This window comes from Corallococcus sp. CA054B (assembly GCF_003611625.1).
Lineage (GTDB): Bacteria > Myxococcota > Myxococcia > Myxococcales > Myxococcaceae > Corallococcus > Corallococcus coralloides.
This window is the reverse complement of sequence record NZ_RAVY01000023.1, coordinates 1-57,671: the sequence shown is the minus strand read 5'-3', so window position 1 is coordinate 57,671 and position 57,671 is coordinate 1. Positions and strand designations below refer to the sequence as shown.

Below are 57,671 nucleotides of genomic sequence, written 5' to 3'. Positions count from 1 at the left end.
AGCGTGGACAGCGCGCGGCCCACCGTGGCGTTCACCGCGTCCTGCTGGACCTGCAACACCGCCGAGCCCGGCTCATGGGACACCACCTTGCCCAGCGCCGTCAGCAGGCCCGCGTCCACCGGCTGGCCCAGCCGCAGCACCACGCGCTTCTCCGGGCGCACGCGCTGCACCAGTGCGTCCAGGCTGCCGTCGTAGGACAGCTGCCCCTTGTCGATGACGATGACCCGCGGGCAGAGCGCCGCCACGTCGTCCATGTAGTGGCTGGTCAGGATGAGCGTGGCGCCCGTCTGCTCGTTGTAGGCCTTGATGAACGCGCGCATCGTCACCTGCATGGACACGTCCAGGCCGATGGTGGGCTCGTCCAGGAAGAGCACCCGGGGGCGGTGGATGAGGGCCGCGGCCAGCTCGCACTTCATCCGCTCCCCCAGGCTGAGCTGCCGCGTGGGCTTGCCAATGAGGTCCCCCAGCTCCAGGAGCGACACCAGCTCCTCCAGCGTCTGCTTGTACTGGAGGCGGGGCACGTCGTAGATGGCGCGGTTGAGTTCGAACGTCTCCGACGGCGGCAAATCCCACAGGAGCTGCTGCTTCTGCCCCATCACCAGCATGATCTTCTTGAGGAACGCCTCTTCGCGCAGCCGGGGCACGTGGCCATCCACGGTGACTTCGCCCTCGGACGGGTGGAGCAGGCCGGCGAGCACCTTGAGCGTCGTCGTCTTGCCCGCGCCGTTGGGGCCCAGGAAGCCCACGCGCTCGCCGGGCTTGATGTCGAAGGAGATGCCGTCCACGGCCTTGACGGTCGTATAGCTGCGGTGGACGAGCGAGCGCAGGGCCGCCTTCAGGCCAGGCGGGCGCTTGTGGACCTGATAGTGCTTGCGCAGTCCGCGGACGGAAATCATGGCGGGATGGGTTTAACGCGGTCGCCTCCGGGTGGCGACCCCTGATGTGAAGGCAACGATGAGCAACGCATACAGCAAGGACCTGGAGCGATGGCTGCCCCGGCTCATCTCCGTGTGGCGCGCGTCCCGGGGCCGGGAAGGCCCGGAAGGCCGCCTCACGCCGCAGGAGGTCAAGGAGGTGGGCGCGGGCGTGAAGCAGCTGTCCCACGGCCTCACCCGCGAGCGCCAGCTGGCCGGCGCCCGGTACATGGATGACCCGCGCCTGTTGGGCGCCTACCTCCTCTTCTACTGGCCTGTGTCCTACGCCCAGGCGCGCCAGGTACTGGGCGAGCTGCCGAACCGCCCCCGCCAGGTGCTGGACCTGGGCAGCGGCCCGGGCCCCGTGGCCTTCGCGGCCATGGACGCGGGCGCCAGCGAGGTGACGGCCGCGGACCGCAGCAAGCCGGCGCTGAACCTGGCGCGCGAGCTGGCCACGGAGGCCGGCGAGGCCATGGCCACGCGCGAGTGGGATCCGCTGAAGAAGAACGCCACGCTGCCGGAGGGCCAGTACGACCTCATCACGATGGGACACGTCGTGAACGAGCTGTACGGCGCGACGGACGAAGCGCTGAAGCCGCGCGCGGCGCTCTTGGAGTCGGTGCTCGCGAAGGTGAAGAAGGGCGGCAGCCTGCTGGTGATGGAGCCCGCGCTGCGCGAGACGAGCCGCAACCTGCTCAAGGTGCGCGACCTGATGGTGGAGCGCGGCTACGCCATCCGCGCGCCGTGCATGTATCGCGGCGCGTGCCCCGCGCTGGTGAAGGAGACGGACTGGTGCCACGCCGAGCGCGCGTGGCCCATGCCCCGCGTGGTGGAGGAGCTGGCGCGCGCGGCGGGCTTCCACAAGGAATCGCTCAAGATGAGCTACCTGCTGCTGGCGCCCAAGGGCGAGGCCTGGCCGGAGCCGCCGCCGGGCCGGCTGTTCCGCATCGTCAGCGAGTCGCTGGAGGGCAAGGGCCGCCAGCGCTACATCGGCTGCGGGCCGGAGGGGCGCGTGGGCCTGGCGATGCAGGAGCGCCACCGCTCGGAGAAGAACGAGAAGTTCTTCCACCTCCAGCGCGGTGACGTCATCGAGGCGACGGACCTGGAGACGAAGGGCGACGGCTTCGCGCTCGGGGAGAACGCCGAGGTGCGCATGGTGGCCCAGGCCGGACGCGGCGTGCCTCCCGCGCCCAAGCCGCCGGAACCTCCGAAGCCCTGAGGGGAGACGACCAGGGCACGGCGGCCGCTCCAGAGTGAAATTTTCCAGGAGCGCGATGGCGGCACGCATCAGCGCAGCACCTCCGTCGAAGGAGGACCGTGGCGACTCGTTCTCGGGCCGACGTGGTATTTCTGAACGGCTCGCCCCGCCGGCGTCGCCTGTTGTTAGGTTGCGCGGCACCTTTTTCCCAAGGAAGGAACCCCGTGCCCGCACCCACGCCGCTGCGTACGCTCTATCCCCCCATCGAGCCCTACCGCACCGGCCACCTGAAGGTCACCGGGGGCCACACGCTGTACTTCGAGGAGAGCGGCAACCCGGAGGGCAAGCCCGCGGTGTTCGTGCACGGCGGCCCGGGCGGCGGCACCGACCCGAAGCAGCGCCGCTTCTTCGACCCCAGCGTGTACCGCATCATCCTCTTCGATCAGCGAGGCTGTGGCCGCAGCACGCCGCACGCCAGCCTGGAGGAGAACACCACCTGGGACCTGGTGGCGGACATGGAGCGGCTGCGCGAGCACCTGGGCCTGGAGCGCTGGCTGCTCTTCGGCGGCTCATGGGGCAGCACCCTGTCGCTCGCGTACGCGGAAGCGCACCCGGAGCGCGTCACGGAGCTGGTGCTGCGCGGCATCTTCCTGTTGCGCAAGCAGGAGATCGACTGGTTCTACCAGCGCGGCGCGGGCGCGATGTTCCCGGACGCGTGGGAGCAATTCCTCGCCCCCATCCCCGAGGACGAGCGCGGCGACCTGCTCCAGGCCTACGCGAAGCGGCTGATGGGCGACGACAAGCATTCGCAGCAGGAGGCCGCGAAGGCGTGGAGCGTGTGGGAGGGCCGCACCAGCTGCCTGTACCCCAACGCGGAGCTCATCGCGCGCAACGCGGGCGACGACTTCGCCATCGCCTTCGCGCGCATCGAGTGCCACTACTTCCTCAACAAGGGCTTCCTGCGCACGGACACCCAGCTGTTGGACGACGTGCACCGCATCCGCCACATCCCCGCCGTCATCGTGCAGGGCCGCTACGACGTGGTGTGCCCGCCGGAGAGCGCGTGGGCCCTGCACCGCGCGTGGCCAGAGGCCCAGTTCGTGATGGTGCCGGACGCGGGCCACTCCGCCAACGAGCCCGGCAACACCTCCGCCCTCATCGAGGCCACGGACCGCTTCCGCGGCCTCTAGGGGACCGCGCTCAGCCGCGAGGGGTCAGCGACTTCGCCAGCTCCTCATAGAGGTGGATGGCGGAGCGGATGGCCTTCTCCCAGTCGCCCAGGTGCAGGCTCTCGTTCTCCGAGTGGGCGTACGTGTACGGATCCTCCACGCCGATGAGCAGCGCGGGCACGCCGCCCAGCTCCTTCGCGAACGGCTCCACGAACGGAATGGAGCCACCGCACCCGATGGTGACCGGCTTCTTCGCGTAGCCCTTCTCCAGCGCGCGGAACGCCGCCTGGAAGGCTGGGTGCGACGAATCCGTGTACCACCAGCCGGACGCCTGGTCCTCGCGGATCTCCAGCTCCAGGCCCCACGGGCACACCTTCTTCAGGTGCGCCACCAGCCGGCGCTGCACGTCCTCCGGATCCATGTCCGGCACCACGCGGATGCCCACGCGCGCCCACGCGGACTCCACGACGATGTTGCGCGCGTCCTTGCGGCTGCTGGCCTGGATGGCGTTGATGGCCAGGCTCGGCTGGCGCCAGTTCGTCTCCCAGGGGTGCCGCCCGCCGCCCAGGAGCTGCACGCCTTCGCGCAGGCCCACCTGCTCGCGGAAGGTCGCGTCGTCACCGGGCAGCGCCTGGATGCTCTGGCGCTCCGCGTCCGTCAGCGGCTTCACCTGCTCCATCACGCCCTCGATCGCGATGGAGCCATCCGCGTGCGTCAGCGTCGCCAGCATCCGGCACAGCGCCATCGCCGGATCCGGAATGGGCCCGCCCCACATGCCGGAGTGCACCGCCTGGTGCAGCCCCCGCACCTCCACGTCCACCGTCACCAGCCCGCGCAGCGCCGTGGTGATGGACGGCAGGCCCGTGTCGAAGTTCGTCGTGTCCGTCAACACGATGGCGTCCGCCGCCACCAGCTTCGCGTGCTTCTGGAGAAATGCACCCAGGTGGTCACTGCCTGCCTCCTCCTCGCCCTCGATGATGACCTTCACATTGAGTGGGAGTTGGCCGGTGCTCTTGAGCCACGCGTCCACGGCGGAGGTGTGCACGACGATGCCGGCCTTGTCGTCCGCCGCGCCGCGTCCGTACAGGCGGCCGTCGCGCTCTTCGGGCTCGAAGGGAGGGCTCTTCCAGGCCGCTTCGTCTCCCGCGGGCTGCACGTCGTGGTGCGCGTAGAGGAGGAGCGTGGGGCGGCCCGGCGCCTTGAGCACCTCGCCATAGACATACGGGTGCGCGCCCTCGATTTCGAGCAGCTGAACGTTTTCAAAACCACGGTCCTTCAACAGGGCCGCGGTGGCCTCCGCGCTCTTGCGCACGAGGGAGGCGTCAAACCCGGGGAAGGACACACTGGGTATGCGTACGAGGGCCTTGAGGTCCTCCAGGTACGCGGCCTTGTGGGACTCGAAATGGGACAGCGCGGGATTGGTGGACATACCCACCCCTTAACCCAAAAGCCGAGCAGGCACGTGGGATGCGCGCGCCCAAACGTCGCGCGTCTTATGTATCCTGCCGCCCATGCCTGGACTACCTACCCTGCTGTTGGTGGATGACGACAGCTTCGTGCGTCGCATCCTCAAGGACGTCATCGCGGACACGGGGATCGACCTGCGGCTGCTGGAAGCCGCGGACGGGGAGGAAGGGCTGGCGCTGGCGGAGAAGGAGCAGCCGGCGGTGATGTTCCTGGACCTCTTCATGCCGAAGAAGAGCGGCCTGGAGGTGCTGGGCGCCATCAAGAGTGTCTCGCCGGAGACGCGCGTCCTGGTCATCAGCAGCATGGACGCGGAGCCGGTGGTGGAGCAGGCCATTGCCGCGGGGGCAATGGGCTTCGTGGGCAAGCCCTTCCATCCCCTGGAGATTGCCGCCGCCGTACGCCAGGCGCTCGCGTCCTGATTCCGCCGAGGTCCCCGTGTCGTCATCTGTTGTCGGTTACTGGGTGGGAGATTCGCTCGGCCGCGTGCTGGGCCCCCTGCAACTGCAAGCCTTCCGCGACCTCATCTCCTCGGGTCGCCTGAAGACGGCCGTGCGCGCGTCGCGCGACGGCACGAACTGGGTCGCGCTCCAGGAGCTCCCGGAGGTGCGCGACCTGTTCACCATCTCGGCGCCCACGCCCTCCATCGAGAGCCAGCAGGCCGAGCGTCTGCGCAACCAGCTGCGCGGCCTGTTGCACCTGCCGCCGCACGAGGTGTTCGGGCTCAAGCCGCAGGCGTCGCTCGATGAGTTCCGGCTCGCCTTCTTCCGCATGGCGAAGCGCTTCTCACCGGAGCACCTGTCGCCGGATCTGCATCCGGAGCTGCGCAAGGTCTCCGTTGAGATCTTCGACTTCCTCTCGCGGCGGATCCGCGAGGCGGAGACGCTCTTCCTCCAGGGCGCGATGCATCCGCCCGCGCCCCCGCCGCCCCGGCTGGACATGGGCGGCACGCCGCCGGCCTCGCCGCTGCCGTTGAGTGGATCCGCGCCCCACGCGCGCCAGCCGCCGGTGATGACGCCGCAGGCCGCCGCGATTCCGCCGACGCCGGTGCCGGGCAGCATGACGCGTCCGGTGGCTGCCTCCATTCCGCCGACGCCCGCTCCGGGCAGCATGACGCGTCCGGTGGCTGCCTCCATTCCACCGACGCCGGTGCCGGGCAGCATGACGCGTCCGGTGGCTGCCTCCATTCCGCCGACGCCCGCTCCGGGCAGCATGACGCGTCCGGTGGCCGCCTCGATTCCGCCGACGCCCGCTCCGGGCAGCATGACGCGTCCGGTGGTTCCGCCCGCGCCGCCCCGGCCTCCGCCGGTGATGACGCCCACGACGCGTCCGGTGACGCCTCCTCCGCCCGCGCCGGCTCCCGCGCCGCCGCCTCCCGCGCCCATCCGGCGCCCCATGGCCGCCCCCGCGCCCTCGTATTCGAGCGCCGAGTTCGTGGGCCTGGAGCGCCGCTCGGACGACCGGCTCCACGCGGACGTGAAGGTGTCGATGAAGAACACGGGCATCTTCACCGACCACCGCATCATCAACCTGTCGTCGGGCGGCCTGTTCATCGGCACGGACCGACCGCTGCGGTTGGGGACGCAGGTGGAGCTGACCCTGCGCTTCGATGATCCGGAGCGTGTGATGACCCTGCGCAGCTCCGTCATCTGGGAGAACTCCCTGGACGACGGCAAGAACCCCCGCGGCTACGGGTTGCGCCTGAGTTCGCTGCGCGCGGAGGAGCGGGACTTCATCCAGCAGTACGTCCGCCGCACCAAGAAGCCCTGACAGGCTCCCGGGCGGGTCGCTTCCGCTCGGGGCCTAGAACAACTGACCCAGGAAGACCGCGCCCATCGCCACGAAGGCGACCCACACGGCCATGACGGACTTCAATTCCAGGTCCCGGCGGTCCAACTCGTTCGCGAAGTTCATGGTGTTTCCTCCAGTGCTCAACGCCTTCATCCCTTCCTACGGCGCACCCGCGAGGCGATTGCCTCCGGGCCTCCGTTCCCCTGGAACGAAAGGGCGGCGATGAGCGTCTCCGGTCCGCCCGGCACGCTGGATGACCTGCTGCCCGCGCTGCCGGTGCCGCTGTTCGTGATTCGCGGCGACCGGCTGGTGTTCACCAACACCGCGCTGCGCACGCTGCTGGGCCTGCGAGAGGATGAGCTGCCGTCGCTGCTGGAGCTCGCCGCGCACTTCGGACCGGAGGAGCGCGCCTGGGTGGAGCCCCTGTGCGAAGCGCTGATGCGCGGCGAGCAGCCCGCGCCGGCGCGGCCCGCCTGGGTGCGCGTGCGCGGCGCGGACGGACGCCAGCACGTGCTCTCCCCCGTCACCGCGCCGGGCCGCGTGCCGGAGGAGCAGCTCGTGCTGCTGCTGGACGCGGAGGGCGGGGACGCGGTGCGCACGCTGTCCACCATGCTGGTGGCCACCGCGGCGGAGCTCCTGCGCTGCCGCGACGAGGGCTCGGTGCTGGAGCTGGCGGTGGAGTCCCTGCACCGGCAGGGCTTCTACGTCTCCGTGATGCTGCTGGAGGGGGACTTCCTGCGCCACGGGCCCATGCGCCAGGAGGCGGAGAGCCTGGCGGCGGCGTCGCTGCTGTACGGGCAAGACGTGCACGCGGTGCGCTTCCCCCGCTCGGGGATGCCGCACCTGGAAGAGGTGCTCACGAGCCGCAGGGCGGTGTTCCATCCGGATGCGTTCAGCATGGCGCGGCGGCTGCACTCGCCGGAGGTGGCGGACAACATCCAGCGCATCTACCCGCCGGGCTCACGCGCGCTGGACGCGCCCATCTTCGTGGGGGACGAGCCCTTCGGCGTGCTGGCGGTGCAGTCCACCACGCTGACGCCCGCGAACGCGGGAGCGCTGGAGCTGTTCGCGCAGCTCATTGGCGGCGCGCTGGAGAACGTGCGGCACCACCGCGCGGCAGAGGCGCGGCTCGCGGAGGTGTCCCGCCTGCAGAGCGAGCTCATCGCCAGCGAGCGGCTGACGGCGCTGGGCGAGGCGGCGGGCGTCGTGGCCCACGAAGTGCGCAACCCCTTGGGCGCCATCCTCAACACGGTGGCGGTGCTCAAGCGCGAGCCCCGCCTGGGGCCCGCGGGCGCTTCCGCCGTGGAGATGCTGGAGGAGGAGGCCATCCGGCTGGAGGACATCGTGCGCGACCTGCTGGACGCGGTGCGCCCGCTGGAGCCCCGGCCGCGCCCCGTGTCGCTGGGCGAGCTGGTGCACCGCGCGCTCGCGCAGCTGCTCCACGGCCGGGAGGAGCTGCCCAAGCCGCGCGTGGCCTTCGACGAGGCGCCGGACGTGCCGGAGCTGTCCGGCGACGAGACGCTGCTGCAGCTGGCCGTCACGCACCTGATGCGCAATGCCATCCAGGCCTCGCCGCACGGAGGCACGGTGCGCGTGGCGGTGCGCCGCGTGCCGGACGGCGTGTCACTGGTCGTGGAGGACGAGGGCCCGGGCATCGCCGGGTTGGATCCGCAGCGCGTCTTCGAGCCCTTCTTCCTCACCCGCGCCAACGGCCGCGGCCTGGGCCTGGCCATCGTGCGGCGCGTGGTGCTCGCGCACGGAGGCAAGGTGCGCGCGGGCGCGCGTCCCGAGGGCGGCGCGCGCTTCGAGCTGGTGCTGCCGCTCTAGCTCAAGCGCCCGATAGCAACAGCAGACAGCGCAGCCCGCCGTTCTTCACGTTGAGCGAGCGCGCGCCCTTCAGTCCCAGCGCCGCCACCAGCTTCGGCTCCTCGGGGACGATGAGCGCCTTGCGCCATTCGCGGAACGCGCCGTTCAACGTCGCGCCCAACGCGCGGTAGAGCTCCGGCAGGTCCTCCACCTCCCCCACGCGCTTGCCGTAGGGCGGGTTGGCCACCACGAGCCCGGGGGCGTCCGGCGGGGCCTTCAGCGTGCGCAGGTCATGCCGCTCCAGCGTCAGCGTCACGCCCGCGCGTCTGGCATTGCGCCGCGCCGTGCCCAGCGCCCCCGCGTTGAGGTCGTAGCCGCGCATGGGCGCGCGAGGCTCCGCCAGCCCCTCGGCTTCCGCTTCCGCGCGGCGGTGCGCCCACGCGGCCTTGTCGAAGGACGGGAAGGACTGGAACGCGAACGTGCGCAGCAGGCCCGGTGCGCGGCGCTGGGACAGCCACGCGCCCTCCACCAGGAACGTGCCCGAGCCGCACATCGGATCCACCAGCGGCACGTCCCCCGCGTAGCCCGCGAGCCGGAGGATGCCCGCGGCCAGCGTCTCGCGCAGGGGCGCGCGCCCCACCTCCTGCCGGTAGCCGCGCTGGTACAGGGGAGCACCGGACGTGTCCACGCTCACCGTCCAGCGCTCGCCTTCGCCGCGCACCAGCAGCGTGAGCTCCGGCCCCCCGCCCTCCTCGTCCAGGTGCCCCGCGACCGTCACCTCGCACGGGTCCCAGGCCACGGCCGCGGACTCCAGCACCACGGCCGGCCCCGGGGCCACGGAGCGGTGCAAGGTCACAGACAGCCGCAGCGGCACCTTGCCGTCCCAGACGCCCGCCAGGGGCAGCGCTTGCAGCCCCTGCACCAGCGCGTCCGCGGTGGGCGCCGTGAAGGTGCCCAGTCGCAGGAGCACGCGGCTCGCGGTGCGCAGGTGCAGGTTCGCCGCCTGGTGCAGGCCCGCCGGGCCCTCGCACTCGATGCCGCCCTCCGCGCGCCGGAAGGACAGCCCCCGCTCGCGCGCTTCCGACTCCAGCGCGGGCTCCAGGCCCGGCAGCGTGGACACGTAGATGGTTTCGCCCGTCCGGGCTCGAACGTCCGTCATGCCGGCCGCGTCCTTGCGGCGGAAACCGCGTCCATGGCCGCCTGCTCCAGCGCGCGCTCCATCTGGTTCAGGTCATAGGGCTTGGGCAGCAGCACCACGCGCTCCAGCGCCTGGCCATCCTCCGCCGCCACCGCGCGCGAATCGCCGGACGCGATGATGATGCGCAGGGACGGGTAGCGCCGCACGGCCTCGCGCGCCAGCACCACGCCGGACTTGCCCGGCAGCGTCACGTCCGTGAAGAGCAGGTCGAAGGACTCCTTCGCCAGCGCCTCGCTCGCCGCCTCCGCGCTCTCCACCGCGAGCACGGTGTGCCCCAGGTCCATCATCAGCTCGGACGCGGACTCGCGGATGTCCGCGTCGTCCTCCACCAGGAGGATGCGCAGCGCGCCCTTGGACGGAGCCTCGGCGGGCACGGGCGTGAGCGCACGGTACGGCTTCGCGGCCAGCCGCTGTTCGCGTCCGCGCAGGAGCGCGCGGATCTTCCGCGCCAGGTCCTCACGCCGGTACGGCTTGGACAAGAGGCTCACGCCGGGGTCCAACCGGCCGCCGTGCACGATGGCGTTCTCCGTGTAGCCGGACGTGAAGAGCACCTCGAGGTCCGGCAGGTGCGCCTTCGCCAGCCGCGCCAGCTCCGGGCTGCGCACCGGTCCCGGCATCACCACGTCCGTGAAGAGCAGGTCCACCGGCAGGCCGCTCTGGATGACCGCGAGCGCGCTCTGGCCGTCGTGCGCCTTGAGCACGCGGTAGCCCAGCTCCGTGAGCACCTCCACCACCGTGGCGCGCACCGCCGCGTCGTCCTCCACCACGAGGATGGTCTCCGTGCCGCCCTCCACCGGCCCCGGTCCGTTCTCCGCCGGCTGCGCCGCCGCCTGGAAGGTGCGCGGCAGGTAGATCTTGATGGACGTGCCGTGGCCCAGCTCGCTGTAGATTTTCACGTGGCCGCCGGACTGCTTCACGAAGCCATACACCATGCTCAGCCCCAGGCCCGTGCCGCGCCCCTCCGGCTTCGTGGTGAAGAACGGCTCGAACGCGCGCTGCATCACCTCCTGCGACATGCCGGTGCCCGTGTCGGAGATGGCCAGCAGCACGTACTGCCCCGCCGTCACCTCAGGGTGCAGCATCGCGTAGTGGTCATCCAGCATCGCGTTGCCGGCCTCGATGGTCAGCTTGCCCCGGCCGTCCATGGCGTCGCGCGCGTTGATGGCCAGGTTGAGGATGACGTTCTCCAGCTGGTTGCGGTCCACGGACGTGTTCCACAGCCCGCCCGCGATGACCGTCTCCACCTCCACGTCCTCGCCCAGGGCGCGGCGCAAGAGGTCGTCCATGTCGCGCACCAGCCGGCCCAGGTTGAGCGCCGTGGGCGCCAGGGGCTGCCTGCGCGCGAACGCGAGCAGCTGCGACGCCAGCCGCGCCCCGCGCTCCACCGCGCCCAGCGCCGTCTCCAGGCGCCGCTGCGCGCGCGAGTCCCCCACCGTGTCGCGCTGGAGCAGCTGGAGGTTCCCGCTCACCACCTGGAGCAGGTTGTTGAAGTCATGCGCCACGCCGCCGGTGAGCTTGCCCACCGCCTCCATCTTCTGCGCCTGGAGCAGCGCGGCCTCCGCCTGGCGGCGCTCCGCCTCGCTCTCCTCCAGCGCCCGCGTGCGCTCGCGCACCAGGTCCTCCAGGTGGTCGCGGTGTCGCGCGAGCTCATCCTCCGCCCGCTTCTGCGCCGTCATGTCGTGGCCCTGGACGAAGATGCCGGAGACCCTCCCATCCACCTCGATGATGGGCTGGTAGACGAAGTCCAGGAAGGCCTCCACCAGCGGCCCCCCGGGCTCGCGCTGCAGGTACAGCCCCATGTTGTGCCCGACGAAGGGCTCGCCCGTCTTGAACACCCGGTCCAGGAGCTCGAAGAAGCCCTGCCCGGCCACCTCCGGCAGGGCCTCCCGCACCGTCTTGCCCAGCAGCTCCCGGTGTCCCACGAGCTGGAGGTAGGAGCGGTTGGCCAGCTCGAACACGTGCTCCGGCCCCTTGAGCGAGCACATGAAGCCCGGCGCCTGTTCGAACAGGCGCCGCAGGTGCCGGCGCTCGTCGTCCAGCACCCGGTTGGCCTCCTGCACCGCCTGGGCACGCGCGAGCACCCCGCTCATCAGCTGCGTGCGAGGCCCCCCATCCAGTGACGCCTCCGCGTCACGCACGGCGCGCTTGAGCTGCTGCAGCTCCGTCACGTCCATGGTGTGCTGGAGGATGAAGGCCACTTCTCCCCGCCCATCAAACAGGGGCGTGTGCGTGGCGCTCCAGTAACGGTCCTCCAGCACCACGCCCGCGTCCGTCTGGCGGGGCACCCGGTAGGGAATGAGCGCCAGCGTGTCCAGCGTGCGCTCCGTCAGCACGCGGCTGAACGAATCGCGCAGCATCCGGGTGCTGGCGTTGTTCGGGTCGTCCGGGTCGTGCGGGAAGGCCTCGAAGATGGTGCGCCCGACCAGGTCCTCCAGCCGGCTGGCGGTCACCCGCAGGTAGGCCGTGTTCGCCGTGACGTACCGCAGGTCCCGGTCCACCAGCATGTAGGGATTGGGCGACAGCTCGAAGAGCTTCTGGAAGTCGAAGGGTACCTGCATCCACTCACGGGGAGGACCAGCAACCCTCCCCGCCTTTCCTGGGGCCGCCGCGAACGCGGAAAGGGGTTCCCGCCCAGTGTACGGACATCCCCTCCATCGCACTGGCCAAAAGGCCTGGCCCCCCGTCTTCCCGGACGCCAGGTCTCCCCGGGGGCAGCCTTCTGGACACCACTCAACACAAGCCTTTCCCAGCCACCCGTTGGCCTCGCCACGTCCGTCCGGGCTGTAAGACTGGGCGGGTCTTTCAGACCTCTTGATTCCCGTGATATGAGATTATTACCGCCAAGGCGGTGTAGTCCCACAGAACCGGGGTGTGCGGCAGGGGGTCGCCTTGGACGGGGGAGGAAACGACCTCCCGGCCTTCCGCCAGAGCACTCGCGCCCGGCAGGAGGTCTGTCCCCAGATGCTCGCCGTTCCAGAACCGTTGTCGCTGGATGACTCGGAAGCGGTCACCTCCCGTACGTTCGACCGTCGCGGCTTGACGGCGTCCGTGAGGCAGCTGTCGGTGGTGGCCAACGCGCGCGGGCTGTGGGCGGTGACGCGCCAATGGCTCATCATCGCGCTGTCGGTGGCGTTCGTGGTGCAGGTGGACCGGTGGTGGGCGTGGGTGCTGGCCGCGGTGGTCATCTCCTCGCGGCAGAACGCGCTCTTCAGCCTGGTGCACGAAGCCAGCCACTACCACCTGCTCACGAACCGCAAGGCCAACGACATCCTGGCGGACCTGCTGTGCGCCTTCCCCATGAACATCACCACGGAGGGCTACCGCAAGGAGCACGCGGAGCATCACCGCTACGTCAACACGGAGAAGGACCCGTACTGGCGCACGGCGCAGCGCGACTCCGCGTGGATGTTCCCGCGCACGCGCTGGGGCATGGCGCGGGTGCTGCTGGGGGACCTGGTGGGCTTCTTCACCCCGTCCCACATGCTCATCATCATTCCCTGGTCCTATACGGGCCGCGCCATGGGCAAGGGCGGCCCGCCCCCGTCCCGCGCGGAGCACCTGCGCTACGCGCTGTGGCTGACGGGCTTCATCACCTTCCTCACGCTCACGGGCGGCTGGCTCCACTACCTGCTCCTGTGGTCCATCCCGTCGCTGACGTTGATGATGATGGCCTTCCGCATCCGCGCGGTGGTGGAGCACCCCTTCACCCCCGCCACCCCGGATGAGACGCACGAGACGCGGGACGTGGAGGCGGCCACCTGGCTCGAGCGCTTCTTCATCGCGCCCTTCAACGCCAGCTACCACCTGTCCCATCACCTCTTCCCGTCCGTGCCCTACTACCACCTGCCCGCGCTGCACGAGCGGCTCAAGCAGACGGACCTCTACCGCCCCGGGGAGAACCACTTCCAGACGTACCTGGGCGGAGAGAAGAGCGCGTGGAGCTTCCTCACGTCGCTGGGCAGGGACGAAGCCCGTGATTCATTGCCCGTGAAGGATTGAAGCCGCATCCATCACAGCGTGGCTTGCTTTCCCCTGGAGGCGCCCCCGTGGCGCCTCCAGGCGTGGGAAGGGCCCGCCCGTCCCTGCCGTCACCAGGCGCGCTTCCCTCTGAAGCCAGACGCCCGCCGCGCCGCTGACACAGCGGCCTGGCGTCCTCGCGACGTACCGAAATGCCCCACCCCATGGCTTGAACACAGACGGAGAATCGCGGTGTTTCTCTGCCTGCGATTCGCCAGGTCCCCCCTCCCCCGCCCGCCAATTCCGGCGCGGCGACAGGGCGACCGGGGGACCCCTGCCACGCGCCGCGGGCAGGGGAATGCGGTTCTCCCGGCCCCGCCCTTTTCACCTGGCCGCAGGAGAGAACTTGAGAAGGCAGCTCATTGGGTTCCTCGTGGCGTTGGGCGCCATGCACACCGGCTGCGGTGGCGCGCCGGACTTCACGTCCACCGCGGGCGATGACGACTCGCTGGGAATGTCCGGAGACGCGCTCGCGAGCGCGACCACGATGTTTGACGACGCGCTCGGCTCGGGCTGGCAGGACTGGTCCTGGGCGACGCACAGCCTCAGCGCGACGCGGCCCGTGTACGCGGGCACCCGCTCCATCTCCGCGACGTTCAAACCCTGGACGGGCCTGTACTTCCACCACGCGGGCGTGCCCACCACGGGTTACGGCTTCGTGGAGCTGCAGGTGAACCCGGGCGCGACGGCCAACCCCGCCATCGCGCTCTACGCGAGCGTGGGCGGCGTGGCGAAGTCGCCCGTGGCGCTCAACCCCACCTGCGCGGGCGGCACCCTCAAGGCCAACGCGTGGACGCTGTGCCGCATGCCGCTGGCCACGCTGGGCGCGGCGAACACCACCCTGGATGGACTGGTGGTGATGGAGAACGCGGGCCGCACGCTGGCCACGATGTACTTCGACAACGTGCGCCTGGCGGCGAGCACCACCGCCCCTTCCGCGCCCACGGCCCTGAAGGCCACGGGCTCCGCCACGGACGTGGCCCTCACCTGGGGCACGGTGACGGGCGCCTCGGGCTACCACGTGTATCGCGCCACGTCGCAGACGGGCACGTACGCGCGGCTCACCTCCTCCGCGCTCACCGCCGCGTCCTACAAGGACACCAGCGCGGCCGTGAACACGACGTACTGGTACGCCGTCACCGCGCTGAAAGCGGCCGGTGAGAGCGCGAAGTCCACGGCGGTGTCCGGCAAGCGAACCTCCACCACCGGCGTGAGCGTCAGCGTCACCCCCGCGAGCGTGACGCTGTCGCGGGGCGGCGTGCAGACCTTCACCGCGCTGGTGACGGGCAACAGCAACACGGCCGTCACCTGGAGCGTGCAGGAAGGCGCCACCGGCGGCACCATCACCACCAGCGGCACGTACACCGCGCCCCAGACGGCGGGCACCTACCACGTCGTGGCCACGAGCAAGGCGGACACGACGAAGAAGGCCTCGGCGGACGTCGTGGTGACGGGCCCGGTGGGCAACACCAACAAGTGGGTGTCCGGCTACTACACGGGCTGGAACGCGGATGACTACCCGCCGGAGAAGGTGGACTTCAGCGCGCTCACGCACATCATGGTGGGCCGCGTGACGCCGAACACGGACGGCACCGTGGACGCCATCTTCGACAACTCGAACGGCTCCGCCATGGCGAAGACGCTCTCCACCCGCGCGCACGCGGCGGGGCGCAAGGCCATCATCATGGTGGGCGGCGCGGGCGAGCACGCCAACTGGGTGGGCGCGGCCTCCTCCGCGAACCGGGAGAAGTTCGTCCAGAACCTGCTGAAGACGATGGACGACCACGGCTACGACGGGCTCGACATCGACTGGGAGCCGGTGGAGGAGGCGGACAAGCCGAACCTGCTCGCGCTGGTGCAGCGGCTGCGTCAGGTGCGGCCCAACATGCTGCTGACGTTCCCCATCGGCTGGGTGAACAACAACTTCGCCTCGGACGCGTCGCTCAAGTGGTACCCGCAGCTGGCCCAGTACCTGGACCAGGTGAACGTCATGTCCTACGAGATGATTGGCGTCTGGGACGGCTGGGATTCGTGGTTCACGTCCGCGCTCAAGGGCGAGTCCGGCACCCACCCGACGTCCATCGAGTCCAGCCTCAAGGCCTGGGTGGCCGCGGGCATCCCCAAGGAGAAGCTGGGCATGGGCATCCCGTTCTACGGCCTCGCGTGGCGCAACATCAGCGGCCCGCGCCAGCCCTTCACCCACTGGTCCGACTACGTGGGCGGCGACAACTCCTTCACGTACAAGAAGATCCTGGCGCTCTCCAAGACGGGCACGCTCCGGTGGGACGCGGCGGCGCAGGCCAACTACGTCACGTTCAACACGCCGGTGGAGGACGGGACGGTGCGCTGGATTACGTACGACGGTCCGGAGGCCATCCAGGCCAAGGGCCAGTACGCCAAGGCGAACGGCTACGGCGGCACCATCATCTGGACCATCAACCAGGGCTGCACCGACCCCGCGACGGGCGCCAACCCGCTGCTCACCGAGGTCAAGAAGGCGTTCCTCCAGTAACCGGGACGGCTTGAAGCCAGACGGCCGCGTGGGCACCCGCCCGCGCGGCCGTTTTCATTCGCGAGGCTCAAGCGGAGGGCGGCACGGCGGAGGGCGGCGCCGTGGGAGCCACCGGCTCCGGGCCCCCCGCGTAGACGCCCTGGTAGGCGGGCGGCAGCAGCGCGGCCACCCGGCGCATCATCGCGTCCACCAGCGCCTGGCGCGCGTCGGAGGCACCGGACACCTCCGGCTCCAGGTCCTCCATGCGGAAGGCGGGCCCGAAGGTCACGGTGACGTCGGCGTGGAAGAGCCGCTCGCCGCCCATGTCGGAGTCGTTGATGGGCATCAGCTTCTCCGTGCCCGTGAGCGCCACCGGGACGATGGGCACGCACGCGCGCTTGGCGATGAGCCCCACGCCCTTCTTCGCCTGGAGCAGGCCTCCGGAGCGGCTGCGGCCCCCTTCCGGGAAGATGAGGACGGACTGGCCGCCCTTGAGCAGCTCCACGCAGCGGCGCAGCGCTTCGATGTCCGGCGAGTTGGGCGTGATGTCGATGGTGTCCATCGTCTCCGCGGCCAGCCGGGTCATCACGGTGCCGTGCAGCTTCACGCCGGCCAGGAAGACGACGCGCCGGGGACGCAGCGCCCGGTAGAGCGTGAAGCCGTCCGCGTTGGACAGGTGGTTGCAGATGAAGAGGCAGGGGCCGTCCGGCAGGTCCTTCAGCCCGTACACCCTCGCGTGGGACAGCCGGCCCCACACCCCGTGCATCAGGCCGCGCACGACATGGCGGCGAAGCCCATAGGGGAGCAGCGACATCAGGGCGAAGAGAAGTCGAAGCACAGGCCGGCCCACCTCCTTCTGGAAGATGTAGTCCTGCCCGGTGGGGTGGGTCAGCGGTCCTCCGGGAGCGCTGGACCGCCCGCCTGCCCTTCTGTCATCCAGCCAACGAAGGGCCTCCCCTGCGTGTTATGGGAAACCCCATGAGCGCCGAAGCCACGCCCTCCCGAGCGAAGCGGCCCGTCGAGTACGAGGCCACCGTCACCGACCTCCGCATGGAGACCCACGACACGGCGACGCTGTGGCTGGAGCTGGACGCGAGCGCGGGGCCGCTCGACTACAAGGCAGGCCAGTTCATCAACATCGACCCGCACCAGTTCCGGTCGCTCGCGCAGCAGTGCGCGTACCTGCAGGAGCAGAAGGGGCGCAAGGAGCCGCCGCGCTCGTACTCGCTCGCCTCCGCGCCGCACGAGCGGCACGTGGCCATCACGGTGAAGGACGAGGAGTTCATCCCTGGCGTCACGCGCTACCCGCCGCTCCTGTCGCCCCTGCTGGTGCACGGGCGGCTGGTGGGCGCGAAGCTGAAGGTGACGGGCTTCATGGGGCCGTACGTGCTGCCTGACGACGCGGCGGAGCGGGCGGACCACGTGCTGCACGTGGTGGCGGGCTCCGGCGCGGTGCCGAACTTCGCCATCGTGAAGGACGCGCTGCACCGCGGGCTGAAGCTGCGCCACACGTTCCTCGCGTCCAACAAGACGTGGGGGGACATCCTCTACCGCGAGGAACTGGCCGCGCTGGAGCGGGCGGCGCCGGACCGCGTGCGGGTGGTGCACACGCTCACGCGCGAGACGGACGAGGCGAAGTATGGCCCCCAGGTGCGCAAGGGCCGCGTCGCGGAGGCGCTCCTGCGCGAGCTGATTCCGGCGCCCGACACCTGCCTCGTGTACGTGTGCGGGCCGGCCATCACCCCGTGGGACCGGCGCAAGGCGCTGGAGACGCGCACGCCCGCCACGCCGCGCTTCATGGAGGCGGTGCTGGGCCACCTGCACGAGCTGGGCATCCCGGACAAGCGCATCAAGCGCGAGGCCTACGGCTGACGCTCCTCAGTGCGTGGTGACGTCCACGGGAGGCAGCTGGTCCAGGAACGTCAGCACGTGCTCGGCCGTCTCGCGGGGCTTCTCCATGGGGAACAGGTGCGAGGCGAGCGGCAGCGTGTCCACGCGCGTGCGCTTCATCTCCCGCTCCGCCCGCGCCAGCGCGTCGGGCAGGAATATGTCGGAGCGCTCGCCGCGCAGCACCAGCGTGGGCGCCGTGTTGGCGCGGATGAGCGACCACGGATCCGTGGGGAAGGTCTCGAAGATGCGGGCCTCCCACTCGCGCGGGAAGCGCAGGCGGAAGTCGCCCGCCTCCGTGGGCACCAGCCCGTGCGTGATGTAGTCGCTGAAGCAGTCCGCGTCCCAGTCCTTGAACAGCTTGCGCTGGCGGTACGCGGCGGCCGCCTCCTCGCGCGTCTCCCAGCGCTCCCTTCGCCGCAGCGCGCCCTGCACGATGGCGGTGCGGTCCATGCGGCCCAGCAGCTTCATCAGGCGCAGCGCCCACAGCCGGGACCCGGTGATGAGCACGGGGTCCAACGCCACCACCGCGCGGAACAGCCCCGGGTTCGCGGCGGAGGCCATCAACGTACTCGTGCCGCCCACGCTGTGCCCCACGCCCAGCACGCCAGAGCGCCCCCGCGCCTTCAATTCGCGCGCGAGGTCCTCGCCCAGCTCCTTCCAGGTCGCGAGCGCCTTCGGGTCCTGGCCCGGCACCAGCGGCCGCATGCGCAGGGACACCACGTGGTAGCGGGTCGTAAGCCGCGCGAAGAGCTTCCGGTACGTCTCCGGAGGAAAACCGTTCGCGCAGGCGAAGTGGAGGAGCGGCCCGCTCCCACCCCAGTCATCCAGCTCCAAGGCCATGCCCCTTCCCATCAACACCCTCCCCCGCGTCGCGGCGGAAGGACTTCACGGCTCGCCCCACTCGTATCCGGCGCCCTGATGGCCACCGGCCGGCCCCATCCCGGGACGAGACTCCGTACCCCGACATTCAGACACCGCGAACGCCGCCCTGGGTCCTGCCGCCGAGCCCGACCTCCGGCATCGACGCCATCCTGACCGGGACCCCTGACGTGCCCACGTCCTCCGACATTCCCCCCGGAGGCTTCCTCAAGGAACCCGGCCCTCTGGAATGTCTTCCCGTGCGCATCGCACGAACGGAGGGCATGTAACGCCTGCCCGGCCGCCTCGCACGGCCGCAAAGGCGCGGCCCTTCCGGCGCGGGGGCACACGCCGCCCCCGCCCGTCAGGTCACCTGCCCCACCCTACGGTCCAGGTGGGGCCCGCTTGCGTTCAGGATTCGGACGGCGCCGAGGGCGCTGCGTCCGGCGTGGGCGCTGCGTCCGGCGTGGGCTCTGAAGCCGGCTCCGACGCCGACTCCGCCTCACCAGCGCCCGCGGGCGTGATGCCCAGCAGCCGCGTCAGCCGGGGCTGCACGCCCGTCTCCGCCAGCAGCGCCTGGAGCTGCAGCCGCGCGCGCCGGTTGTCCCGGTGCACGCGCCGCCCGAGGATGAGCTCGTTCTTCAACGAGTGCTCCCACCCGGTCAGCTCCGTCACCGTCACCTGGTAGCCGAACGCCTCCAGCGTCAGCGCGCGGATGACGTTGGTCAGGTGCGAGCCGAACTCGCGCCGGTGCCACGGGTGCTGGAAGAGCAGCGACATGGAGCCGGCCGGCTTCGCCTTCTTCTCCTTCAGCTGCGCGGCCACCTCCGCCTGACAGCACGGCACCACCGCCACGTGGTCCGCGCCGTGCTTGATGGCCGCCACCAGCGCGTCATCCGTGGCGGTGTCGCACGCGTGCAGCGCCATCAGCACGTGGATGCGCTCCGGGTACTCCGCCTGGTCGATGTGCGCCGTCTGGAAGCGCATCCGGTCGAAGTGCAGCCGCTCCGCGCGGCCCTTCGCGCGCTCGGTCAGCTCCGGCCGCCCTTCGATGGACAGCAGCTCACCGCCCGCCGCGTCCTTCAGGAACAGCTCGTAGACGACGAAGCCCAGGTACGCGTTGCCGCTGCCCGCGTCCACCACCAGGGGGTTCGCGTGGCGCTGCTGCACGTCCTCCATGGCGGGCCGCAAGAGGCCCACCAGGTGGTTGACCTGCTTGAGCTTGCGCAGCGCGTCCGCGTTGAGGTTCCCCTCGCGCGTGAGCAGGTGCAGCTCACGCAGGAGCGCGGGGGACTGGTCCGGCAGCAGCTCCTTGCGGACCTGCGGCGCCTTGACGTTGCGTCTCAGACGGACACCACTTCGGTGACCTCCGGGATCATCTCCCGGAGCCGGCCCTCGATGCCCATCTTCAGCGTCGCCGTGGACGACGGGCAGCCCGCGCACGAGCCCTTCATGTGCAGGTACACGATGCCGTCCTCGAAGCGGTCCAGCGTGATGTCACCGCCGTCCTGCGCCACGGCCGGGCGGATCTCCTCGTCCAGGATGACCTGGATGCGCTGCTCCACCGTGCCGTCCGCGGACGCCGTCTGGCGCGCCGCCGCGACCGCCGCCTCGTCCACCACCGGCAGCCCCTCCGACAGGTGCGTGTCCAGCGTGGACATCACGGAGTCGTTGAGCTCGTCCCACTCGCCCGCCTCGCCCTTCGTCACCGTGACGAAGTTCGTGCCGAGCATCACCGCCGTCACGCCCTGGATGTCCATGAGCCGGAGCGCCAGGGGCGACTTCGCCTGCGCGTCGTCCCGGTTGGTGAAGTTCACCGCGCCACCGCCCAGCAGCTTGCGGTCCACCACGTACTTCAGCGTGCTGGGGTTGGGGGTCCACTCGAGCTGGATGTTCACTGACATGCTGTTCTCCCTACGAAAGTCTGCTTCCTCTAAAGGGCGCCGGGCCCCATAGCAACCTGTCCGGCTGTCAGGCAAACGCCCCGCGCCGCCTGTTCACTCCGGATGGAGCCCGACCCGTCACCGATGTAAGACACGGCACCATGCCCTACCCGCCGCGCCTCGCCCACCTCGCCACCAAGGCCGTGGTGGTGGCCAAGCTGAGCCCCACCTACGCGGACGCCCACCGGGTGGACGCCGAGGAGGCCTCCCAGCGCCTCTCCGCCGCCCTCTCCGGGCGCCTGCTGACCTCCCTCCTGGAGGCCACCTGGACGCAGATGCTCGGGAGCACGAAACGTCTCAAGGAAGAAGGCCTCCTGGAAAAGGTGGCCGCCACCCTGGGCGACCGGCCCCAGCGGCCGGGCAAGGTCGCCACCGTGACGGCCGGGTGGAGCGCCTTCCTCATCCTGGTGGACCTGGAGGTGGGCACCGCCAGCGACGCCGCCCGCCGGGTCATGGAGTCCGACGAGGGCCGCAAGCGCGCCGCCGCGGGGATGACGGAGGTCGCCGGCTTCCTCGCCCAGGAGCTCACGCGCGGCAAATAGGACGTCCGGTCGGTCGTGGCGGCAGCCGCCACCCGCCGTTATAGGCTGGCGCTCGGCACGTCCATGTCCGCCCCGCTCCCCACCACGCTGCGCCTGCTCACGTCCATCACCGACGTTCCCGCGTCGGCCTGGGACGCGCTCGTGGGCCCGGAGTCGGTGCCCTTCCTGGAGTGGGGCTTCCTGGCCGCCTTGGAGGAGAGCGGCAGCGTGGTGCCCGAGCGCGGCTGGCACCCGCGCCACCTCACCCTGTGGCGGGGCTCACGCCTGGTCGCCGCCGCGCCCGCGTACCTGAAGGACGACAGCCACGGCGAGTTCGTCTTCGACGCCGCGTGGGCCACCACCGCCGAGCGCGCGGGCATCCGCTACTACCCCAAGCTCGTCCTGGGCGTGCCCTTCACGCCCGCCACCGGCCGCCGCGTGCTGGTGGCCCCTGGCGAGGATGCCCCGTCCCGCGAGGCGGAGCTGTACAGCGCCGCGCTGGAGTACGCGCGCGCGGAGGGGCTCTCCAGCGTCCACGTCCTCTTCCCCACCCCGGAGGAGCTGCCGGTGCTGGAGGCGCAGGGCTACGCGCTGCGCCTGGGCGTGCAGTACCTGTGGCGCAACGCGGACTACCGGACGTTCGAGGACTTCCTCGCCCGCTTCCGCTCCAAGCGGCGCCACCAGCTTCGGCGGGAGCGGCGTGAGATGGAGGACCAGGGCATCACCCTGCGCACGCTCCGGGGCGACGCGCTGGAGGAGGTGGACGCGGCCTGCGCCCACCAGCTCTACGTCTCCACGGTGGACCGCTACCCGTGGGGCGTGCGGTCGCTGACCGAGGACTTCTTCACCCGCCTGCTCGCCGGCTTCAAGCACCGGTGCGAGTTCGTGGAGGCCCGGCGGGAAGGCCGCAGGGTGGCGGGCGCGTTCAACTTCACCGGGCCGAGCACGCTGTACGGCCGTTATTGGGGTGCGTTCGAGGAACATCCATTCCTGCACTTCAACGTGTGCCTCTACCACCCGGTGGAGGACTGCATCGCCCGGGGCCGCGAGCGCTTCGAGCCCGGAGCAGGCGGCGAGCACAAGCTCATCCGGGGTTTCGAGCCGCACCTCACGTACAGTGCGCATCTGTTCCTTCACCCCGGCCTGGACCGGGCGGTGCGCGGCTTCCTGGCGCACGAGCGGGCAGCCGTCGAGAGCGGCCTGCCGCTGTGGTGGGCGGAGACGGGTTTCAAGGAGCGGGTCTGAAGCGTTTCACGCAGGCCCGCCAATGGTTCGCGAAGCGAAGGCAAGGGAGTCCGCAAGCCCATGGCTCAGAAGCACCAACACGATGACGGCCAGGTCGTCACGGAGGCCGTCCCCAAGCAGAAGCTGAAGAGGCCGACGCTCTACAAGGTCCTCCTGCACAACGACAACTACACCACGCGCGAGTTCGTCGTGGCCGTGCTCAAGGAGATCTTCCACAAGTCGGAGACGGATGCCGTGCAGATCATGATGCACGTTCATTACAACGGCATCGGAGTGGCGGGCGTTTATACCTACGACGTCGCCGAGACGAAGCTCAAGACAGTGGAGGCCGCGGCGCGGGACAACGGGTTCCCCCTGCGGCTGTCCATGGAACCCGAGGAAGGCTGAACCGTGGCAGGACCATCGATTGCCAAAGAATTGCAGGCCAGCTTCCGCACCGCGCTCGACGAGGCGCGGAAGATGCGTCACGAGTACCTGACCCTGGAGCACCTGCTCCTGGCCCTCACCCGTGAGTCGCGCACCCGCGAGGTGCTCAAGGGCTGCGGCGCGAACGTCAAGCGCCTGCAGGAGAACCTGACCTCCTTCCTGGAGGAGACGGTCGAGCGCCTGCCCGACGACGTGGACGCCGAGCCGCAGCAGACCATCGGCGTGGAGCGCGTGCTCCACCGCGCCGCCATGCACGCGCTGTCCGCGGAGCAGAAGTACATCGACGGGGGCGACGTGCTGGTCGCCATGTTCCGCGAAGAGGAGAGCCACGCGCTCTACCTCCTGCAGCAGGAGGGCGTGACCCGCCTGGACCTGCTCAACTTCATCTCCCACGGCGTCAGCAAGGACGGCGAGTCCGAGGGCGAGCCGCGCGCCACGCCCGCCGGGGACGACGAGGACGGCGAGTCCCAGAAGAAGAGCCCGCTGGAGGCCTACGCCGTCCAGCTCAACAACGAGGCCAAGGCGGGCCGCATCGACCCGCTCATCGGCCGCGACAAGGAGCTGGAGCGCACCATCCAGGTGCTCTGCCGCCGCCGCAAGAACAACCCGCTCTACGTGGGTGAGGCCGGCGTGGGCAAGACGGCCATCGCGGAGGGCCTGGCGCTCTACATCACCGAAGGCCGCGTGCCGGCCGCGCTCAAGGACGCGGTCGTCTACTCGCTGGACATGGGCGCGCTGCTCGCGGGCACCAAGTTCCGCGGCCAGTTCGAGGAGCGCCTCAAGGGCGTGCTCAAGGCGCTCCAGGAGCTGCCGGACGCCATCCTCTTCATCGACGAGATCCACACCATCGTCGGTGCCGGGGCCACGAGCGGCGGTTCCATGGACGCGTCCAACCTGCTCAAGCCGGCGCTGGCTTCGGGCCGGCTGCGCTGCATTGGCTCCACGACGTTCCAGGAGTTCAAGGCGTCGTTTGAACGCGACCGCGCGCTGTCCCGCCGCTTCCAGAAGATTGAGGTGGACGAACCCAGCGTGGAGGACACCGTCAAGGTGCTGGAGGGCCTGCGCAGCCGCTACGAGGAGCACCACCACGTGAAGTACGGCGAGGGTGCGCTCCAGGCGGCGGCGGAGCTGGCGGCCAAGCACATCAACGACCGGTTCCTGCCGGACAAGGCCATCGACGTCATCGACGAGGCCGGCGCCGCCGAGCGGCTCAAGCCGGAGGGCGTGCGCACGGGCATCGTCTCCGCGCACGACGTGGAGCAGGTCGTCTCCAAGATGGCCAAGATTCCGGCCAAGAGCGTGTCCGCGAGCGAAGGCGTCCAGATCCAGAACCTGGACAAGGAACTCAAGGGCGTCATCTACGGGCAGGACAAGGCCATTGAAGAGATGGTGGGCGCCATCAAGCTGTCGCGCTCCGGCCTGCGCGCGCCGGAGAAGCCCATTGGCAGCTTCCTCTTCTCCGGCCCCACGGGCGTGGGCAAGACGGAGCTGGCGAAGCAGCTGGCGCAGAGCCTGGGCGTGGAGTTCCTGCGCTTCGACATGAGCGAGTACTCCGAGAAGCACACGGTGAGCCGCCTCATCGGCGCGCCTCCGGGCTACGTGGGCTTCGACCAGGGCGGTCTGCTCACGGACGCCGTGCGCAAGCACCCGTACGCGGTGCTGGTGCTGGATGAAATCGAGAAGGCCCACCCGGACCTCTTCAACATCCTGCTCCAGGTGATGGACCACGCGACGCTCACGGACAACAACGGCCGCAAGGCGGACTTCCGCAACATCATCCTCATCCTGACCACCAACGCGGGTGCGCAGGAGATGAGCACCAAGGCCATGGGCTTCGGTGACCCCAGCGTGGTGGTGGACGGCTCGCGGGCGAAGAAGGCCATCGAGCGCACCTTCACGCCGGAGTTCCGCAACCGGCTGGACGGGTGGATTTTGTTCTCCGGCCTGCCCCCCGAGGTCATCCTCAAGGTCGTGGACAAGGAAGTGCGCCTGCTCCAGAAGGTGCTCGACGAGAAGAAGGTCAAGCTGGAGCTCACGCCCGCCGCCCGCGCGTGGCTGGCCGAGCACGGGTACGACCCGGCCTTCGGTGCGCGCCCCATGGCGCGGCTCGTGGACAACACCCTCAAGAAGCCGCTCGCGGAGGCGCTGCTGTTCGGCTCCCTCAAGAGCGGCGGCGTGGCCCGCTTCGACGTCGTGGACGACGCCGTGAAGCTCCAGGCGGAAGCCACCGAGGCCGTGCCGGCTTAAGCCGCCGCGAGGCCCTGAAGCATCCGAGGCCCCGGGCCCCCTTCACATGGGGACTCGGGGCCTTCGTGTTTCCTACTCCGGCTTGGACTCGACCTTGTACGCGCCCACGGCGCTGGAGAGCTGCTCGGAGATGATCTGCAGCGTGGTGGCCGCCTCACCGGTGGACCCGATGCGGGCCACGGTGTCGTCCATCATCTTGGACAGGTCATTCACCGCCAGGGTGATTTGATTGATGCCCACGTTCTGCTGATTCACCGCGGCGGCGATCTGCCGGACGGCGGCGGCGTTGTCCTGGACGATGGAGGACAGCTCGCGCAGGTTCTGCCCGCTGTCGCGCACCTGCGCCAGGCCCGCCTCCATCCGCTCCGCGCCGCGCTCCGTGATGCGCACCGCGGCGGTGACGGAGTTGGCGATGTCGTCCAGCAGCTCCCGCACCCGCGTGGTCGCCTGGATGGACTGGTCCGCCAGGGCGCGGATTTCGCGCGCCACCACGCTGAAGCCCTTGCCGTGCTCACCGGAGCGCACCGCTTCGATGGCCGCGTTGAGCGCGAGCATGTTGGACTGGTCCGCCAGGTCCTTCACCGTCTGGGTGATGCCGCCAATCTGGCGCGTGCGCTCCCCCAGCTCCAGGATCTTCTCCGCGATCTCTCCCACCTGCGCGCGGATGTCGTTGAGGCCCGCCATCGTCTGCTCGATGGAGGCCTCGCCCGCCCTGGCCAGGCTGTCCGCGCGCTCAGCGACGCTGAGCACGCTCTCCGCCTTCTGCGCGGCCAGCGTGGACGTCTGCTTGATCTCCTGCGCCGTCACCTGCGTCTCCTGGAGCGCGGCGGCCTGGCGGGAGATGGTCTGCGCCTGCTCGGTGGAGGACGCGTTGAGGTGGTCCGTGGACTGGGTGAGCGCGGTGGCGGCGTGCTGGAGGTTGACCGTCACCTCGCGCAGCTTGCCCACCATCTGCGAGAAGGAGTTGGACAGCTTCCCCACCTCGTCGTTGCCGCGCGTCTTGATGGGGCGGGTGAGGTCGCCGGACGAAACGATGTGGCCCGCCACGGACGTGAGCTCCGCCAGCGGCCGCACGATGCTCCGGCCGAACAGCGCCGCCAGCACCACGCCGCCCGACACCAAGAGGAGCGCGAACGCCAGCATCTCCCAGCGCAGCGCATTCACCCTCGCGTCGATGAACTCGCGCGCCATGCCCACGTGCACGGTGCCCAGCCGCCCCCTCTCCGCCACGGCCGCGGACACGTCCAGGGCGCGCAGCGTCCTGCCGCCGCGCAGGATGCGCACCTCCGGCACCACGCGCGTGCGGCCCTTGCCCACGCCGGGCTGCGCGTCGAGCGCGGCCTTCAGGTTCTCCGGGAAGGTGCCCTGGAACGAGTGCACCAGCACGAAGCCCGTGGGGTCCTGGATGAAGATGTAGGCCAGGTCCTCGCGCTCGCGGAACGTCTCCAGGAGCGGCTGGAGCGACCCCATGCCCGCGGACACGCCCTGCTCCGCCGCGATGGCCAGGCTCAGCGCCACGGCCTCGCCCTCGCTGGCGTGGCGCTCCTCCAGGTTGGACTCCAGCTGGCGGGTGGCGATGAGGGTGAGCAGCAGCGCCACGGAGGCGCTGATGACGGCCGTGACGAGCACGAACTTCGGCGCGAGCCCGAGCCCGCGCAGGAAGGAGACAGGGAGCGCGGCGGAGGGCTTCAAGGGAACACTCCCGGACGACTGCGGTTTGTTGCTGGGGAACGGCTCACCGAGGCCCACCCTCCGGGCCCCGGGTCGGACGGAACGACGGCCGCTGACAGCTCTGCAGGATGAGGTCCGCCACCAGCGCGAGCGGCGTGCCCCCGTCGGTGGCCTTCAGCTCCACGGCGGCGCGAGGCATGCCGTAGACGACGCTGGACGCCTCGTCCTGGGCCAGCGTGACGCCCCCGGCCTGGCGGATGGCCAGCAGGCCCCGCGCGCCGTCCTCGCCCATGCCGGTGAGCACGCCGCCGCCGCTGCGCCGGCCGTACGCCATGGCCAGCGAGCTCAGGAGCACGTCCCCGTTGGGACACGGACCGCCGTGGCTGCGCTGCAGGCGCGCCAGGCCCACGCTGTCCACCAGCAGGTCATGGCCATCCAGCGGGAAGTACACGCGGCCCGGCTCCAGCCGCTCGCCGTCGCGCGCCACGCCCACCTGGAGCTCGCACACCTGGGACAGCCAGCGCACCATCCCCTGCGTGAAGCCCACGGTGATGTGCTGCGCGACGAGCATGGGCACCGGCAGGTCGCGGGGCAGCTTGGACAGCACCTCCGCCAGCGCGGGCGGCCCGCCGGTGGAAGCGACCAGGCCGAACACGTCCACCCGCGTCCCGCTGGGCACGGGCGGCGGCGCCACGGCGCGCGGACGGCGGGAGATGACGGGCACCTCCGCCATCAGGCACACGGAGTGGGCCAGCTCCCGGCCCCAGCGGCGCAACTCCTCCGCGTTGGTGACGTTGGGCTTGCCAATGAGCTCCAGCGCTCCGGCGCTCATCGCCTGGAAGCCCAGGTCCACGCCGCGCTGCTCCGCCACCGCGCTCACCACCAGGATGCGCGCGGGGGCCTGGGACATGATGTGCCCGATGGCCGCCGGGCCATCCAGGCCGGGCAGCAAGAGGTCCATGGTGATGACGTCCGGGCGAAGCAGGCGCGCCAGCTGCACGGCGCGGTTGCCGTCCCCCGCCCGGCCCACCACTTCAATGCGCGGCTCCTCCGTGAGGAGCGCGGTGAGGGTGTTGGCCATGGTGGGCGAGTCATCCACCACGAGCACGCGAATGGGCTTTTTCGAGCTCACTCGCGGCTCCCCCTGCGGCTCATCACGTCCAGCACCTCCGCGAGCAGGCGGCCCGCGGCGCATTCGCGTTTGCTGAGGAAGCCGTCCGCGCCGGACGACAGGCCGCGCTCACGCGCCACGGCGCTGTCGTGCGCGGAGACCAGGATGACGGGCAGCGTGCGCGTGTCCTTGCGCTCGCGAAGCCGGGCAATGAGCTCGATGCCGTCCATCTCTTCCATGTCCAGGTCGCAGATGACGACGTCGTAGGTGTCCGCCTGCAGCCGCTCCAGCGCCCGCGCGCCGCTGGCCGCCAGGTGCACCTGGAAGCCGCCGGCCTCCAGCATCGCCCGGTGCAGCGCGCGCGCGGTGAGCGAGTCATCCACCACCAGCGCCCGCCGGCTCACCGCGGACACCGTCACCTTCTCCGAATCCGACACCACCCAGTCCGGCCGGAGGATGAGCAGCAGCTCGCCCCGGCTGAGCGTCGCCGCGCCCTGCCAGGCCGCGACCTCACGCACCTCCGACGGCAGCGGGCGGATGACCAGGTCCCGGTCCCCCACCACCGCGTCCACGCCCAGCGCCACGCGCTTGCCACCGCTCTGGACAATCAGCAGCGGCTGGCCCTCCGCGGGCGGAGACGACGCGCGCAAGCCCAGCCGCGCGCCCAGGTCGATGACCGGCAACAGCTGCCCCTGGTATTCCAGGTGCGTGCGGCGCTTGCCCACGCGCAGCATGTCCGGGCGCGCCAGCTGCGTGGACTCCACCGCCAGCATGGGCAGGCCCACGAACTGCTCCAGCGCGCGCACCATCAGGACCGGAGAGCTGCCCAGGTCCACCGGCAGGGTCAGGATGAAGCGCGTGCCCTGCCCGCGCGTGCTCGACACCTCGATGCGGCCCTGCAGCGACTCCACCGTGGCGCGCACCGCGTCCAGGCCCACGCCGCGCCCGGAGGTGTCCGTCACGTCCGTGCGGGTGCTGAAGCCCTCGCGGAAGATGAGCTCGCGCACCTGGTTGTCGTTGAGGCGCGCCACCTCCTCCGCGGTGACGAGCCCGCGCTTCTCCGCGGCCTTGCGCACCTGCGAAAGGTCGATGCCGCGCCCGTCGTCGCTCGCCTCCAGGTACAGGAGGTTGCCCTGCTGCTCCACGCGCAGCGTGAGCGCGCCCTCGTGGTGCTTGCCGGCCTTCTCGCGCTCGGCGGGCATCTCCAGGCCGTGGTCCACGGCGTTGCGCAGGATGTGCACGAGCGCGCCCTGGAGCTTCTCCAGGAGGCGCCGGTCCAGAGACACCTCCGCGCCCACCACCGACAGCCGCGCTTCCTTCCCCAGCTGGCGCGACAGGTCGCGCACCATGCGCTGCAGCGGATCCAGGATGGTGCGCGTGGGGCGCGTGGTGATGGCCTTGAGGCCCTCCTCCAGCGCGTCCACGACGTCGCTCGTCTCCTCGCCGTCGGTGCGCAGGGAGCGGCCCGTGCCGGACAACAGCGTGCGCGCCTCCGCGGTCTCCGCCAGCAAGCCCTGCTTCGCGAGCAGCGCGGACACCCGCTCCAGCTCCCGGCTGCGCTCCTCCACCCGCAGGCGCACCTCGCGCAGGCGCTCCACCTCGCGCATCAGCGACGTCACCTGGGTCGCGCTCACGCGCCACCCGGCGTCGGAGGACTCCCCCGCGGGCTCCAGCGCGGCGGGCGCTTCGGACGGGACAGGCGGGGGACTGACCGCCGCGGGCGGGGCGGCGGCCACGGTGGGCGGCACCTGCGCGAAGGCGCCCCCCGGCAGCACCGCGGCCGCTTCCGGCGGCGGCGCGTGGGCGACCAGCTGGGCCAGCGCGGCGGCGGGGTTCGGCAGGTCGTCCCCGCGCCCGTCCGCGTGCGCCTGGGCGCGCAGCATGAAGAGGTCCAGCCCGTGCAGCAGCACGTCCACCACCGGGCGCGGCATCTTCTGCGTGTGCGCCTTGAGCGGCGCCAGCGCGTCCTCCAGCTTGTGGGCGATGTCGCCCAGGTCCTGGAGCCCCAGCGACGCGGCGCTGCCCTTCAGCGTGTGCAGGTGCCGGCCCAGCCGGGTGTAGATCTTCGCGAGCGCGTCGTTCTCCAGCCCCTCGCGCTCCAGCTCCAGCAGGTCCATGGTGACCTTCTGGATGACCTCCTGGGCCTCCACGGCGAAGCCCGCCACCAGCGGCTGCAGCATCGGATCAACGGGCATGGCGCACTCCCCCGTCGGACCGGCCGAACAGGCGCATCGGGTCGATGAGGTGGATGAGCTGACGGTCCTGGGTGAAGACCTCCACCACCGGGCCCTCCGCACGGGCGCGCGCGGCCTCCACGGACGCGAGCGGCAACGTCGTGGGACGCGGAATCGCCTCGCAGTCGAGCGCGCACAGCTCGCCGTCGCCCCGGTCCACCACCAGCAGCACGGCCGGATCCTGCCGCCACCCGTGGCCGCCCAGGAGCGACGCCAGGCTCAGCGCGGACAGCACCTGGCCCTGGAAGCGCAGCACGCCAATCACGGCGGGCGCGGACAGCGGCACCGGCGTCACCATGCGCAAGGGCAGCGCGGCGCGCAGCGACTCCAGCGGCAGCGCGTAGCGCTCCTCGCCCAGCGGGAACTCGGCGATCCAATGGACCGCCTCCTCCACCGTGGACTCGCCCTGCTCGCGCAGGCGCGCGGCCCGGCGCGCGAGCAGGTCCCGCGTCTCCGACTCCAGGGTTTCGTCCACCACCAGCGGCGTCGCCTTCATTCCAGCGCCCCCAGATTCAGGTAGGCGTCAGCGGACGCCAGATAGAAGCGCGCGGGCAGCGCCTCCGGTCCATCCACCAGCGTGTCCGGTGGCAACTGCCCCGCCCGCGTGCGCAGCGCGCGCATCAGCGGGAAGGCCGCGTCCCGGGCGCCCGCGCGCTCGCGCAGGAGCGCCAGCTCCAGGAGGCCCGGCAGGTAGTCCGGCGCCTGCTTCACGAGCAGCTCCAGCACCGCCGTCGCTCCGGCCACGTTGCCCTCTTCAATCCGCTCCAGCGCCTGCAGGTGCATCCGCGCGGGTGAAGGCGGCGGAGACGGCGGCCGCGTGGGCGAGACCGGCATGGGCGCGGACAGCCGCCGGGGCGCGGGCGTCATGCGCGGCACGGGCACGGGCTGGGCCGTGGGCAGCTGCGCGAAGGTGCGCTCCTCCGGGCGGGGCTTGCGGAAGGCCTGCAGCTCCGGAGGCCCCTCGCGCGTGAGCCCCGGCGGCGCGCGGTCCACCTCCACCGTGCCCAGGAACAGCAGGCCCCCCGGCGCCAGCGCCCGCGCCAGGTGGACGATGGCCGCGTCGCGCGCGGACGGAGAGAAGTACGTGAGCACGTTGCGGCAGAGGATGAAGTCGAACTGCCCGAAGCGCTCCGGCAGCGGCGCCAGCAGGTTCGCCGGAGCAAAGCGCGTCACCTTCCGCACCTCCGGGAGGATGGACACCTGCCGCCCGTTGAGGAGCTCGTAGACGGGGTGCAGCGCGGGGGCGGACTCGCGCCGGGACCACGCGCCGTAGGTGCCGCGCCGCGCGGCCTCCAGGCTGGCCTCGTGCAGGTCCGTGCCCACCACCTCCACCGGCATCCCCGGGGGCGCGCACGCCAGCAGACACGCGGCAAGCGAATAGGCCTCCTCGCCGGTGGCGCACCCGGCGCTCCAGCCACGCAGGTGCATGGCGCCATGGCGCAGCGCGGTCGGGATGCCCTCCTGCGTGATGTAGCGGAAGTGCTCCGGCTGGCGGAAGAAGTACGTCTCCCCCACCAGGACCGCGCGCACCAGCGTGTAGGCCAGCGGCGAGCCCAGCTGCTGCAATTCGCTCAGGACCTCCGTGGACACGCGCCCCCGGGCCAGCTCCGCCCGCAGCACGCGCTCCACCGCCTCCTGGGCGATGGCGTCGTCCCGGAAGCCGGTGGTGTCCGCCACCACTTCCCGGGCACGGGCCAGAAGCCTCGGGTCAAGCCCCGCACTCATGCGCTCCGCTCTTCCTCCACCGGCGCGAGCAGCGCGGGCAGGTCACGCAAGAGTCCCCGCGCGATGAACACCTTCGGATCCAGGATGGGCAGCGCGCGGCCGCCCGTGCGCAGCATGCCCACGAGCCCTTCCTGCAACAGCCCGTGCTCGGCGCCGCCCACCTTCTCGCGCCGGTCGATGTCGCTCGCCTGGAACTCCTCGGGGTCCTTCACCGTGTCCACGGTGAGCGCCAGCGAAACGCCTTCCGTTTCGATGACCACCAGCATCCGCTCCGCGATGGCCACCTTGTGCTGCACGCCCAGCCGCAGCGCCACGTCCAGCACGCACACCGCCTTGCCGCGCAGCTCCACGTACTCGCGCAGGTACGACGGCCCCGCGGGCAACGGCCGCGTCAGCGGCTGAAGCAGGACCTCCTTCACGGAGTCCAGCGGCACGGCGAACTCGCGCTCGCCCACGCTGAGCCGCAGCACCAGCATGGCCCCGGAGCGCGAGCGCCGGCGCGCGTTCTCCAGCGCCTCGCCCACGCGCAAGAGCAGCTCGTCCGCGCGGAAGGGCTTGGCCAGGAACGCTTCCGCGCCGAAGCCCAGGCACGCCTCCGCGCGCTGCTTCTCCGAAGAGATGATGATGACCGGGATGTCCGCCGTGCCCGCGTCCGCCTTCATCCGCTGGAGCACCTCGTCCCCGTCCATCTCCGGCATGGACAGGTCCAGCAGCACCGCCGCCGGGTGCAGCCGCCCCACCTTGTCCAGCGCCTCACGACCGTTGCTGGCCGTGTGGATGGTGTAGTGCCCGGAGAGGATGGCCCGCTCCAGCGCCAGGATGGCGTCGCTGTCGTCCACCAGCAGCAGCGTCGGCAGGCTCACGGTCTTCAGCCCCCGCCCAGGAACTGACGCACTGTCTTGGTCAGCTCGTCATGCGACACGGGTTTCTGGATGAAGGCGTTGGCCCCCGCCGCCGAACCGCGCTGGCGCAGGTCCTCTCCCTTCTCCGCCGTCAACAGGATGACCGGCACCTTCTGCACCTGCGCTTGCGCGCTGGCGCGAACCTCCTTCACGAAGGTGATGCCATCCATGTTGGGCATGTTGATATCGGCGATCACCACGCTCACTGGAACCAACCGCAAGAGCTGTAGCGCGCGCTGCGCGTCCTCCGCCTCCACGATGCTGACCTTGAGGTTCATCAGGTAGATCTTGAGGATGTTGCGGACGGTCGGACTGTCGTCCACCAGCAAGACGTTGGTGCTCACTGTGCCACGGCTCCTCGCGCAGGCTCCGCGGAGTGCGGGATGCGCCTGCGCTGCATGGGTGATCCTACCGTGAGCACTCCGACGGGCGGAAGCGGGGGGCTCCCGTCCGCCGGGAAGCCTGGCAGGCGAAGGTCTGGACTTTCCAGGAAGGTTGGATGGCCTCAGCCTTCCTTGGGCGTGGGGTTGGCGGGGACCCCTTCTGGCGGTGCTTCCACCGTCTCCACCGGGGGTGCGCCTACGGCGTGATAGCCACCGTCGACGTGAATCATCTCTCCGGTGGTGGAGGACAGCCAATCGGACAGAAGTGCACAGGCCGTCTTCGCCACGTGGTCGTGGCTGTCCTTGTCGCTCCAGCCCAGCGGCGCCTGCTTGCCCCAGTACTGAGCCAGCGCCTTGAAGCCCGGGATGCCCTTGGCCGCCACGGTGGCGAGCGGCCCCGCGGCGAGCGCGTTGACGCGGATGCCCTTGGGGCCCAGGTCGCGCGCCAGGTAGCGCACCGTGGCCTCCATGGCCGCCTTGCACACGCCCATCCAGTCATAGATGGGCCACGCCTGCCGGTTGTCGAAGTCCAGCGCCACGATGGAGCCGCCCGCCGTCATCAGCGGCGCGCACGCCACCGCCAGCTCCTTCACGGAGAAGGTGGAGATGCGGAACGCGGTCTGCGCGCTCTCCCACGGCGTGTTGAGGAAGTTGCCGCCCAGCGCGTCCTCGGGCGCGTACGCGATGGCGTGCAGCACGCCGTCCACGCGGCCCCATTTCTGCCGCAGCGCCTCCGTCAGCGCCGGAAAGTGCGCCGGGTTCGTCACGTCCAGCTCCAGCACCTCCGTGCCGGGCTTGAGCCGCTTCGCGCTGCGCTCGGTGAGGGACTTGGCCCGGCCAAAGCCGGTGAGGATGACCTCCGCACCCTGCGCGATCGCGTGCTCCGCGACGCCAAAGGCCAGCGACTGCGGGGTGAGCACGCCGGTGATGAGCAGCTTCTTGCCCTGAAGGAGCATGTCGGTACGTTCTCGAAAGCGAGTGGAAAGAGGGGGCGTGTGCTTACCACTCCTGAACCTCCGAAGGGGCCCCCGGCCCCCGTGTCTTGTTTGCCTCGGATGTACGTCTGTTCAGCATGCCAGGGGCCCTGGCGTCTCCTTTGAGCCCCTCCCACCCAGGGGAATCCGGTGCTCGGTGAAGCTGCGCTCACGCGGGGCATGACTCCATCTGCTCCCTTGAGTGAAGCCCGGCAGCCGGACATGGCGCGGTTCAACAAACTGAGGCGAAAACCCCCCAACGCGGTCCCCATCCAGTAAAAGACCCCCCGCCATGGCGAATTTCCAGGACAGTTTCCTCTCTGGTGGAAACATCGACTTCATCGAGGGGCTCTACGCGCGCTTCCTCGAGGATCCGGGCAGCGTGGACGCGAGCTGGCGCGAGGTGTTCGAGCGCAACGACGGCACGGGCCGCCCCATCTTCAACACGAAGCTTCTGGAGGCTCCGACACCCGCCGCACCGGAGGGCAAGGGCAAGGGCAAGGCGAATGGCGCCGCCGTGCAGGCCGCCGCCGCCGCGCCCCAGGCTCCGGCCGCGCCGGCGCAGGACATCGGGCTGCAGTCGAAGGTGGATCAGGCCATCACCGCCTTCCGCCTGCGCGGCCACCTGCGCGCGAAGCTGGATCCGCTGGCGCGTCCGCGCCCGCAGCTGGGCCACGTGGCGGACGTGGCGCTGATGGACGAGAACCACTTCACGCCCAGGGAGCTGGAGCAGGCGGTGGAGTGCAACAACGTCTTCCCGCAGCAGCGCGTGCGCCTGGCGGACCTGGTCACGCGGCTGCGCCGCACGTACTCCGACCACATCGGCGTCGAGTTCATGCAGATGCTCGACAGCGAGCGGCGCCGCTGGCTCATGAAGCGCATGGAGCACAGCGACAACCGCACGCCGTTCTCCGTGGAGGAGCAGCGGCACATCCTCACGAAGCTGTCGTACGCGGAGGGCTTCGAGAACTTCCTGCACACGAAGTACGTGGGCGCCAAGCGCTTCAGCCTGGATGGCGGCGAGGCGCTCATCCCCATGCTGGACGCGCTCCTGGAAGTGGGCGCCGGCATGGGCCTGAAGGAGCTGGTCATCGGCATGGCCCACCGCGGCCGCCTCAACGTGCTGACCAACATCCTGGGCAAGAAGCCGGATCAGATCTTCAGCGAGTTCGACGGCCCCAAGGACCCCAAGGCGTACCTGGGCCGCGGCGACGTGAAGTACCACATGGGCTTCTCGTCGGACCACGCCACGCGCTCCGGCAAGAACGTGCACCTGTCGCTGGCCTTCAACCCCAGCCACCTGGAGTGCGTGGGCCCCGTGGTGGAGGGCCGCGTGCGCGCCAAGCAGGACCGCGGCGGGGACACCGAGCGCACGCAGGTGATGCCGCTGCTCATCCACGGCGACGCGGCCTTCATCGGCCAGGGCATCACGTCGGAGACGCTCAACTTCTCCGGCCTCAAGGGCTACACCACGGGCGGCACGGTCCACATCGTCATCAACAACCAGGTGGGCTTCACCACCGACCCGTCCGACTCGCGCACCAGCATCTACTCCACCGCCATCGCGCAGATGCTGGACATCCCGGTGTTCCACGTGAACGGGGATGACCCGGAGGCGTGCGTCCACGCGGCGCGCCTGGCGGCCGAGTACCGCCAGACGTTCAAGAGCGACGTGGTCATCGACCTCATCTGCTACCGCCGCTACGGCCACAACGAGGGCGACGACCCGTCCTTCACCCAGCCGGCGATGTACGACCTCATCCGCAAGCACCCGCCGGTGCGCGCGCTGTACGCGAAGGCGCTGGCGGAAGCGGGGCGCATCAGCGCGGAGGACTCGGACGCCATCAAGCAGCGCTGCTTCCAGGACTTCGACGCGGCGCTCACCCGCGCCCGCCAGGAGAGCCAGTTCAAGGAGCCCAACGCGCTGGAGGGCCTGTGGCACCCCTACAAGGGCGGCCTCATGAAGAACGCGCCCCAGGCGTCCACGGCGGTGGCCAAGGCCACGCTGCGGGACGCGCTCCAGAAGCTGGCCACGGCGCCGGAGGGCTTCAACGTCCACCGCGACGTGGAGCGCACGGTGCTCAAGAAGCGCCAGGGCATGCTGGAGAGCGAAGAGCTCCAGTGGAGCGAGGGCGAGTCGCTGGCGTACGCGACGCTGCTGTCGGAGGGCTACGGCATCCGCCTGTCCGGCCAGGACAGCGAGCGCGGCACCTTCAGCCACCGCCACGCGGTGCTGCACGACACGCAGACGGGCGAGGAGTTCACGCCCCTGCGCCAGTTCGCCACCGGCAAGGCGACCTTCAACGTCTGGAACAGCCCGCTGTCGGAGATGGGCGTGCTGGGCTTCGACTACGGCTACAGCCTGGACGTGCCGGACGGCCTCACCCTGTGGGAGGCCCAGTTCGGTGACTTCGCCAACGGCGCGCAGATCATCATCGACCAGTTCATCGCCGCGGCGGAGAGCAAGTGGCGCCGGCTGTCCGGCATCACGCTGCTCCTGCCGCACGGCTACGAAGGCCAGGGCCCGGAGCACTCCAGCGCGCGCCTGGAGCGCTTCCTGGACCTGTGCGCCGAGGACAACCTCCAGGTCTGCTACCCCACCACGCCCGCGCAGATCTTCCACCTGCTGCGCCGCCAGGTGCTGCGCCCGGTGCGCAAGCCGCTGGTCATCATGTCGCCCAAGAGCCTGCTGCGCCGTCCGGAGGCCACCAGCCGCATGGACGACCTGGCCACGGGCGCGTTCCAGGAAGTGATTCCGGACGCGAAGGCGGACGCCGCGAAGGTGAAGCGGCTGCTCCTGTGCAGCGGCAAGGTCTACTACGACCTGGCCAAGGCCCGGGACGAGCGCAAGGACGACTCCATCGCCATCGTGCGGGTGGAGCAGCTCTACCCGTTCCCGCAGGACGAGCTGTCGAACCTGGTGGCGAAGCTGCCGGCGCTCCAGGAGCTGTACTGGGTGCAGGAGGAGCCGCGCAACGCGGGCGGCTGGCACTTCATGTTCCCCCGCCTGCACGACCTCCTCTCCGGCCGTTCGCAGCAGCAGACGGTGAAGCTGGGCTACATCGGGCGCGCCGAGGCCGCCAGCCCCGCCACCGGTTTCACGAAGACGCACGACTACGAGCAGCAGCTCATCATCGAAGAAGCCATCCTCCGAGGACCCCAGAATGGCCGTTGAACTGAAAGTCCCTCCGCTCGGCGAATCCATCACCGAGGCCGTCGTCGGCAAGTGGAACAAGAAGCAGGGTGAGTCTGTCTCCGCGGACGAGCCGCTCGTCGTGCTGGAGACCGACAAGGTCACCATCGACGTGCCGGCGCCCGCCGCGGGCAGCGTCGCGTCCATCGCCTTCAAGGAGGGCGACAAGGTCCGCGTGGGCGACGTGCTGGGCACCATCGAGGCCGGTGCCGGCGCCTCTCCCGCCGTGGCCGCCGCCACGCCCGCGCCCGCCCAGGCCGCGGCGCCGGTGTCCACGCCCGCCGCTCCGGCTCAGGCCCAGGGCGACACGCGCATCACCCCCACCGCCAGGAAGATGGCGGAGGAGAACCGGGTGGACGTGGGCCAGCTGAAGGGCTCCGGCACCGGTGGCCGCATCATGAAGGAGGACGTGCAGGGTCAGCTGAACCGCCCGTCCACGCCCCCGGCCCCGGCCGCTCCGTCCGGTCCCCGCCCCAACGCCGCGCGCGAGGAGCGCGTGCGCATGACGCCGCTGCGCAAGCGCGTGGCCGAGCGCCTCATCCAGGCGCAGTCCACCGCCGCCATGCTCACCACCTTCAACGAGGTGGACATGGGCGAGGTGATGGCGCTCCGCAAGAAGTACAACGACAAGTTCCAGGCGAAGCACGGGGTGAAGCTCGGGTTCATGAGCTTCTTCATCCGCGCGTCCGTGGAGGCCCTCAAGGCGTTCCCGCAGATCAACGCGGAGATCGACGGCGAGGACGTCATCTTCAAGCACTACTACGACATCGGCGTGGCCGTGAGCGGCAGCCGTGGCCTGGTGGTGCCGGTGGTGCGTGACGCGGACAAGCTGTCGCTCGCGGACCTGGAGAAGACGGTCGGTGACTACGGCGGCCGTGCGCGCAACGACAAGCTGACGATGGCCGACCTCACGGGCGGCACGTTCACCATCACCAACGGCGGCATCTTCGGCTCCATGCTGTCCACGCCCATCCTGAACCCGCCGCAGACGGGCATCCTGGGCATGCACAACATCGTGGAGCGCCCCGTGGCCCGCGACGGCCAGGTGGTCATCCGGCCCATCATGTACATCGCCCTCACGTACGATCACCGCCTGGTGGACGGCCGCGAGGCGGTGCAGTTCCTCGTGCGCGTGAAGGAGTGCATCGAGGACCCCGAGCGCCTGCTGCTCGACATCTGACTTACTCCCCCGCACATGACACCGCGGGGGGCGTAAGTCGGGCAATCCCGGAGGGCCGGCTGGACTTCCAGTCGGCCCTTTCACTACAAATAGCTCTGTCTCCCGGTCGTCGGGCAGAACGGGTGGCCTTCCCCACGGCTGCCCTGCAAACGCAAGGAAGCGCAATGGCAACTGGTACCGTGAAGTGGTTCAACGACGCGAAGGGCTTCGGCTTCATCACCCAGGACGGCGGCGGCGAGGACGTGTTCTGCCACCACACCGCCATCAACATGGATGGGTTCCGCACCCTGGCCGAGGGCCAGAAGGTGGAGTTCGAAGTCACCAAGGGCCCGAAGGGCCTGCAGGCGCAGAACGTCCGCGCGGCGTGAAGTGACGCGTCTCAGCCATTCCTCACGGACTGGTTGAAGCAACAGAGGCCCGGCCCCCGAAAGGGAACCGGGCCTCTGCCTTTTGACGGGCCCTGGGGCCGCTCGGCCTACTTCTTCAGGTTCTGCTCGAAGTGGGAGATGACGCGCTCGTACTGGCGCTCGGTGATGAGCGGATCCGGGACCATGTGCGTGAGGCCGGACAGGGGCAGCAGCTGGTGCGGTTTGCCCGCGCGGAAGAGGGCATCCGACAGCTTCAGCGTGTGGAAGAAGTACACGTTGTCATCCGCGGTGCCGTGGATGAGCAGCAGCGCGCCAATGGGGCTGTCCTTCTTCGCGTACGTCAGCAGGCTGCTGACCTCGTAGGCCTGGGGGGTCTCTTCCGGCAGGCCCAGGTAGCGCTCGGTGTAGTGCGTGTCGTAGTCGCGCCAGTCCACCACCGGGGCGCCGGACACCGCGGCCTTGAAGAAGTCCGGGCGCTTCAGCGCGGCCAGCGCCGCCATGTAGCCACCGAAGCTCCAGCCGGTGATGCCCACGCGGGAGAGGTCCATCTCCGGCACTTCCTTCGCCAGCGCCTGCACCGCTTCAATCTGGTCATCCAGGGTGATGGTGGCGAAGTCGTGCTTCACCGCGCGGTTCCACTCGGAGGTGCGCAGCGGCGTGCCGCGGCCGTCCACCTTCACCACCAGGAAGCCGTGGTCCGCGAACCACTGGCTGAGCAGGTGCGCGGCCATGGACTGGTGCACCACCGTGACGGTGGGGCCCGCGTAGACCTCCACGATGACGGGCAGCTTCTGGCCGGGCTTGAAGTCGCGAGGCTTCACCAGCGAGGTCCAGAACTTCTTCGGGCCCACCTGGCGGATCTCGAAGTTCGGCGTGAAGGACGGCTCCTGCGCCACCTCCGGCAGCTCGCCCAGCTTCGTGCCGTCGCCCTTGAGCACCACCGTGCGCGGCATGGCCTTGGGGCCCTGCGTATTGAGGACGACCAGGCCCCCGTTCTTGGACACGAGCCCGTTCTCCACCGCCGGGCCGCTGGTGCCCGTGGCCACCTGCTTCGGCGCCTCACCGAGCTTCACGCGCCACAGGTGGCTCTGCGTGGGGTTCGGGTCACCCGTGAAGAAGAGCGTCTTGTCCGTCTGCACGAAGCGCGACAGGTTGCGGTAGCCCGCGTCCGGCTTCACCACGGAGCGGTCCAGCTCGCCGCTCGCCTTGCGCAGCTCCACCTCCGGGCCGCCGTTGCGCTCGGTGTACCAGAGGAAGCCGGAGCCATCCTCCAGCCACAGCGGGTAGTCCTGGGCCAGCTCCACCCAGGCGTTGTCCTTCTCCGTGAGGAGCACGCGCGTCTTGCCCGTGGCGGGGTCCACCGCCAGCACCTGCTCCTCCGTCTGGAGGCGGTTCTGCACGACGATCGTCAGCGGCCCGCCCTTGTCCCACTTCACCGTGGCCAGGTACGGGTACTTCTGCGCGTCCCACTGCGCCCACACCGTCTTGCCGCCCGTGACGGGGGTGACGCCCAGGCGCACCTTCGCGTTGGCCTTGCCGGGACGCGGGTACGGGAAGATCTCCCCGCCCTTCTCCGGGTGCATCACGTCCACGATGGTGAGCTTCTCCACGTCGGACGTGTCGGACTCCGTGTACGCGATGGACTTCGAGTCCGGGCTCCACCAGTAGCCGGAGAAGCGGCTCATCTCCTCCTGCGCCACGAACTCCGCCAGGCCGTGCGTCTTCTGCGCGGTGCCGCCCTGCGTGACGCGCTTCTCCTGGTTGGAGGCCAGGTCCACCCGGTACACGTCGTGCTCACGCACGTACGCCACCTGCTTGCCGTCCGGCGACAGGCGCGGGTCGATGACGCCGGGGCCCGTCTTCAGCTCCGTGGACTTCCCCGTCGCCCGGTCCACCACGTAGAGCCGGCCGGAGAGGGGCACCAGCAGCTGGGTGCCGTCCTCGGAGAGGCTGTAGGAGGTGAAGCCCCGGGCGCTCACGCGCATGCGCTCGCGGCGGGCCTTCTCCTCGGGGGACAGCGTCTCCTCCGCGCCCTGGAGCAGGGCTTCGGGCGTGAGCAGCTCACGCGCCTGGCCGCCGGCCACGTCGAACGCGTAGAGCATCTGCACGTTGGACGTGGGGGAGGTGCGCAGGAAGAGGACGGACTTCTCGTCCGGGGTGATGCGCGTGCCCACCGGGCGCCCGCTCTGGAAGCGGCGCGTTTCGGCGTACTGGCGCAGGAAGGTGTCCGGCTGCTTTTGCGAAGGGGCCATGGCGGAGGGTTTGCGCTCCTGGGCGATGGAGGGGGCGCTGCTCATGAGGAGAAGCGCGGCGGCGGTGAGGACCTGACGCATGCGTAGCTGAATCCCCGCGCGGGGCGGGGCTCCTTTCGCGGGAAGGTGCGGGCAAGCCTACACTCCGGCCGCCGCGCGGCCCTCCCAACGTCCTGCCCCCGCGAGGATTCCCACCGGAAGCGGACAGGTGCCGGGCGGGACCTCCCGCTACTTCAGGTTCTGCTGGAAGTGGGTGATGACGCGCTCGTACTGACGCTCCGTGACGAGCGGGTCCGCCACCATGTGCGTGAGGCCGGACAGGGGCAGCAGCTGGTGCGGCTTGCCCGCGCGGAAGAGCGCGTCCGACAGCTTCAGGGCGTGGAAGAAGTAGACGTTGTCGTCCGCGGTGCCGTGAATCACCAGCAGCGCGCCGATGGGCCCTTCCTTCTTCGCGTACGTGAGCAGGCTGCTGACCTCGTAGGCCTGGGGGCTTTCTTCCGGCAGGCCCAGGTAGCGTTCGGTCGCGTGCGTGTCGTAGTCGCGCCAGTCCGTCACCGGCGCGCCCGCGACGCCGGCCTTGAAGAAGTCCGGTCGCTTCATCACGGCCAGGGCGGACATGTAGCCGCCGAAGCTCCAGCCAAAGATGCCCACGCGGCTCAAGTCCATCTCCGGCACCTCCTTCGCCAGGGCCTGCACGGCTTCAATCTGATCATCCAGGGTGACGGTGGCGAAGTCGTGCTTCACGGCGCGGTTCCACTCGGAGGTGCGCAGCGGCGTGCCGCGCCCGTCCACCTTCACCACCAGGAAGCCCTGATCCGCCATCCACTGGTCCAGCAGGTGCAGGGACATGGACTGGTGCACCGTGGTGACGATGGCGCCGCCGTAGATGTCCACGATGACGGGCAGCTTCTGGCCAGGCTTGAAGTCACGGGGCTTCACCAGCGAGGTCCAGAACTTCCTCGCGCCCACCTGACGCACCTCGAAGTCCGGCGTGAAGGGGGGCTCCTGGGCGACGGAGGGCAGTTCACCCACCATCATGCCGTCGCCCTTGAGCACCAGCGTGCGCGGCAGGGTCTTGGGGCTCTGCCTGATGAGGACGACGAGGCCCCCGTTCTTGGACACGAGCCCGTACTCCAGGGCGGGACCGCGGGTGCCCGTGGCCACCCGCCTCGGCGCCTCACCGAGCTTCACGCGCCACAGGTGGCTCTCGGTGGGGTTCGGGTCGCCGTTGAAGAAGAGCGTCCGGTCCGCCTGCACGTAGCGGGTGAGGCTCCGGAAGCCGATGCCCGGCTTCACCACGGAGCGGTCCAGCTCCCCGTTGGCCTTGCGCAGCTCCACCTCCGAAGCGCCGTTGCGGTCGGTGTACCAGAGGAAGCCGGAGCCATCCTCCAGCCACAGCGGGAACTCCTGGTGCAGGTCGATCCACGCCGCGTCCTTCTCCGTGAGGAGCACGCGCGTCTTGCCCGTCGCTGTATCGACCGCGAGCAGCTGCTCCTCCGTCTGGTGACGGTTCTGCACGAGCAACGTCAGCGGCCCCCCCTTGTCCCACTTCACCGTGGCCAGGTACGGGTACTTCCGCGCGTCCCACTGCGCCCACACCGTCTTGCCCCCGGTGATGGGCGTGATGCCCAGGCGCACCTTCGCGTTCGCCTTGCCCGCGCGGGGATAGGGGAAGGAGGCACCGGGCTGCTCCGGGTGCATCACGTCCACGACGGTGAGCTTCTCGACCTCGGACGTGTCGGACTCCGCGTACGCGATGAACTTCGCGTCCGGGCTCCACCAGTAGCCGGAGAAGCGGCCCATCTCCTCCTGCGCCACGAACTCCGCCAGGCCGTGCGTCTTCTGCGCCGTGCCGCCCTGCGTGACGCGCTTCTCCTGGTTGGCCGCGAGGTCCACCCGGTACACGTCGTGCTCACGCACGTACGCCACCTGCTTGCCGTCCGGCGACAGCCGAGGGTCGATGACGCCGGGGCCCGTCTTCAGCTCCGTGGACTTCCCCGTCGCCCGGTCCACCACGTAGAGCCGGCCGGAGAGGGGCACCAGCAACTGGGTGCCGTCCTCGGAGAGGCTGTAGGAGGTGAAGCCCCGGGCGCTCATGCGCATGCGCTCGCGGCGGGCCTTCTCCTCGGGGGACAGCGTCTCCTCCGCGCCCTGGAGCAGGGCTTCGGGCGTGAGCAGCTCACGCGTCTGTCCGCTGGCCACGTCGAACGCGTAGAGCATCCGCACGTTGGACGTGGGGGACGAGCGCAGGAAGAGGACGGACTTCTCGTCCGGGGTGATGCGCGCATTCACGGGCCTCCCGTTCATGAACCGGCCCGTTTCGGCGTACTGGCGCAGGAAGGACGAAGGATCCTGGGCCAGGACGGGCAGTCCCAGGAGGAGCAGCGCGACGGTGACGAATGGACGCATGCGTGATTGAACCCCGCGGTACGGGGCTCCTTTCGCGGCAGGATGGACATCCCCCTGAACGCCGGAGCCTGGAGGGGATTTCGTCCCGCATGAATTCGAAAAATGACGACGCCCTGCGCCATCTGCGCCTCGCGGGCGTGGTGCGGCTGGGCCTGGGCGGAGGCCGCGGCCCGATGGATGCCTACGTGTTCGACCCGCACCGGCTCGCGCTGCCCGCGTGGGCGTGTGCCCTGGGCGACGCGGGCCCCCCTGCCCTGCTCGTCACGCTGGACCGGCACCTGGACATCGTGGTGCCGGAGCGCCCCGCGGACATGCCGGACCGCTCCGCCGGTCTGCGCGCGCTGGACGAGCACGCACGGTGGCAGCTGGACGTGCGCAACTACGACCACATCCTCGCGGCGATGGAGGCGAACCTCGTGGGCGACGCGTTGATCATCGCGCGCACCCGGCCCCGGGGCTCCTTCGCCGGGGACACCTACGTGGACACGCGCGGGCGCTCGCACCGCATCGTGACGGCGACGACCGTGGACCGCGCGGCGGAGGCGTACCTGCACCCCGGCCCCACGGACGCGGTGCGCGACGTGCTGGAGGCCGCGCCCGCCGTGCTGCTGGACGTGGACCTGGACTGCTTCACCAGCCTGAGCGACGCGGACCCCACCACCGTGCTGCCGTGGCCGAAGGCCGTCATCCGCGAGTTCCTCCTGCCGCCCGACTCGGAGCCCTTCTGGGACGCGGTGCTGGGCAAGGCGGTGGCGTTGACGCTCGCGCGCGAGCCCCACCACTGCGGCGGGCTGCTCGCGTCCGGAGAGCTGTTCCGCGACGTGGCGGAGGTCCTCTTCCGCGAGCTGCTGCGCGTCGAGCCGCCCTGAAGCGTCCGGAGCCGGCTCAGGGCGAGTCGAGGAAGTTGGGACGGTAGTCCGTCACCTGCCCGCTGCTGAGCGACAGGCGGCTGCCCACCGGAGGACGGTCGCCGTTGAGCACGTAGCCGAAGTCGATGCGGAACGGGAACACGTTGAACTGGGGGAACAGCACCCGCAGGCCCACGCCCACGGTGGTCACCATCTCCGGCCGCTCGTTGAACGCGCTGCCCGAGTCGAGGAAGAACACGCCGCCCACGTGCACCGTGCGCACGACGAGCGGCGCGGTGCGGTACTCCAGGTTCACCAGCAACAGCCGCTTGCCGGAGTACGCATCCACCGCCGCGCCGCGCAGGCCGTTGCTGCCGCCCAGGAGGCTCACGCGCTCGGACAGGTCGTCGATGTTCACGTCCAGCAGGCCGCGCGCCACGAAGCGCCCCCCGAGCACGCGCGGCGACACCTGCACCAGCTCCGCGGCCCAGCGGCGGTTCGTCCAGCCCTCCTTCACGCCCGGCCGCGGTGCATTGAATTGCTGGCGGACGGACGCGGCCGCGGACGCGGTGGTGAGCGCGTCACCCCAGTGCACGCGGTAGCGCAGGGACAGCCCCCCTTCCGCGAAGTGCGCGGCGGACGGGAACACCGGCGGCGCGTAGCGCAGCGTGGCCAGCACCGAGTGCCCCAGCTGGAAGTCCTCCGACAACGCGTAGGAGTCCACGTTGCGGAGCACGTCGTAGCGGGCCTCGAAGGCGCTCAAGGAGAAGTTCGCGTACCCCGCGTCCTCCGCGCGCGGCAGGTAGTTGCGGCGGAACCAGTCCGTCTGCACGTCGGTGAGCCGCGACGCCACCGGCGCGGCGTAGGCGTAGTGGTAGGCCCCCGCGCCCATGCCCACGTTCCACTTGTAGCGCTGGCCGTAGGAGCGCGTGTACGTGGCGCCCGCGGCCACCTCGCGCGCGTTGTAGATGTACGGCACGGGTTCGCCGTCCGGGAACGGGAGCTGCCAGATGTCCGCGCCCCGGAACTGCCGCGCGGTCTCCATGTTCCACGCCACGGACGTGCTCAGGCTCCACGGCGTGGCCAGCGAGTACAGCGGCCGGCTGACGACCAGGCTCCCGCGCGAGCCCTCCGCCTTCCCCGTGTCGCGGTTGATGAGCACCGCCGCGGACTCCGTCAGCGACCAGCGGCTGCCGAGCACGCGCCGGTCCGTGTAGCTCTGGCCGAAGCTGAACGTGTCCAGGCGCATGATGAAGTCCAGCGCCACCTTCTTGCCGCGCCCCAGGAAGTTCTGCTCCGTGCCCTGGAGGCGCAGGTACAGCAACAGCGAGCCCACGGCGGAGAACTCGTTGTTGAGCCGCAGCGACCACAGGTCCTTGGTCACCAGCAGCAGCGCGACCTTGTCCGGTGCACTGCCCTTCACCGGCACCGCGCGCACGACGGAGAACAGGCCCAGCTTGCGCAGGTTGCGCACCGACTCCGCGACGAGCGCCTCCGAGTACGGCTGCCCCGGCGAAATCAGCACCTCCTGGCGGACGACCTCATCGCGGGTGCGGACGTGGAAGATGTTGAGCAGCGATGGATAGGGATCCATCGGCGCGACCACCTCCTCCGCGGTGACGAGCACCTCCTCCAGCACCTTGCCCTGGGGCTCGGGCTCCACCTGGCGCTCGACCTCGCCCAGGCCCCAGGCGATGAGCGCCTCCTCGTAGTTCTTCGTGCGCTCCGCGTCCGTGGTGGCCACGGGCGCCTGCGGGCCCTCCGGCCCCACCGGGACCTCCTCCGAGCGGGGCGGCGGCGCGACCTCCGCGTTCGACACGCCCGACGGATCGACGTCCGGCGAGCGCACCGGCGCATCCGGCGGCACGACGTCCTGGGGCTCGCCGGAACCCTGCTCGGGGGGAGCCTGCTCCGACGGCGCGCCCGTCGCGGCGAGCACGGTGACCAGCAGGACGGGCAGTGAGAGCGGCACGCGCGCATCCTGTCATGCGCTGCGCCTGCCGCCAGCCTCCCCTCACTCCAGCGCGGTGCGCAGGTCTCCCGGCCGGGCCATGGGCAGCTTCTCCCCCTTCGCGATGGCCGCGACAATGCGGGCCAGCTGATCCACCCCGTCCGACAGCGCCGCCGGTCCCGGCTGGAGGATGTAGGAACTCCTCACTTCGTAGAGCTGGTCGTCCACCACCGCCCGCACGCCGGACCAACCCGGCCGGGAGGCAATCTTCTCCCGCTTCGCCTTGCGCCCGCACCAGCTGGCGATGACGCCCTCCGGGTCGCGCTTCGCCACCTCCTCCGGCTCGAAGATGCGGCCCTTCGCCCCCTGCGACGCGCGCGACTCCTGGCACACGTCCACCCCACCCACCACCTCCACCAGCTCCGAACACCAGCGGATGCCGGAGATGAGCGGCTCGTGCCACTCCTCGAAGAAGATGCGCGGCCGCTTCGGCAGCGACTGCGCCGCGTCCGAGTGCCGCTCCAGGTTCTTCTCCAGCTCCACCGCCAGCGCCTCCGCGCCTTCCGCGCGCCCCACCAGCGCCCCGGTGAGCCGCACCGCCTGCAGGATTTCCGCGAGCGAGCGCTGGTTGAACAGGTACACGGGCACCCCGCGCTTGCAGAGCTCCCGGCCGATGTCCGCCTGCAGGTCGCTGAACCCCAGCACCAGGTCCGGCTTCAGCTCCAGAATCCGCTCGAAGTTCGCGTCCAGGAACGAGCTGACCCGCGGCTTCTTGCGCGCCTCCGGAGGCCGCACCGTGAACCCCGACACGCCGACGACCAGGTCCCCCGCGCCAATGCGGTAGAGCACCTCCGTCGTCTCCTCCGTCAGGCACACCACCCGCCGCGGATGACGCGGCGCGGACGACAACAGCGCGGACAGCAGGGCATTCATGCGGGAAACCCTAACCCGCCCGGGCCCCCGTCACCGGGAATGACGCGACGCACCAGCTGCCCCGGAGTGTGCGGCAACGGACGCTGATTTCCCCGTTTTCCAACCGCCACCGGGGGACTCGGTGCGCACGGGAAGTGCGGGAGTGCGAGCGCGCCGCGCGGGCCGGAAACTCGGCGCCGGGGCGCGGCGATGATAGCGGCACGTCTCTTGGGCGGTTTTCAAAGGCGGTGCTAGCATCCGCCGGGTCCGAAACGACGTATGCGGTCCATCTCTTCGCTTTGGGGGAACACATGATCGAAAGCGACGCCCGCCGCCAGGGCGCGCCCGCCGACGTGACGGATCCCCTGCTCGGGCGGATCCTCAACGAGCGCTTCCGCATCCTGGAGACGCTTGGCGCCGGAGGCATGGGCCGCGTCTACAAGGCCATGCAGGCCCCGTTGGACCGGCTGGTGGCGCTCAAGGTCCTGAACCCGCAGTACAGCGGCGAGGGCAAGGACCCGGGCTTCCAGAAGCGCTTCTTCCTGGAGGCCAGCGTCACCGCGAAGCTGCGCCATCCGAACACCGTCACCGTCATCGACTACGGCAAGACGGAAGACGGCATCTATTACATCGCGATGGAGTACCTGGAGGGGCTGACGCTGTCGCAGCTGCTCACCCAGGAAGGGCCGCTGCCGTGGGAGCGCGCGCTCGCCATCGGGCAGCAGGTGGCCCGCTCGCTGCGCGAGGCGCACAAGGTCGGCCTCATCCACCGCGACCTGAAGCCCGCCAACGTGATGATCCTCAACCAGGAGGCGGATCACGACGTGGTGAAGGTGCTGGACTTCGGCCTGGTGAAGTCCTTCTCGGGTGACGCCTCCATGAAGGAGGACACCACCCTCACGCAGGCGGGCGTCATCCTGGGCTCGCCGCAGTACATGGCGCCGGAGCAGGCGCGCAACATCGCGGATCCGCGCAGCGACGTGTACAGCCTGGGCGTGGTGCTCTACCAGGTGCTGATGGGCCGGCCGCCCTTCCAGGCGGCGCAGAGCATTGACGTCATCGTCAAGCACATCAACGACCCGCCGCCCCCCTTCCACACCGTGTGGCCGGACCACAACGTGCCCGCGGAGGTGGAGGCGCTGGTGATGAAGTGCCTGGCCAAGCGCCCCGTGGACCGCTACGCGTCCATGGACGCCGTGCTCCAGGGCATGCGCACCGCCGCGTCCGCGTCCGGTGTCAGCGGCGTCTTCACCACGCGCACCGGCCTCAACGCGGTGGGCTCCGGCCCCCACAGCGGTCCGCACAGCGGCATCCACAGCGGCCCCCACCAGGCGCTGGGCTCCGGCCCCACGCCCGCGCCCAACACCATGGCGCTGGACATCTCCGTGGACGAGGCCGGCGGCCTCGCGAAGAAGTCCCGGAAGGGCCTGGGCATCGCGCTGTTCGGCGCGTCCCTGTTCGTGGGGCTGGGCGTGGCGGGCATCTTCGTGCTGAAGGGGGCCCAGAAGCCCCCGGTGGAGCCGGCCGCCTCCGCCCCGGTGGCGCGCACGCCCGTCGCGCAGCCGCCGCCCGCCCGCGAGCCCGCGGCCGTCGCGGAGACCGCCCCCACGCCGCCGCCCGCCGCTCCCCGGCCCGTGCGCTTCGACCTGGACAGCGAGCCCCAGGGCGCGGAGGTCATGCTCGACGGCAAGGTGCGTGGCACGACGCCGCTGGTCATCAACCACACCCCTGACGGCCCGGGCCTCGCGTCCGTGGAGGTGTCGTTCGCGATGGACGGCTACCAGACCGTCAGCAAGAAGTACGCGGGCGAGCCAGGCACCACCGTCAACGTCTCCATCAAGCTTCCGCGCATCAAGAAGCAACCGGGACCGAAGCCTTCCCCCAAGGCTCCCAGCTCCTCGTACAAGGACGATCCGTACCAGTGAATCCCCCGACAGCCTTCCGACGTGGGGCGCTCCTCGCGCTGTGTCTTTGCGCGACCGAGGCCCTGGCGGACGCGCGACTTGAAGCGCGCCGCCACTTCCGCAATGGCATGAACCTCATCGAGCAGAAGCAGTTCGATGAAGGCATCGCCGAGCTGGAAGCGGCCTACAACATCAAGCCGCACCCCAGCGTCCTCTACAACATCGCCCGGGCGTACCAGGACGCGGGCCGGCTGGACGAGGCGCTGGAGACCTACAAGCGCTACCTCGCCTCCAATCCGCCGGACGCCGCCAACGTGCAGGCCCAGGTCACCCGCCTGGAGTCCACGCAGAAGGCGGCCCAGGCGGAGGCGCCCACCCCCGGCACCGAGACCGGCACGACGGGCACCACCGGCCTGCCCATGCCGCCGCCGCCCCCCACGAGCATCCAGGCCCAGCAGCAGATGGCCACGCTCATGGAGCGGCTGGAGAAGGCCGTCGCCCGCGCGGAGTCCATGTCCGCCCAGCCCCAGGGCGCGCAGCAGCCCGCGGCCACGCCCGGCCCCACCGTCAGCTCCAGCGGCAGCGCGGAGTCCGGGGACACCTCCGGCGACCAGGGCCTGGTGCCGTATGAAGAGCGCGTCGTGACGGCGAGCCGCCGCGCCCAGTCCTCGCTGGAAGCGCCCAACGCCACCACCGTCATCACGGCGGAGGACATCCGCCTGTCGGGCGCCACCACGCTGCCGGAGCTCCTGCGCCGCGTGCCCGGCGCGGACGTGATGGCCATGGGCGTGGGCAGCGCCAACGTCAGCCTGCGCGGCTTCAACCAGCGACTGGCCAACAAGGTGCTGGTGCTGGTGGACGGCCGCACGGAGTACCAGGACTTCCTCGGCCTCACGGTGTGGGCGGGGCTGCCCATCGGCCTGGAAGAAATCGATCGCATCGAGGTCATCCGCGGACCGGGCAGCGCGCTGTACGGCGCCAACGCGATGCTGGGCGTCATCAACATCATCACCCAGGCCCCCGGCACCGGCCGGCGCGCGCGCTTCGGCGCCATGGCGGGCGGTGGCAACACCGTGCAGGGCTCCTTCGTCAGTCACGGCCAGAACGGGGCCCTGCGCTACCGCGCGTCCGCCGCCTACCAGCAGCAGGACAAGTGGAGCCGCGATTACGAGACCGGCCGTCCGGACTTCGCCCTGCAGGGGCCCGCGGATCCGGACCTGGGGCAGCGCGGGGCTCGCGCCAACCTGTCCACCGTCTACACGTTCCAGGAGGGCCAGGCGATTGGCGTCTCCGGAGGCGTGCACCGCTACCTGACGGAGATCTATCCGCTGGGCCTCCTGCGCAACTACTACATCGACGGCCTGGGCGCGTACGCCAAGGCGGACGTGGAGCTGGGCGCCGTGAAGCTCAAGGCGTTCTGGAACCACCTGTCCGGCGACGCAGGTCCCCAGTACGAGGCCATTGGCCAGCGCTCGCTGGGCACCAGCGTCGCGTCCAACGTCTTCAACGGTGAAGCGCTGTACGCGCGCGGCTTCGAGCTGGCCGGCGAGCACCAGGTGAACATCGGCGTGGAGGGCCGCTTGAAGCGCGTGGCCTTCACCTACCTGGACGGCCTGCGCGAGGAGTTCCACGCGGCGGCCTTCGTCCAGGACGAGTGGCGCATCGTGCAGCCCCTGCGCCTCATCGTCAGCTACCGCGTGGACCGCCACCCGCTGCTCGACAAGGGCAACCCGGGCATCGCGCAGTCGCCGCGCCTGTCCGCGGTGTTCCAGCCCATGGAAGGGCACGCCTTCCGCGCGTCCGTGGCCACCGCCTTCCGCGAGCCCACGTTCCTGGAGAGCTACACCCGGCTGCCCGTGCCCGTGCCGGGCGTCAACGGCGTGAGCCTGCTGACCACCGGCAACCGGACGCTGCGCCCCGAGCGCCTCAACGCGCTGGAGCTGGGCTGGCGCGGTGAGTCCCCGCGCCTGGGTCTGGACTGGGACGTGGCCCTCTACCAGAACACGGTGAAGGACCTCATCGCCCTCTCGCCCGTGCAGTCCCTGCCCGCCGGCGAGTCCTTCGACAGTGGCACCGGCAACTACCTGCTGGGCCGCTCCATGTTCACCAACGAGGCCGCCATCTACACCGCGCGCGGCGTCGAGGCGGGCATCAACGTGTCCCCCATCGACGGCCTGGGCGTGAAGGCGAGCGCCGCGTACCAGCACGTCAGCTCCGACCTGCCGGATGAAGGCCAGTGCGGAACGTGCAGCCAGACGCCGGCCTTCCGCCTCTTCGGCGGCGTCACCTACCGCACGCGCACGGACCTGGAGTTCGGCATCGAAGCGGCGTTCACGACCTCCACCACCTGGGTGGAGCGCGAGCCCTCCGCGTCGGATCCGACGCGCGTGGACCTCATCGCCAACAACCTCCCCGCGTACACCGTCGTCAACGCCCGCGTGGGCTACACCGTGGTGAAGGACTTCGTCTCCGTGGCGCTGCAGGGCAGCCAGCTCGGTGGCAGCCACGCGGAGCACCCCTTCGGCAACCGCATCGAGCGGCGCGTGTTCGCCAACCTCACGGTGACCCCATGAAGCGCGCCCTTCCCTTCCTCGCGTTCACGCTCGCGTCGCTCTTGTCCGGCGGCTGTGATGCCCCGGACGTGGTGCCCACGGCGGACGGCCGCCAGCACACGCGCACGGCCCGCATCGAGGGCAGCCTGGTGGTGCAGTCGCGCGCCCGCGGCAACGCCATCGTGTTCATCTACGACGCGGCCAACCCGCCGCCGCCCGCGGGCTCCGGCCGGCCGCTGGCCTTCACCGTCGTCACCGCCGCGGAGCTGTTCGGCGCGTCCCTGGGGGACAGCTCCACGGGCCCGTTCACGGCGCCGTTCTCGCTGAGCCTCGTGGAGCCGGGCCGCTACATCCTGCGCGGCTTCATCGACGCGGACACCTGCCGGAACATCCCGCAGCCCTGCCACGTGTCGGACTTCAATCCCTGGTACGGCGTCACCTCCGAGCCCAACGCGGGCGACGTGGGCGGCGGCGCGGTGGACCCCGCCAACGGCGCCACGCGCGTCCTGGAAGTGACGACGGACGCGGACGGCTGGCCCCAGCCGCTCTCCGGCGTCTCCGTGTCCTTCGCGGACTCGGCCACCGTGCCCGTCGACCGGCCCGCGTTCCAGACCGCGGACGCGCGCGAGTTCAACACCGCGACCACGCCGCTGAAGACGCTGACGCTCACGCCCCAGGTCCTCACCGGCGCGGTCGACCAGCGGCCTCCGGGCTTCTGGGTGCAGCTGATCGACGCCAACAAGGACGGCGTCCCGGACGACGCCAACGGCGACGGCGTGCCGGACTTCTGGCCGCGCGTCATCGTCCGCAAGCTGGCGGACGGCGTGACGGGCTACGTGGACGAGAACGACCTCAACCGCGACGGCATGGTGGATGAAGAGGGCGTGGACTACGCGCGCGCCAACGGAGGCAAGGACGGCAAGCCGGACGTGACCGTGCTGGCGGCCGGGCTGGTGCCCGATCCCCTGCTCGCGGCGCTGCTCGACGAACAGGGGAAGCCCCGCACGCAGCCTGTCTTCGTTCCGCAGCTGGTGGTGGCCATCCGCGCCCAGGCGCTGGACGCGCGCGACCCCGCCGCGCCCGCGCCGCTCGCGGCCGTGCCCCCGGGTCGCTACAGCGTCACCCTGCTGCAGTCCACGGGGCAGACGTGGCGGCTGCCCAACGAGTTGGATCCGGTGCTCGCGGAGGCCGTGGGGCTGCCGGGCGTGCCGTCCCAGGCCTTCGTGCTGGAGGTTCGCTGAGGTCGTTTTCGCCCTCCTGAAATCGCGGCGGGGAGCCCTGGTTGCTTTGACTTCGCAGGGCCCTTCCGCGACCATGGGCGAAGCCGCTGGAGGCGTTTCCTCCCCGAGGTTTTGATTCCGATGAAGGCCGGTCCTCTCTCCGCCCCCGAAAACGCGCCCCCCCGTCCCACGGGGAGCACGCCCACGGTCCGTCCGACCGGGGGGACCGGTCCGCAGCGCGTATTGCTGGTGGACGACAGCCGCTCCATCCGGACGCTGCTGAAGATCTACCTCATGGCCCGCAGCTTCGAGTTCCTGGAGGCGGAGTCCGCCGAGGAAGGCCTCAAGGTCGCCGAGGCGGAGCAGGTGGACCTCATCCTCACCGACTTCCACATGGATGGGATGAACGGCGCGGACTTCGCCGGGCAGATCCGCGCCAGCAGCAACGCCAGGCTGTCCAAGGTCCCCATCCTGATGATGACGGGCGACCCGAACGTGGCGGAGGTGCGCGCGCTGGGCCAGAAGGCCGGCATCAGCGCCTTCGTGCGCAAGCCGGTCAGCTGCGCGCAGCTGATGACGCTGGTGGACACCATCCTCCCGCTGCCCCGCGCCGCCGCGAAGTAGCGCCCGCTTTCAGCTCAGGCCGGGCGCTCCCGCGCGAGCGCCCGCCGCTTGCGCAGCGCCTCGCCCACGCGCACGGCGAAGAGCAGCGCCAGGACGGCCCCGTAGAGCACCGGCTCCGTGACGTCCTTCTTCACCCGCCACACGAAGTGCACCACGCCCAGCACCGCGGCCACGTAGGCCAGCCGGTGCAGGCGCTGCCACGTGGGAAAGCCCAGCCTCCGCACCCACGTGTTGGTGGAGGTGACGGCCAGCGGCACCAGCAGCATCAGCGCGGTGAAGCCCACGGTGATGAAGGGCCGGGTGAAGACGTCCTCCGCCATGGCGCGCACGTCCAGGCCCTGATCCAACACGGCGTAGGTGAGGAAGTGCGCCGCCGCGTAGGTGAAGGCCAGAAGGCCCAGCGTGCGGCGGATGCGCGCGGGCCACGTCCAGCCCGTCACCAGCCGCACCGGCGTGCACGCCAGCGAGCCCACCAGCACCGCCAGCGCGAAGAGGCCCGTCTGGTTGAGGGCGAACTCGATGCCGTTGGCCCCCAGCTGTCCCTGCGCCCCCTGCACCGCGAGCAGCAGCAGCGGGGAGAGCCCTCCGACGGCGATGGCGGGGTTCAGCCAGGGGAGCTTGGTGGAGGCCATCGTTCAGAAGTCCCGCTTCAGGTCCATGCCGCTGTAGAGGCCGGCCACCGCGTCCGCGTAGCCGTTGAAGGGCAGCGTGGGCCGGCGCGACGTCTCACCGATGCGGCGCTCCGTGGCCTGGCTCCAGCGCGGGTGATCCACCGCCGGGTTGACGTTGGCGTAGAAGCCGTATTCGCGCTTGTTGGTGATGTTCCACGTCGTGGGCGGCTGCTCGCGCGTGAGCGTGATGCGGACAATGGACTTGATGCCCTTGAAGCCGTACTTCCACGGCACCACCAACCGCAGCGGGGCGCCGTTCTGCGCGGGCAGCTGCTTGCCGTACAGGCCCGTGGCCAGCAGCGTCAGGGGGTGCCGGGCCTCATCCAGGCGCAGGCCCTCCACGTAGGGCCAGTCGAGCACCGGGCTCTTCTGGCCGGGCAGCTGCTCCGGGTCCTCCAGCGTGGTGAAGGCCACGTACTTCGCGAAGGACGTGGGCTGCACGCGATCCAGCAGCTTGCCCAGGGGCAGGCCCAGCCACGGAATCACCATGGACCAGGCCTCCACGCACCGCATCCGGTAGACGCGCTCCTCCAGCGGGAAGGCGGAGATGAGCTGATCCACGTCCACGGTCCACGGCTTGTGCACCTCCCCGTCGATGACGACCGTCCACGGCCGCGTCTTCAACAGGTGCGCGCGGCGGGCCGGGTCGTTCTTGTCCAGGCCGAGCTCGTAGAAGTTGTTGTAGGTGGTGATGTCCTCGTAGGGCGTGCGCGGCTCGTCCGTGCTGAAGAGGCCCTGCGCGGGCGCCACCGGCTGGTCCACCACGCCCGCGTCCGGCACGAAGCCGTCCATGGGCCGGGTGCGCTTCATGCCCAGCAGGTACAGCCCGCCGCCCACCACCGCGGCCGTGCCCGCGAACAGGCCCGCGTTCTTGAGGAACTCGCGGCGGCGCAGGTAGAGCTTCTCGGGCGTCACTTCGGAGCCGGGGGGCTCGGGAGGGAGCTTGTCGCGCATGGCTCCCTCTATAACGCCCCAGCGCCTTTTCCGGTTACCGCCGGGCGTCCTTCACCCGCCACAGCCGCCACCAGGGCGTGCCGGGGGACTGATGGTGCTCCCAGTGGTAGCCGAAGAAGAAGCACGACAGCAGGGCCCACAGGTGGTTGCGAGGCAGGGAGCGCGCGTGGTGCGGCGCCATCCCTTCCGTCTCCGGACGCCGGTGCGGCAGGTACGTGCCGAAATAGAACAGCTGCACGGTGGCCAGCACGGACGGCAGCACCCAGAAGACCAGGATGCGCGCCTGGGGCACGCCCAGCCACAGCAGCACGTTGAACTTCAGCGCCATGACCGCGATTTGCGGCCACGTCGTGTAGCGGACCATGAAGGCCCCGAACCAGGGCCAGAAGGCCTGCCCCCGGGCCGCGAAGTCCGGGTCGTGCTCGCCGGTGGGGTCCACATGGTGCGCCCGGTGGTTCACCACCAGCCGGCGGTAGGACAGCCCCGCGAAGAGGAAGCAGGCCAGCATCCCCACCGCCGCGTTCACCCGGCGATTCAGGGACACCGTCCCGTGCATGGCGTCATGCCCGGTGATGAAGAGGCCGGTGGACAGCCACATCTGCGGGAGGACGTGCAGCCAGGGGAGCGGTGAGCCCCACGGCAGCGCGGGCCCCGCCAGCAGCCACGCCAGGTGCCCACCCCACGCGCCCACCACCGTGAGCGCGAGCACGACGCCCCACGGGTCGGGAGGGGCGGGACGGGTGGAGGGCTCGAACGCCATGGCTCCCTTACTGGCCATGCCCCGTCCCCCGCGCATGGGAAAAGCGCGCGGGTGGGACGGAGCGTGGCCGGGACACTACTTCGCCGCGGGCGTGGCCGCGGGGGCGCCGAAGTCCTTCACCAGCGAGTCGGCGGTGACGTAGCGCGGCTCGATGTCCACCGGCACGTTCTTCAGCCGCTCCAGCACCTTCTGCACGGAGGGGCGCACCACGCCCTGCTTCGCGAGCAGCGCCTCCGCGGCGGCGCGGTCGCCCTGGGCCTGGAGCGTCATGAGCTGGTTGGTCAGCGACGAGATGGAGGCCTGCATCTTGTCCGGCACCACTTCGAACGTGCCGTCCGCGTTCACCTTCACCGCGCCGGTGTCCAGGAAGTGGTTGAGCTGCAGCGCGATGCCCTTGCCGTGCGCCTCGTCGATGCCGAAGCGGATGGAGCGGAACGCGGACGCGAGGAACGTCGTGTACATGGTCCGCTGCAGGTCCTTGTCCAGCGTGCCCTTGTCCACCAGCCGCTGGAGCGCCCACAGGCCGGAGATGTCCGCCTTGGCCTCTTCAATGGCGCTGGAGGACGCCTGCAGCGCCTGACGCACCGTCGTCTGCTTCCCGGCCACGGTGACGTTGTGGGGCCCCAGGCCGTGCATCAGCTCGTGCATGAGGATGTGCGTGAAGAAGGCGTCGAAGGACACGTCCTTGCGGTCCTTCGCGGGCAGCGCCACCTTCGCGATGGGCAGCAGCACGCGCTGGAACTTGGCCTCCTGGATGTTCTTCAGCATCACGCGCTTGGTGCCCTTCTCCGCCGCCACGCGCTCGTCGTTGGGCAGGTTGAAGGCCGCCGTCTGCACGCCCCGGTTTCCGTCACCGGACGAGTAGATGCTGTTGATGACGCGGATGGGGGCCAGGGCGCCCAGCTTCGGGTTGCGCAAGGAAGCTTCAATCGGGAGGTTGTTCTCCAGCTCCTGGAGCTCCGCGCTGAACTTCGCCAGCTTCTGCGTCTCCGCGTCGTCGCGCACGCCGATGAAGGCCTCGAACGCGGCCTTGTAGTTGAACCAGCCGTCCTCGTAGACCTCGTAGGGCCCGATGGTGGGCTCCACGCTCGCGTCCAGCTCCATCCACGCGACCTCGCTCGCGTAGTAGTCGTTGGACAGGAACGCCGCCGCGCGCGCCTCCAGGAAGCGCTTCAGCGTGGGCTGCTGGGTGAGCGCCGCCGCCTCACGCAAGAGCTGCGCGGCCATGCCCAGCTCGCCCTGGTACTCCACGCTGTAGGGCACGCTCACGAACTTGCCGTCCGGCCCCTTGCGCAGCGTGGTGAAGAAGCCCGTGGCCGCGTGCTGCTGCGCCTCCGGCAGGCTCTTCACCCACGCCTCCACCTCCGCCTTGGTGGCCCCGGCGGGATAGAAGTTGCCCTCGTCCGGCTTGGGCGGCACGCCGGGGATGAACGGCTTCGCCTCGTCCAGGCGCGACCAGGGGCCCTTGTTGAGCAGGAACGCGTGCAGCCGCTCCTTGCCCAGGGGCGTGGTGTCCTTCAGCAGGTCCAGCAGCAGCGTCTGGTTGCCCGCCCACGCCTGGCTCAGGAAGAGGGGGTCCATGATGCGGGCGGCCTGGAGGATCTTGGCCAGGGCGCGCTTCTCCGCGTCCGGCAGCTTGGACACGTCCACCTTGACGTCCACGGGGGCGAAGCGCGCCGTCATCCGCTTCAGCGT

Annotated in this window: 44 protein-coding genes (1 of these 44 running past the window's edge); 20 read left to right on the top strand and 24 right to left on the bottom strand. The window is 70.4% G+C overall.

Going from position 1 to position 57,671, the window contains the following annotated elements; all coding sequences use genetic code 11:
* On the bottom strand, positions 1–896 hold the 5' portion of the coding sequence (locus tag D7V80_RS08695) for an ATP-binding cassette domain-containing protein (RefSeq protein ID WP_120587709.1). The gene continues 115 nt to the left of window position 1, outside the view; the window shows 896 of its 1,011 coding nt (coding positions 1–896); its start codon is at positions 894–896; its stop codon lies beyond the left edge, outside the window.
* A 58-nt stretch (positions 897–954) separates the two neighbouring features.
* On the opposite strand from D7V80_RS08695, the gene D7V80_RS08690 reads away from it, so the two are divergent.
* Both D7V80_RS08690 and pip read left to right on the top strand, forming a co-directional pair.
* Entirely contained in the window at positions 955–2,133 is a 1,179-nt protein-coding gene (locus D7V80_RS08690) for a small ribosomal subunit Rsm22 family protein (protein ID WP_120587708.1), read from the top strand.
* A gap of 203 nt (positions 2,134–2,336) precedes the next feature.
* A complete protein-coding gene (gene pip / locus D7V80_RS08685) occupies positions 2,337–3,302 on the top strand; it encodes a prolyl aminopeptidase (protein ID WP_120587707.1) in 966 nt (321 codons plus the stop codon).
* 10 nt (positions 3,303–3,312) lie between these two features.
* Here the strand turns inward: pip and D7V80_RS08680 are convergent, their stop codons facing one another.
* Entirely contained in the window at positions 3,313–4,710 is a 1,398-nt protein-coding gene (locus D7V80_RS08680; RefSeq protein WP_199738451.1) for a M20/M25/M40 family metallo-hydrolase, read from the bottom strand.
* Between the two features lie 82 nt (positions 4,711–4,792).
* Between D7V80_RS08680 and D7V80_RS08675 the strand changes: the two genes are divergently transcribed.
* The 3 genes from D7V80_RS08675 (at position 4,793) to D7V80_RS08665 (ending at position 8,363) form a co-directional block, all read left to right on the top strand.
* Entirely contained in the window at positions 4,793–5,167 is a 375-nt protein-coding gene (locus D7V80_RS08675) for a response regulator (RefSeq protein WP_014399331.1), read from the top strand.
* Between the two features lie 16 nt (positions 5,168–5,183).
* Positions 5,184–6,515 carry a TIGR02266 family protein gene (locus D7V80_RS08670; protein ID WP_120587718.1) on the top strand — a complete coding sequence of 444 codons (1,332 nt, stop codon included), beginning with the start codon at positions 5,184–5,186 and terminating at the stop codon, positions 6,513–6,515.
* A gap of 243 nt (positions 6,516–6,758) precedes the next feature.
* Positions 6,759–8,363: an ATP-binding protein gene (locus D7V80_RS08665; RefSeq protein ID WP_120587705.1), complete on the top strand. Its 1,605-nt coding sequence runs from the start codon at positions 6,759–6,761 to the stop codon at positions 8,361–8,363.
* Between the two features lies 1 nt (position 8,364).
* Here the strand turns inward: D7V80_RS08665 and D7V80_RS08660 are convergent, their stop codons facing one another.
* A complete protein-coding gene (locus D7V80_RS08660; protein WP_120587704.1) occupies positions 8,365–9,501 on the bottom strand; it encodes a class I SAM-dependent RNA methyltransferase in 1,137 nt (378 codons plus the stop codon).
* Positions 9,498–12,098 carry a response regulator gene (locus D7V80_RS08655; protein ID WP_120587703.1) on the bottom strand — a complete coding sequence of 867 codons (2,601 nt, stop codon included), beginning with the start codon at positions 12,096–12,098 and terminating at the stop codon, positions 9,498–9,500. The genes D7V80_RS08660 and D7V80_RS08655 overlap by 4 nt, the downstream gene beginning before the upstream one ends.
* Before the next feature lie 403 nt (positions 12,099–12,501).
* On the opposite strand from D7V80_RS08655, the gene D7V80_RS08650 reads away from it, so the two are divergent.
* Positions 12,502–13,539: a fatty acid desaturase family protein gene (locus tag D7V80_RS08650; protein WP_233585217.1), complete on the top strand. Its 1,038-nt coding sequence runs from the start codon at positions 12,502–12,504 to the stop codon at positions 13,537–13,539.
* A 364-nt stretch (positions 13,540–13,903) separates the two neighbouring features.
* The gene (locus D7V80_RS08645; RefSeq protein WP_120587701.1) at positions 13,904–16,069 is read left to right on the top strand and encodes a glycosyl hydrolase family 18 protein; all 2,166 of its coding nucleotides are present in this window, start codon (positions 13,904–13,906) and stop codon (positions 16,067–16,069) included.
* Positions 16,070–16,136: 67 nt separating this feature from the next.
* On the opposite strand, the gene D7V80_RS08640 is transcribed toward D7V80_RS08645, so the two are convergent.
* On the bottom strand, positions 16,137–16,886 hold the full coding sequence (locus D7V80_RS08640) for a 1-acyl-sn-glycerol-3-phosphate acyltransferase (RefSeq protein WP_120587700.1): 750 nt from the start codon (positions 16,884–16,886) through the stop codon (positions 16,137–16,139).
* A 140-nt stretch (positions 16,887–17,026) separates the two neighbouring features.
* Between D7V80_RS08640 and D7V80_RS08635 the strand changes: the two genes are divergently transcribed.
* Positions 17,027–17,920 (top strand): oxidoreductase, encoded by an 894-nt coding sequence (locus D7V80_RS08635; protein ID WP_120587699.1) that lies wholly within the window; start codon positions 17,027–17,029, stop codon positions 17,918–17,920.
* Positions 17,921–17,926: 6 nt separating this feature from the next.
* Here the strand turns inward: D7V80_RS08635 and D7V80_RS08630 are convergent, their stop codons facing one another.
* The 3 genes from D7V80_RS08630 to D7V80_RS08620 form a co-directional block, all read right to left on the bottom strand.
* On the bottom strand, positions 17,927–18,778 hold the full coding sequence (locus D7V80_RS08630) for an alpha/beta fold hydrolase (protein WP_233585216.1): 852 nt from the start codon (positions 18,776–18,778) through the stop codon (positions 17,927–17,929).
* Between the two features lie 429 nt (positions 18,779–19,207).
* Positions 19,208–19,975 carry an SAM-dependent methyltransferase gene (locus tag D7V80_RS08625; protein ID WP_233585220.1) on the bottom strand — a complete coding sequence of 256 codons (768 nt, stop codon included), beginning with the start codon at positions 19,973–19,975 and terminating at the stop codon, positions 19,208–19,210.
* 164 nt (positions 19,976–20,139) lie between these two features.
* A complete protein-coding gene (locus D7V80_RS08620; RefSeq protein ID WP_120587697.1) occupies positions 20,140–20,700 on the bottom strand; it encodes a NifU family protein in 561 nt (186 codons plus the stop codon).
* Positions 20,701–20,840: 140 nt separating this feature from the next.
* Between D7V80_RS08620 and D7V80_RS08615 the strand changes: the two genes are divergently transcribed.
* The 4 genes from D7V80_RS08615 (at position 20,841) to clpA (ending at position 25,178) form a co-directional block, all read left to right on the top strand.
* On the top strand, positions 20,841–21,281 hold the full coding sequence (locus tag D7V80_RS08615) for a hypothetical protein (RefSeq protein ID WP_120587696.1): 441 nt from the start codon (positions 20,841–20,843) through the stop codon (positions 21,279–21,281).
* Positions 21,282–21,344: 63 nt separating this feature from the next.
* On the top strand, positions 21,345–22,505 hold the full coding sequence (locus D7V80_RS08610; protein WP_120587695.1) for a GNAT family N-acetyltransferase: 1,161 nt from the start codon (positions 21,345–21,347) through the stop codon (positions 22,503–22,505).
* Positions 22,506–22,565: 60 nt separating this feature from the next.
* The gene (locus D7V80_RS08605; protein WP_014399347.1) at positions 22,566–22,892 is read left to right on the top strand and encodes an ATP-dependent Clp protease adaptor ClpS; all 327 of its coding nucleotides are present in this window, start codon (positions 22,566–22,568) and stop codon (positions 22,890–22,892) included.
* A gap of 3 nt (positions 22,893–22,895) precedes the next feature.
* Positions 22,896–25,178, top strand: coding sequence for an ATP-dependent Clp protease ATP-binding subunit ClpA (gene clpA, locus D7V80_RS08600; RefSeq protein WP_120587694.1), 2,283 nt, complete (start codon positions 22,896–22,898; stop codon positions 25,176–25,178).
* A gap of 72 nt (positions 25,179–25,250) precedes the next feature.
* Here the strand turns inward: clpA and D7V80_RS08595 are convergent, their stop codons facing one another.
* From D7V80_RS08595 to fabI, 8 genes are all read right to left on the bottom strand, one after another.
* A complete protein-coding gene (locus tag D7V80_RS08595; RefSeq protein WP_120587693.1) occupies positions 25,251–26,870 on the bottom strand; it encodes a methyl-accepting chemotaxis protein in 1,620 nt (539 codons plus the stop codon).
* Between the two features lie 43 nt (positions 26,871–26,913).
* Entirely contained in the window at positions 26,914–27,981 is a 1,068-nt protein-coding gene (locus tag D7V80_RS08590) for a chemotaxis protein CheB (protein ID WP_120587692.1), read from the bottom strand.
* Positions 27,978–30,155, bottom strand: a complete 2,178-nt coding sequence (locus tag D7V80_RS08585; RefSeq protein ID WP_120587691.1) for a response regulator — start codon at positions 30,153–30,155, stop codon at positions 27,978–27,980. The genes D7V80_RS08590 and D7V80_RS08585 overlap by 4 nt, the downstream gene beginning before the upstream one ends.
* The gene (locus tag D7V80_RS08580) at positions 30,145–30,690 is read right to left on the bottom strand and encodes a chemotaxis protein CheW (RefSeq protein ID WP_120587690.1); all 546 of its coding nucleotides are present in this window, start codon (positions 30,688–30,690) and stop codon (positions 30,145–30,147) included. Before D7V80_RS08580 ends, D7V80_RS08585 begins: the two co-directional genes overlap by 11 nt.
* The gene (locus tag D7V80_RS08575; RefSeq protein WP_120587689.1) at positions 30,687–31,919 is read right to left on the bottom strand and encodes a protein-glutamate O-methyltransferase CheR; all 1,233 of its coding nucleotides are present in this window, start codon (positions 31,917–31,919) and stop codon (positions 30,687–30,689) included. The genes D7V80_RS08580 and D7V80_RS08575 overlap by 4 nt, the downstream gene beginning before the upstream one ends.
* Positions 31,916–32,782 carry a response regulator gene (locus tag D7V80_RS08570; RefSeq protein WP_120587688.1) on the bottom strand — a complete coding sequence of 289 codons (867 nt, stop codon included), beginning with the start codon at positions 32,780–32,782 and terminating at the stop codon, positions 31,916–31,918. The genes D7V80_RS08575 and D7V80_RS08570 overlap by 4 nt, the downstream gene beginning before the upstream one ends.
* A 5-nt stretch (positions 32,783–32,787) precedes the next feature.
* Positions 32,788–33,165, bottom strand: a complete 378-nt coding sequence (locus D7V80_RS08565) for a response regulator (RefSeq protein ID WP_014399355.1) — start codon at positions 33,163–33,165, stop codon at positions 32,788–32,790.
* 161 nt (positions 33,166–33,326) lie between these two features.
* Entirely contained in the window at positions 33,327–34,160 is an 834-nt protein-coding gene (gene fabI / locus D7V80_RS08560) for an enoyl-ACP reductase FabI (protein ID WP_120587687.1), read from the bottom strand.
* A 310-nt stretch (positions 34,161–34,470) separates the two neighbouring features.
* Between fabI and D7V80_RS08555 the strand changes: the two genes are divergently transcribed.
* The 3 genes from D7V80_RS08555 to D7V80_RS08545 all read left to right on the top strand — a co-directional run bounded on the left by D7V80_RS08555 (position 34,471) and on the right by D7V80_RS08545 (position 38,919).
* Positions 34,471–37,353, top strand: coding sequence for a 2-oxoglutarate dehydrogenase E1 component (locus D7V80_RS08555; protein WP_120587686.1), 2,883 nt, complete (start codon positions 34,471–34,473; stop codon positions 37,351–37,353).
* Positions 37,343–38,551, top strand: a complete 1,209-nt coding sequence (gene odhB, locus D7V80_RS08550) for a 2-oxoglutarate dehydrogenase complex dihydrolipoyllysine-residue succinyltransferase (protein ID WP_120587685.1) — start codon at positions 37,343–37,345, stop codon at positions 38,549–38,551. Before D7V80_RS08555 ends, odhB begins: the two co-directional genes overlap by 11 nt.
* Positions 38,552–38,715: 164 nt before the next feature.
* Entirely contained in the window at positions 38,716–38,919 is a 204-nt protein-coding gene (locus D7V80_RS08545; RefSeq protein WP_014397260.1) for a cold-shock protein, read from the top strand.
* A 107-nt stretch (positions 38,920–39,026) separates the two neighbouring features.
* On the opposite strand, the gene D7V80_RS08540 is transcribed toward D7V80_RS08545, so the two are convergent.
* The gene (locus D7V80_RS08540; protein WP_120587684.1) at positions 39,027–41,252 is read right to left on the bottom strand and encodes a S9 family peptidase; all 2,226 of its coding nucleotides are present in this window, start codon (positions 41,250–41,252) and stop codon (positions 39,027–39,029) included.
* 147 nt (positions 41,253–41,399) lie between these two features.
* A complete protein-coding gene (locus D7V80_RS08535) occupies positions 41,400–43,580 on the bottom strand; it encodes a S9 family peptidase (protein ID WP_120587683.1) in 2,181 nt (726 codons plus the stop codon).
* An 89-nt stretch (positions 43,581–43,669) separates the two neighbouring features.
* Here D7V80_RS08535 and D7V80_RS08530 point away from each other — a divergent pair, with 89 nt between their 5' ends.
* Entirely contained in the window at positions 43,670–44,449 is a 780-nt protein-coding gene (locus tag D7V80_RS08530; RefSeq protein ID WP_120587682.1) for a UPF0489 family protein, read from the top strand.
* A gap of 16 nt (positions 44,450–44,465) precedes the next feature.
* Here D7V80_RS08530 and D7V80_RS08525 read toward each other — a convergent pair whose 3' ends face one another.
* Both D7V80_RS08525 and D7V80_RS08520 read right to left on the bottom strand, forming a co-directional pair.
* The gene (locus D7V80_RS08525; protein ID WP_120587681.1) at positions 44,466–46,400 is read right to left on the bottom strand and encodes a BamA/TamA family outer membrane protein; all 1,935 of its coding nucleotides are present in this window, start codon (positions 46,398–46,400) and stop codon (positions 44,466–44,468) included.
* Positions 46,401–46,442: 42 nt separating this feature from the next.
* The gene (locus D7V80_RS08520; RefSeq protein WP_120587680.1) at positions 46,443–47,312 is read right to left on the bottom strand and encodes a cobalamin-binding protein; all 870 of its coding nucleotides are present in this window, start codon (positions 47,310–47,312) and stop codon (positions 46,443–46,445) included.
* A gap of 290 nt (positions 47,313–47,602) precedes the next feature.
* Between D7V80_RS08520 and D7V80_RS08515 the strand changes: the two genes are divergently transcribed.
* The 4 genes from D7V80_RS08515 (at position 47,603) to D7V80_RS08500 (ending at position 53,591) form a co-directional block, all read left to right on the top strand.
* Positions 47,603–49,216, top strand: coding sequence for a serine/threonine-protein kinase (locus tag D7V80_RS08515; protein ID WP_120587679.1), 1,614 nt, complete (start codon positions 47,603–47,605; stop codon positions 49,214–49,216).
* The gene (locus tag D7V80_RS08510; protein ID WP_199738449.1) at positions 49,213–51,768 is read left to right on the top strand and encodes a TonB-dependent receptor domain-containing protein; all 2,556 of its coding nucleotides are present in this window, start codon (positions 49,213–49,215) and stop codon (positions 51,766–51,768) included. Before D7V80_RS08515 ends, D7V80_RS08510 begins: the two co-directional genes overlap by 4 nt.
* The gene (locus tag D7V80_RS08505; RefSeq protein ID WP_120587678.1) at positions 51,765–52,988 is read left to right on the top strand and encodes a hypothetical protein; all 1,224 of its coding nucleotides are present in this window, start codon (positions 51,765–51,767) and stop codon (positions 52,986–52,988) included. The genes D7V80_RS08510 and D7V80_RS08505 overlap by 4 nt, the downstream gene beginning before the upstream one ends.
* 120 nt (positions 52,989–53,108) lie before the next feature.
* Positions 53,109–53,591, top strand: coding sequence for a response regulator (locus D7V80_RS08500; protein ID WP_120587677.1), 483 nt, complete (start codon positions 53,109–53,111; stop codon positions 53,589–53,591).
* A gap of 14 nt (positions 53,592–53,605) precedes the next feature.
* Here D7V80_RS08500 and D7V80_RS08495 read toward each other — a convergent pair whose 3' ends face one another.
* From D7V80_RS08495 to D7V80_RS08480, 4 genes are all read right to left on the bottom strand, one after another.
* Complete coding sequence (locus D7V80_RS08495) at positions 53,606–54,223, bottom strand: sulfite oxidase heme-binding subunit YedZ (protein WP_120587676.1); 618 nt, start codon at positions 54,221–54,223, stop codon at positions 53,606–53,608.
* A 3-nt stretch (positions 54,224–54,226) separates the two neighbouring features.
* Entirely contained in the window at positions 54,227–55,216 is a 990-nt protein-coding gene (gene msrP / locus D7V80_RS08490) for a protein-methionine-sulfoxide reductase catalytic subunit MsrP (RefSeq protein ID WP_120587675.1), read from the bottom strand.
* A gap of 34 nt (positions 55,217–55,250) precedes the next feature.
* Entirely contained in the window at positions 55,251–55,994 is a 744-nt protein-coding gene (locus D7V80_RS08485; RefSeq protein WP_233585215.1) for a fatty acid desaturase, read from the bottom strand.
* A gap of 57 nt (positions 55,995–56,051) precedes the next feature.
* Positions 56,052–57,671 (bottom strand): hypothetical protein (locus tag D7V80_RS08480; protein ID WP_120587673.1); only part of this gene is annotated, 1,620 nt, incomplete at its 5' end.

Bases quoted from the DNA above. Each gene is read 5' to 3' on its own strand.
- D7V80_RS08690 (WP_120587708.1), top strand. From the start codon at position 955: ATGAGCAACGCATACAGCAAGGACCTGGAGCGATGGCTGCCCCGGCTC.
- D7V80_RS08680 (WP_199738451.1), bottom strand. From the start codon at position 4,710: ATGTCCACCAATCCCGCGCTGTCCCATTTCGAGTCCCACAAGGCCGCG.
- D7V80_RS08675 (WP_014399331.1), top strand. From the start codon at position 4,793: ATGCCTGGACTACCTACCCTGCTGTTGGTGGATGACGACAGCTTCGTG.
- D7V80_RS08665 (WP_120587705.1), top strand. From the start codon at position 6,759: ATGAGCGTCTCCGGTCCGCCCGGCACGCTGGATGACCTGCTGCCCGCG.
- D7V80_RS08660 (WP_120587704.1), bottom strand. From the start codon at position 9,501: ATGACGGACGTTCGAGCCCGGACGGGCGAAACCATCTACGTGTCCACG.
- D7V80_RS08655 (WP_120587703.1), bottom strand. From the start codon at position 12,098: ATGCAGGTACCCTTCGACTTCCAGAAGCTCTTCGAGCTGTCGCCCAAT.
- D7V80_RS08650 (WP_233585217.1), top strand. From the start codon at position 12,502: ATGCTCGCCGTTCCAGAACCGTTGTCGCTGGATGACTCGGAAGCGGTC.
- D7V80_RS08635 (WP_120587699.1), top strand. From the start codon at position 17,027: ATGAGCGCCGAAGCCACGCCCTCCCGAGCGAAGCGGCCCGTCGAGTAC.
- D7V80_RS08630 (WP_233585216.1), bottom strand. From the start codon at position 18,778: ATGGCCTTGGAGCTGGATGACTGGGGTGGGAGCGGGCCGCTCCTCCAC.
- D7V80_RS08625 (WP_233585220.1), bottom strand. From the start codon at position 19,975: ATGGAGGACGTGCAGCAGCGCCACGCGAACCCCCTGGTGGTGGACGCG.
- D7V80_RS08620 (WP_120587697.1), bottom strand. From the start codon at position 20,700: ATGTCAGTGAACATCCAGCTCGAGTGGACCCCCAACCCCAGCACGCTG.
- D7V80_RS08615 (WP_120587696.1), top strand. From the start codon at position 20,841: ATGCCCTACCCGCCGCGCCTCGCCCACCTCGCCACCAAGGCCGTGGTG.
- D7V80_RS08610 (WP_120587695.1), top strand. From the start codon at position 21,345: ATGTCCGCCCCGCTCCCCACCACGCTGCGCCTGCTCACGTCCATCACC.
- D7V80_RS08605 (WP_014399347.1), top strand. From the start codon at position 22,566: ATGGCTCAGAAGCACCAACACGATGACGGCCAGGTCGTCACGGAGGCC.
- D7V80_RS08585 (WP_120587691.1), bottom strand. From the start codon at position 30,155: ATGCCCGTTGATCCGATGCTGCAGCCGCTGGTGGCGGGCTTCGCCGTG.
- D7V80_RS08580 (WP_120587690.1), bottom strand. From the start codon at position 30,690: ATGAAGGCGACGCCGCTGGTGGTGGACGAAACCCTGGAGTCGGAGACG.
- D7V80_RS08575 (WP_120587689.1), bottom strand. From the start codon at position 31,919: ATGAGTGCGGGGCTTGACCCGAGGCTTCTGGCCCGTGCCCGGGAAGTG.
- fabI (WP_120587687.1), bottom strand. From the start codon at position 34,160: ATGCTCCTTCAGGGCAAGAAGCTGCTCATCACCGGCGTGCTCACCCCG.
- D7V80_RS08555 (WP_120587686.1), top strand. From the start codon at position 34,471: ATGGCGAATTTCCAGGACAGTTTCCTCTCTGGTGGAAACATCGACTTC.
- odhB (WP_120587685.1), top strand. From the start codon at position 37,343: ATGGCCGTTGAACTGAAAGTCCCTCCGCTCGGCGAATCCATCACCGAG.
- D7V80_RS08545 (WP_014397260.1), top strand. From the start codon at position 38,716: ATGGCAACTGGTACCGTGAAGTGGTTCAACGACGCGAAGGGCTTCGGC.
- D7V80_RS08540 (WP_120587684.1), bottom strand. From the start codon at position 41,252: ATGCGTCAGGTCCTCACCGCCGCCGCGCTTCTCCTCATGAGCAGCGCC.
- D7V80_RS08535 (WP_120587683.1), bottom strand. From the start codon at position 43,580: ATGCGTCCATTCGTCACCGTCGCGCTGCTCCTCCTGGGACTGCCCGTC.
- D7V80_RS08530 (WP_120587682.1), top strand. From the start codon at position 43,670: ATGAATTCGAAAAATGACGACGCCCTGCGCCATCTGCGCCTCGCGGGC.
- D7V80_RS08520 (WP_120587680.1), bottom strand. From the start codon at position 47,312: ATGAATGCCCTGCTGTCCGCGCTGTTGTCGTCCGCGCCGCGTCATCCG.
- D7V80_RS08515 (WP_120587679.1), top strand. From the start codon at position 47,603: ATGATCGAAAGCGACGCCCGCCGCCAGGGCGCGCCCGCCGACGTGACG.
- D7V80_RS08505 (WP_120587678.1), top strand. From the start codon at position 51,765: ATGAAGCGCGCCCTTCCCTTCCTCGCGTTCACGCTCGCGTCGCTCTTG.
- D7V80_RS08500 (WP_120587677.1), top strand. From the start codon at position 53,109: ATGAAGGCCGGTCCTCTCTCCGCCCCCGAAAACGCGCCCCCCCGTCCC.
- D7V80_RS08495 (WP_120587676.1), bottom strand. From the start codon at position 54,223: ATGGCCTCCACCAAGCTCCCCTGGCTGAACCCCGCCATCGCCGTCGGA.
- msrP (WP_120587675.1), bottom strand. From the start codon at position 55,216: ATGCGCGACAAGCTCCCTCCCGAGCCCCCCGGCTCCGAAGTGACGCCC.
- D7V80_RS08485 (WP_233585215.1), bottom strand. From the start codon at position 55,994: ATGGCCAGTAAGGGAGCCATGGCGTTCGAGCCCTCCACCCGTCCCGCC.